8 protein-coding genes (1 of these 8 cut by a window edge) are annotated in these 42007 nt (G+C 69.7%); 7 read left to right on the forward strand and 1 reads right to left on the reverse strand.

The annotated features are described in order from the left end of the window. Positions 1-860, reverse strand: the 5' portion of a protein-coding gene (locus QP089_RS23610) for an ACP S-malonyltransferase (protein ID WP_285914027.1). 97 nt of this gene lie to the left of the window's left edge; 860 of the gene's 957 nt are visible here — the first part of the coding sequence; the start codon lies at positions 858-860; the stop codon falls past the left edge of the window. A 246-nt stretch (positions 861-1106) separates the two neighbouring features. Here QP089_RS23610 and QP089_RS23615 point away from each other — a divergent pair, with 246 nt between their 5' ends. From QP089_RS23615 to QP089_RS23645, 7 genes are all read left to right on the forward strand, one after another. After that, positions 1107-2672, forward strand: a complete 1566-nt coding sequence (locus tag QP089_RS23615; protein ID WP_285914029.1) for a D-alanine--poly(phosphoribitol) ligase — start codon at positions 1107-1109, stop codon at positions 2670-2672. Between the two features lie 30 nt (positions 2673-2702). Continuing rightward, a complete protein-coding gene (locus QP089_RS23620) occupies positions 2703-3989 on the forward strand; it encodes a pyridoxal phosphate-dependent aminotransferase (protein ID WP_285914031.1) in 1287 nt (428 codons plus the stop codon). A gap of 212 nt (positions 3990-4201) precedes the next feature. Then, entirely contained in the window at positions 4202-26107 is a 21906-nt protein-coding gene (locus QP089_RS23625; protein ID WP_285914033.1) for a type I polyketide synthase, read from the forward strand. Positions 26108-26146: 39 nt separating this feature from the next. After that, on the forward strand, positions 26147-27052 hold the full coding sequence (locus tag QP089_RS23630; RefSeq protein WP_285914034.1) for a proline iminopeptidase-family hydrolase: 906 nt from the start codon (positions 26147-26149) through the stop codon (positions 27050-27052). Positions 27053-27122: 70 nt separating this feature from the next. Then, on the forward strand, positions 27123-27869 hold the full coding sequence (locus tag QP089_RS23635; protein WP_285914035.1) for a thioesterase II family protein: 747 nt from the start codon (positions 27123-27125) through the stop codon (positions 27867-27869). Between the two features lie 33 nt (positions 27870-27902). Beyond that, positions 27903-33212: a type I polyketide synthase gene (locus QP089_RS23640; RefSeq protein ID WP_285914037.1), complete on the forward strand. Its 5310-nt coding sequence runs from the start codon at positions 27903-27905 to the stop codon at positions 33210-33212. 255 nt (positions 33213-33467) lie between these two features. Continuing rightward, positions 33468-42007: non-ribosomal peptide synthetase (locus tag QP089_RS23645; RefSeq protein WP_285914062.1), on the forward strand; the 8540-nt coding region annotated here is incomplete at its 3' end.

The raw sequence follows: 42007 nt of genomic DNA on the forward strand, positions 1-42007 counted from the left end.
CGTCCGAAGAGATGGTCGCGCCCGGAGATGTACAGCTTCCCGATGCCTCTGCGCTTCAGCGTGCCCACCACGTCCGGCCAGCGAACAGGCCGAACGAACCCGTCCAGCAGCATCTCCCGCAGGCCCGCCGCGGAATCCACCACGCTGCCGTCCTGATCCGCGACGACGGGAATCTGCGGGTCGGTGAAAGTCAGGTCGGCGAAGACCTCCCGCTCCACCTTGTCGCGCAGCGGCCCGAACGCACGGGAATGCATGGGCGGACGCATCGCGTAGACCGGCAGCCCGCCCGAGGCGCGCAGCCGCCGCTTCAACCATTCCAGCTTCTCCTCGCGCAGGGAGAGCAGGTAGATGTCATGGTCGATGTAGCAGGAGACGTCGTACCACTCGCCCTGCTCGTCGAGTTCCCGCAGCACCTCCGCCAGAACGTCCTCCGGGGTCCGCAGGAACGACTGCGTCACCAGGCCCGTGTGCTCGCGGGTGAAGTACTCGTCCACGCAGTTGGCCCACCGCGCGGCCATCCGGACGGCGTCGGGAAAGGCCAGCCCACCGGAATAGACGGCGGCGGCGCGACCGCCGAAACTCGGCCCGGCGCAGATCTCCGGCCGCATCCCGAGCACCTTTTCGGCCCATTCGGCGAGAGCGAGGCACGTCACCATGAACGAGACCTGGGAGAATTCGGTGTAGTCGCCGTCGGTCTCGCGGTAACGGTCGATGAGCGAATAGCCGAGAACCTCGTCCGCAGTCCTGACCAGCCGCCGCGCCGACGGGTTGACCAGCATGAACTTCGCCAGGTCCGCGAACGCCGTCGGACCCATGCCGGGAAACACGACCGCGGTTCCGGTGCGAGAATCGGCGCCCACGTTTCCGTCCTTCCGCAGAGGAGTTCGGATCCCGAGGTTACCGGCGCCGGGTTTCCCGGTCGGGCGCCGCCCGCGGGAATCCACCCCTAACCACCCCCTAAGAGCGATGCGTCAGGGTAAGGGTCGCTTGCCGCCGCAGATCAGGCCATGTTAGGAGTTGGTTCGATTGTCGGCCGACTCACGAGGCGAGGCATCAATGCTCCTGGGGACAACCGCGTGACCCTGAAACGAGAAGGCTCGCCCCGCTTGCACGGATCAGTGGAGAACATGCGCCAGTTCATGCTGGCGAGCGCGGAGACGACTCCCGACCGGCCCGCGGTCGTCCAGCCGGTGGACGGCGGATTCCGGATCGTCACCTACCGGCAACTCCAGCGCCGGGTCGACGACTACGCGGCCGCCCTCGACGGACTCGGTCTCGACATAGGCGACCGGTGCATTCTCGAATCTGACACCACGGCGTCGGCCATCGCGATGTTCCTGGCCTGCTGCACGCTCGGGCTGACGTTCGTCCCGGTGAGCCCCGACACGCCGGCCAAGCGGCTCATGTCGATCATCGGCACGACCGAGCCCGCGCTGCATCTGCAGGCCGCCACCGGACGCCGCGAAGGCGTCCCGGAGCACGTCGGCACCGCCCGGTTCGACCGCGACGGGCTGCGGGTGGAGCGGCCCCCGGCGCCGCGGACCCGGCACCGCCACGAGGTCACCGGCACCGACACCGCCTACATCATCTTCACCTCGGGCACGACCGGCCGTCCCAAGGGCGTCGTGATGACCCACCGGGCCGTCGTCTCCTTCTATCGGGGGATGCTGCAGCACGGCATCGTCAACGCCGACGACCGTGTCGCCACCACCTCGCCGCTCCAGTTCGACTTCTCCCTGCTCGACATCGGCCTCGCCCTCGGCAGCGGCGCCGCCGTGGTGCCCGTGCCCCGCGACGCGCTGCCCTGGCCCAGGCGGTTCATGCGCCTCCTGCGCGAAGCGGAGGTGACCCACGTCAACGGCGTCCCCTCCATCTGGCGGTCGACGCTGCGCACCGAGCCCGATCTGCTGGCCGGCCTCGACCGGCTGCGCGGCGTCCTGTTCTGCGGCGAGGACTTCCCGCTCCCCGAACTGCGCCACCTGCAGCGGCTGCGGCCCCAGGCGCGCATCGTCAACTGCTATGGCGCCACCGAATCGATGGCGTGCTCGTTCACCGACGTGCCCAACCCGATCCCGGACGACCTGGAACGCCTCTCCATCGGCTTCGCCCACCCCGGAGCCGAGATGATGATCATGGACGGCGCCGGCCACCCGATCGAGCAGCCCGGCGTCGTCGGCGAGATCCACCTGCGCAGCCCCGCCCTGTTCAGCGGCTACTGGGACGACCCGCAGGCCACCGCCGCGGCCCTGGTCCCCGACCCGCTCGACCCGCGCTCCGGGCAGGTCGTCCTGCGCACCGGCGACCTCGCCTACCGCGGCGAGCACGGCGACCTGTACTTCTGCGGCCGCGCCGACTCGCAGGTCCAGGTCCGCGGGAACCGCGTCGAGCTCGGCGAGATCGAACGCCGGCTGCTGGAGTTCCCCGGCGTCGCCGCCTGCGCCGCGCTGCTGCTTCCCCGCACCGACGAGGAGCCGGTGCTGAGCGCGTTCCTCGTCATGGAGTCGCAGGCGCGCGCCTTCGACAAGATGGAACTGCGCGCCTTCTGCATGGAGGCACTGCCCGGCTACATGATCCCCCAGGAACTGCACGTCCTCGACGAACTCCCCGTCACCCAGCACGGGAAGGTCGACCGGACCGCGCTGGCGGCACGGTTCGGAGCCCACCATGTGTGACGGCGCCGCGTCCCCTATGGAGAGAGCGGCGTGAGCGCCGGCCGGACGTCCCGCAGCACGGTCGCGCCCCGCCGGATATCGCCCAACCTGGCCCTCAACCAGCTGGTCGCCCGCCGTCGCGCCGCCGGCGAATCGATCGTCCACCTCGGGTTCGGCGAGGCGCGCCTGCCCGTCTTCCCCCCGCTGCTGGAGCGGCTCGCCGCAGGAGCCGGACGCAACACCTACGGACCCGTCGCGGGCGGCGCGCAGGTCCGCGGCGCCATCGCGGGCTACTTCACCCGCCGCCGGATCCCGACCGAACCCGAGCAGGTGATCGTCGCACCCGGCAGCAAACCGCTGCTGCTCGCGCTGCACATGGCCGTCCCCGGCGACGTGCTGCTGCCCCGCCCGTGCTGGAACACCTACGCGCCGCAGGCCGAACTGGCAGGGAAGGCGGCCTGGGGCGTCCCGATCCCCGACGAATGCGGCGGCGTCCCCGACCCCATCGCCCTGCGCCACACCATCCGCGCGGCGCGGGCGGCCGGCCACGACCCGCGGATCCTCATGCTCACCCTCCCCGACAACCCCACCGGCACCCTCGCCTCACCGGAACTCGTCCGGGACATCTGCGGGATAGCCGAGAAAGAGGACCTGCTCATCGTCTCCGACGAGATCTACCGGGACATCGTGCACGACCCGCAGAGGCCCGTGCTGAGCCCCGCGGAACTCGCACCCGAACGCACCGTCGTCACCACAGGACTCAGCAAGAGCCACGCCCTCGGCGGCTGGCGCATCGGCGTCGCACGGTTCCCCGCAGACCGTCGCGGACGGCAGATCCACGACACGGTCACCGCGATCGCCAGCGAGATCTGGTCCACCCTCGCCGGACCCATGCAGGAAGTCGCCGCCTACGCCTACACCGAACCCCCGGAACTCCGCGAACACCTCACCGCCGTCACCCGCCTGCACGCGGCGGTCGCGCGGGCGGTGCACCGCGGCGTGACCGCCGCCGGCGCCCTCTGCCGCCCCCCGGCCGGCGGCTTCTACGTCTACCCCGACCTCGCGCCGATGCGCGAAAGGCTCGCCCGCAGAGCCATCACCGACTCGCCCTCACTGCAGAGGCAGCTGCTGGACGAGTTCGGCATCGCCGTCCTCGCGGGCCACGATCTGGGCGACGACGTCCACGCGCTCCGCTTCAAGGTCGCGACGGGCCAGCTCTACGGCGAGACCCCCGAACAGCAGTGGGCGGCCCTGCACGCCGACGACCCGCTCCAGCTCCGCCACATCACCGACGTCCTCACCAGGATCGAGGAGAGCTTCGCCAAGCTCTGCGCCTGAGCATCGGGAAATGCGGGGCGGAGATGTAGGAGGAGAGCTTCGCCAAGCTCTGCGCCTGAGCATCGGGAAACGCGGGGCGGAGATGTAGGGGGACAGTAGGGGTGTGCGGCCGGGCCATGCCTTCCTAGCGTCAGGGTGGGCACGTAGCGGCTTTTCGTCCGTCCGCAGAGCGTGCCGCGCACCGGCCGCCGGCTCTCAACGGGATGACATCAGTGGAGAATGAGAAAAAGCTTCTCGACTATCTCAAGCGGGCGACGAACGACCTACGCGAAGCACGGCGACGCCTGCGCGAGTACGAAGAGGCCGCACACGAGCCGCTGGCCATCGTGGGGATGGCATGCCGGTTCCCGGGCGGTGTGTCGTCGCCGGACGAGCTGTGGGGTTTGCTCGAGCGCGGCGGGGACGGGGTTTCCGGCTTCCCTGCCGATCGTGGCTGGGACGAGGGCCTGCTTGATTTCAGCTCGCGGGACGGTTCGGGCGCGGACGGGTTCTCGCGTGAGGGCGGTTTTCTTTACGACGCTGCGGATTTCGATCCCGGGTTCTTCGGTGTTTCACCGCGCGAGGCGGTGGCGATGGACCCTCAGCAGCGGTTGCTCCTTGAAGTGTCGTGGGAGGCGCTGGAAGCCGCTGGTGTTGATCCGGTGGGATTGCGGGGGAGCGACACCGGTGTGTTCGCCGGGGTGATGTACCACGACTATGGGACGCGGGTACGGGTGGTGCCCGAGGATGTAGCCGGATTCTTGGGGAACGGCACTCTCGGCAGTGTGGTGTCGGGGCGTGTTGCCTACACGTTCGGTTTCGAGGGCCCGGCGGTCTCGATCGACACGGCCTGTTCGTCGTCGCTGGTGGCGTTGCACCTGGCCGGCCAAGCACTGAGGGCAGGTGAGTGCTCGCTAGCGCTGGTCGGTGGCGTGACGGTGATGTCCACCCCCGACACCTTCGTTGATTTCTGGCGTCAGGGCGGGTTGGCGTCGGATGGCCGGTGCAAGTCGTTCGCCGATTCGGCTGACGGCACGGGCTGGTCTGAGGGCGTCGGGGTTCTCGTCGTGGAACGCCTGTCGGATGCGCAGCGCAAGGGCCATCAAATTCTGGCGGTGGTGCGGGGCTCGGCGGTGAATCAGGATGGTGCGTCCAATGGGTTGACGGCGCCGAATGGTCCGTCGCAGCAGCGGGTGATCCGTCAGGCGTTGGCCAGTGCGGGCTTGTCGGTGGCGGATGTGGATGCGGTGGAGGCGCACGGCACCGGCACGACACTGGGCGACCCGATCGAGGCCCAAGCGTTGCTGGCCACCTACGGGCAAAGCCGTGATGGTGTGGAGCCTTTGCGAGTGGGGTCGGTGAAGTCCAACCTCGGGCACACGCAGGCAGCGGCGGGTGTGGCCGGCGTGATCAAGATGGTCCAGGCGATGCGGCATCAGTGGATGCCGAAATCGCTGCATCTGGATGTTCCGTCGTCGCATGTGGATTGGTCGGCGGGCGAAGTCGAGTTGCTGGCCGAGGGGCGGGAGTGGCCGTCTGCGGGTCGGCCGCGGCGGGCGGGTGTGTCGTCGTTCGGTATCAGCGGCACCAACGCCCACGTGATTTTGGAGGAAGCGCCCGCATCTGAGCCTGAGCCTGCTCCTGCACCGGAACCGAGCGATCGTGTGGTGCCGTGGGTGGTGTCGGCGCGGTCGGCGCAGGCGTTGGCGGGTCAGGTGGCGCGGCTGCGGGACTTTGTGGCGGCGCGCCCTGAGCTTGCTCCGGTGGACGTCGGGTTCTCTCTTGCGACTTCCCGTGCTCATTTGCCGTATCGAGTGGCTGCGGTCGGTGTCTCCGGTGAGGAGTTGCTGGCCGGGTTGGAGGCGGCCGCAGGCACGGGAACGTCGGCCGAGAAGTTGGCGGTGTTGTTCACCGGCCAGGGCGCACAGCAGCTGGGCATGGGTCAGGGCTTGTATGCGGCGTTCCCGGTGTTCGCCTCGGCTTTCGATGACGTCTGTGCGGTGCTTGACGAGCATCTAGACCGTCCCATCCGCGACGTCATCAGCGGTAACGCGGACTTGCTGGACCAGACGGCCTATACCCAGCCGGCGTTGTTCGCTGTCGAAGTCGCAGCGTTCCGGTTGCTGGAGTCGTGGGGGATAGCACCCGAATTCGTAGCCGGTCATTCGATCGGTGAGTTGGCGGCTGCCCACGTCGCTGGTATGTGGTCGTTGAGGGATGCGGCGGCGTTGGTGGCGGCGCGCGGCCGGTTGATGCAGGCGTTGCCGAGTGGCGGCGCGATGGCTGCGGTCGCCGCGCCCGAGGACGATGTGCGAGCCGTTCTGACCGGGGAGGTGGATATTGCGGCGGTGAATGGGCCGTCGCAGGTGGTGGTGTCGGGTCCGGAGTCGGCGGTGGCGGCCGTGGTGGCGGTGTTCGAGGAGCGCGGGGTGCGGACGCGTCGGCTGCGCGTCTCGCACGCTTTCCACTCGCACCTGATGGAACCCATGTTGGCGGAGTTCGCGGCAGTGGCGGAGTCGCTGTCGTACGCCGAACCGGACATCGCTGTGGTGTCCGGAGTGACTGGGCGCCTCGCCGAGTCGGGTGAGCTGAGCGATCCGGGCTATTGGGTGCGCCAGGTGCGCGAGGCGGTCCGGTTCGGTGACGCCGTCCAATCGCTGCGCACCGAAGGCGTGGGCACGTTCGTTGAGGCGGGGCCGGACGCGGCGTTGACAGCGATGGCCGCAGAATCCGCAGGCGACGAGGCCACCCTGATCGCCCTGCTACGCCGCGACCGCGACGAGGAGCACACCGCCGTAACGGCGCTGAGCCGCGTCCACATCCGCGGACACCAGGTCGACTGGAAGAACTTCTTCGCCGACCGGGGCGCCCGTACGGTCGAGCTGCCGACCTACGCCTTCCAGCATCAGCGGTATTGGTTGGACGCGGGAACGGACGCAGGGGACGCGGCCGGCCTGGGACTGATATCGGTCGACCACCCCTTTTTGGGTGCCGCGGTGCCGCTGCCGGACTCCGACGGCGTCCTCCTGACAGGACGGTTGTCGCTCCGCTCTCATCCCTGGCTGGCCGGTCACATGGTCGCGGGCAAGGTCCTGCTGCCGGGGACGGCGTTCGTGGAAATGGCCATCCGCGCCGGGGACGAGATCGGCGCCGGAGGTCTGGAAGAGCTCGTGCTCCAGGCGCCGCTTGTTCTGCCTGAGCGAGAAGCGGTTCTGTTGCAGGTGGTGATCGCGCAGGCCGACGAGCGCGGGCGCCGCGGTGTGGTCATCCGTTCGCGCGGTGGTGGAAGTGCAACGGAGGATCCGTGGGTCACACACGCTGAAGGGTTCCTGGCACCCGCGCCGTCTGGAACGACGGCGGCCTCGTCTAGCGACTTGATGACACAGTGGCCGCCGGTGGGCGCTCAACCGGTCGATCTGGACGACGTGTACGCCGAGCTGGAGGCGGCCGGTCTCGAGTACGGGCCGGTGTTCCAGGGCCTGCGGGCGGCGTGGCGGCGCGGCACTGAGGTGTTCGCCGAGGTGCAGCTCCCTGAGGAGGCTTCGGCCGAGGGGTTCGGCTTGCATCCGGCGCTGCTGGACGCGGCGCTGCATGCCCTTGGAGCTGGACGTGATGGGGCGGACGGGCCGGTGTTGCCGTTCGCATGGTCGGGCGTGGAGCTGCATGCGACCGGCGCGAGAGACCTGCGGGTGCGTCTCGAAGAGGTGAGCGAAGACGCGATCGCGTTGCAGTTGGCCGATGTGACGGGCCAGCCGGTCGCTTCGGTGGATTCTCTGGTCCTGCGAACGCTGCAGCCCGAACAGCTGGATGGGCTGTCGAGCGACCCTGTCCTGCGCGATTCACTGTTCGAGCTGGAATGGGTGCCGACCACAGTTCCCGAGCCGGCGGAGCGGGGAACTTGGGCAGTAGTGGGCCACGATGCTCTCGGCTTCGGTGGACCGGTCTACCCGGATCTGAATGCTCTGGCCGAAGCGGCCGACGAGGGCGCGGCGGTCCCGGACAATGTGGTCATCGCTTGCGCTCCTGATGGCGCTGCGGGCGGTGATGCCGACCTGGCCGGGGCGGCCAGGCGTGCCGCACACCTGATGCTCGGTGTAGTTCAGCAATGGCTGGAAGACGACAGGTTCACCAATGGTCGACTGGTCGTTCTGACGTCCAAGGCGATAGCTGCGAGCCACCCGCTCGACGACCAGGTCGATGCGTCGCAAGCGACCGTGTGGGGTTTGGTCCGGTCGGCGATAGCGGAGAACCCTGGTCGTTTCGTTCTGGCTGACGCCGACGCCGTGGGCGCACGCGCGGATTCGGTGGTTGCGGCAGTGGCTGCGGGAGAGTCGGAGTTCGCGCTGCGCGATGGGCAGGTGCTGGTTCCGCGGTTGATGCGTATGAGGGGTCTCGACTCCGTTCCGCTGTCTTTGGGTGGTGGGGGGACGGTGTTGGTGACGGGTGCATCGGGTGCGTTGGGTTCGTTGGTGGCGCGGCATTTGGTTGCCGAGTGTGGCGTGCGGGATGTGCTTTTGGTGAGCCGGCGCGGTGAGCGGGCTGTCGGCATGGGGGAGTTGGTGGCTGAGCTTGAGGGGTCGGGTGCGACGGCGCGGGTGGTGGCGTGTGATGTGGCTGATCGTGATGCGTTGGCTGGGGTGGTGGGGTCTGTTGAGCGGTTGGTGGGTGTTGTGCATGCGGCGGGTGTGGTGGATGACGGGCTGATCGGGGGTTTGTCGGCGGAGCGGTTGGATGCCGTGATGCGTCCGAAGGTGGACGCGGCGTGGAACCTGCACGAATTGACCCGCGATGCGGACCTGTCGATGTTCGTGCTGTTCTCTTCCGTGTCCGGTGTGATGGGCAGCGCGGGCCAGGGGAATTACGCGGCGGCGAATGCTTTCTTGGATGCGTTGGCGGTGTATCGGCGTGGTTTGGGTTTGCCTGGGGTGTCATTGGCGTGGGGGTTGTGGGAGCGCGTCAGTGCGTTGACGGCGGGTTTGGATGTTGCTGATCGGGAGCGGTTGGCTCGCGGTGGCGTCTTGGGGTTGTCGGATGAGGCGGGGTTGGTGTTGTTCGATGCGGCGGTGGTGGCGGGTAGGGCTTTGGTGGTTCCTGCGCGGCTGGACGTTGCACGACTGCGCGAGAACGGAGACATACCCGGGCTGCTGCGCGGTTTGGTCGGACGGCCGAACCGGCGTGTTGCGGGCAACCTCGCACCCGCCGAGGGCCTCGCGGCCCGGCTGGCCGCCCTCCCGGCGACTGAGGCGGCCGAGGAACTGGTGGAACTGGTCCGTAAGCACCTCGCGACGGTGCTCGGCCACACCACTGGCGAGAGCGTGGAGGCCGGACGTTCCTTCCGGGAGGCCGGCGTCGACTCGCTGATCGCATTGGAATTGCGCAACCGGCTGGCCGAGGAGACCGGACTCCGGCTGCCGGCGACCCTCGTCTTCGACTACGCCACGCCCGCTGACCTTGCCGATTTCCTGCACTCCGAACTCCTCGGCGCACAGTCCTCGGCCGTTGAGGTGCCCCGAACGCTGAGTGTTGCGGACGATCCGGTGGTGATCGTGGGGATGGCGTGCAGGTTCCCCGGCGGCGTGTCGTCGCCGGACGAGCTGTGGGACCTGGTCGAGCGTGGCGGCGACGGCATTTCCGCCTTCCCTTCCGACCGTGGCTGGCACGAGAGCGAGGATCTTTTCGGCCCGGGCTTTCGCGCGGCGTTCTCAGGCGAAGGCGGCTTTCTCTACGACGCGCCTGACTTCGACCCCGAGTTCTTCGGTATCTCGCCGCGCGAGGCATTGGCAATGGACCCGCAGCAGCGGTTGCTGCTGGAGGCGTCATGGGAGGCGCTTGAAGCCGCTGGTGTTGACCCGGTGGGGCTTCGGGGCAGCGACACCGGTGTGTTCGCCGGGGTGATGTATCACGATTATGGGTCGCGGGTGCGAGTGGTCCCTGAGGACGTTGCGGGGTTCTTGGGGAACGGCACTTTGGGCAGTGTGGTGTCGGGGCGTGTGGCGTACACGTTCGGGTTTGAGGGTCCGGCGGTGTCGATCGATACGGCGTGTTCGTCGTCGCTGGTGGCGTTGCACTTGGCGAGTCAGGCGTTGCGGGCGGGTGAGTGTTCGCTTGCGTTGGTTGGTGGGGTGACGGTGATGTCCACTCCCGACACCTTCGTCGACTTTTACCGGCAGGGCGGGTTGGCGTCGGATGGGCGGTGTAAGTCGTTCGCTGATGCGGCGGATGGGACGGGTTGGTCTGAGGGTGTGGGGATGGTGGTGGTGGAGCGTTTGTCGGACGCTCGCCGCAACGGCCATCAGGTGTTGGCGGTCGTGCGAGGTTCGGCGGTGAATCAGGATGGTGCGTCGAATGGGTTGACGGCGCCGAATGGTCCGTCGCAGCAGCGGGTGATTCGTCAGGCGTTGGCGAGCGCGGGACTGTCGCCGGCGGATGTGGATGCGGTGGAGGCGCACGGCACCGGCACCACGCTGGGTGACCCGATCGAGGCGCAAGCGCTGCTGGCCACCTACGGGCAGCAGCGAGGCGAGGTTGGCCCGCTGCGGGTCGGGTCGGTGAAGTCCAATCTCGGGCATACGCAGGCTGCTGCGGGTGTGGCCGGTGTGATCAAGATGGTCCAGGCGATGCGGCACGGAATGCTGCCGAAATCGCTGCATCTTGATGTGCCGTCCTCGCATGTGGACTGGTCGGCGGGCGAGGTCGAGTTGCTGACCGAGGCGCGGGAGTGGCCGTCTGGAGGCAGGCCACGCCGGGGCGGGGTGTCGTCGTTCGGTATCAGCGGCACCAACGCCCACGTCATTCTTGAAGAGCCCCCTGAGCCGGAGCCTGAGCCGCTTCAGGAGGGCCCGGAGTCTGCGGCCAGTGTGGTGCCGTGGGTGGTGTCGGCGCGGTCGGCGGAGGCGTTGGCGGGTCAGGTGGCGCGGCTGCGGGACTTTGTGGCGGCGCGTCCGGAGCTTGCTCCGGTGGATGTCGGGTTCTCTCTTGCGACCTTGCGGGCGCATCTGCCGTATCGAGCGGCAGCGGTCGGTGTCTCCCGTGAGGAGTTGCTGGCCGGGTTGGAGGCGGCATCCGGGGAGGCGGCGTCCGGCGGGAAGTTGGCGGTGTTGTTCACCGGTCAGGGCGCGCAGCGGCTCGGAATGGGCCATGGCTTGTATGGGGCGTTCCCGGTTTTCGCCTCGGCTTTCGACGACGTTTGTGCCGTCCTGGACGAGCACCTGGATCGTCCTGTCCGCGACGTCATCTCTGGTGACGCGGAACTACTGGATCAGACGGCCTACACCCAGCCGGCGTTGTTCGCCATCGAAGTGGCAGCATTCCGGTTGCTGGAGTCGTGGGGGATCGCCCCTGACTTTGTAGCCGGTCATTCCATTGGTGAGTTGGCGGCTGCTCACGTCGCCGGTGTGTGGTCGTTGGGGGATGCGGCGGCGTTGGTGGCGGCACGTGGCCGGCTGATGCAGGCGCTCCCGGCTGGGGGCGCGATGGCGGCGATCGCCGCGTCGGAGCAAGACGTGCGTGCCGTCCTGGATGACTCGATAGATATCGCGGCGGTGAACGGACCGTCGCAGGTGGTGGTGTCAGGTCCGGACTCGGCAGTGACGGCCGTGGTGGCGGTGTTTGAGGAGCGGGGTGCGCGGACGCGGCGGCTGCGGGTCTCGCACGCTTTCCATTCCCACCTGATGGAGCCGATGCTGGCGGAATTCGCCGCTGTGGCCGAGTCGCTGTCGTATGCCGACCCGAGGTTCAAGGTCGTTTCCGCAGTGACCGGGCGCCTTGCCGAGCGCAGCGAACTGAGCGATCCGGGCTATTGGGTGCGGCAGGTGCGCGAGGCGGTCCGGTTCGGTGACGCCGTCCAATCGCTGCGCACTGAAGGTGTGGGGACGTTCGTCGAGGCGGGGCCGGACGCGGCGCTGACGGCGATGGCCGCAGAATCCGCTGGCGACGACGCAGAACTGATCGCGTTGCTGCGCCGCGACCGCGACGAGGAACACACCGCCGTAACAGCCCTGGGCCGCATCCACACCCGCGGACACCGCGTCGACTGGACGAACTTCTTCGCCGGCCGCGGCGCCCGCAGGGTCGAACTACCGACCTATGCCTTCCAGCGCCAGCGGTATTGGCTGGACGCCGGGTCTGATGCGGGGGACGCGGCCGGCCTGGGACTGATACCGGTTGACCATCCCCTGCTGGGTGCCGCGGTCCCGTTGCCGGACTCCGATGGCGTCCTTCTCACAGGACGGTTGTCGCTGCGTTCCCATCCCTGGTTGGCCGATCACGCGGTCAACGGTGCCGTCCTGCTGCCGGGAACGGCGTTCGTGGAGCTGGCCATCCGCGCCGGCGACCAGGTCGACGCGGGGCACCTGGAGGAGTTGGTGCTCCAAACGCCGCTCGTCCTGCCGGAGCGGGATGCGGTCCAGTTGCAGGTGGTGATCGCGAAGTCCGACGAGGGGGGCCGCCGTGGCGTGGTCATCCGTTCGCGCAGTGGTGCGAGTGCGACCGATGATCAGTGGGTTACGCATGCCGAAGGCGTCCTGGGGGACGCATCGACGGCGGCTCGATCGTCGGATCTGGCCCAGTGGCCCCCGGCCGGTGCCCGACCGGTCGACCTCGACGGCGTGTACGCCGAGCTGGGCGCGGCCGGTCTGGAGTACGGGCCGGTGTTCCAGGGGCTGCGGGCGGCGTGGCGGCGCGGCAATGAGGTGTTCGCCGAAGTGCAGCTCCCCGACGATGCCTCGGCCGAGGGCTTCGGGCTCCATCCCGCCGTGCTGGACGCCGCGCTTCATGCGCTTGCAGCGGGACGTGCCGATGCGGACGGGCCGGTGCTGCCGTTTGCGTGGTCGGGTGTGGATTTGCATGCGACCGGTGCGACGGGGCTGCGGGTGCGTCTGGAAGAGGTCGGCGAAGACGCCATCACGCTGCAGCTGGCTGATATGACAGGTCAGCCGGTCGCCTCAGTGGAGTCACTGGTACTGCGGACACTGCCGCAGGAACGGCCGGATGGCCAGCCGGGCGATCCCGCGCTGCGCGATTCCTTGTTCGCTCTGGAATGGGTTCCAGTGGCCGCCCCCGAAGGGACGGCCGGTTCCTCTGCCGTTATAGGTGACGACCTCGGCCTGGGCGGGCCGGTGTATGCGGACGTGGATGTTCTCGCCGCAGCCGGCCCCGTTCCCGATCTGGTCCTTCTCCCATGCATGCCTGGCGTAGGGACGCCGGACGAGGTGCCTGGTGACGTCCGGGAGGTACTGAGTCGTGTTCTGAGGATCGTCCAGATGTGGCTGGATGATGCTCGGTTCGAGAACTCCAGGCTCGTCGTGGTCACCCAAAAGGCGGTCGCGACCGGCGCCCACCAGGTCGATGTGGTGGGGGCGCCGGTCCGGGGTCTGGTGCGGTCGGCGATGACAGAGAACCCCGGCCGATTCGTGCTGGCGGACGTCGATGAAGTCGCCGACTGCGGGGAACTGGTGCTCGCCGGGGCCGCGCTGGACGAACCCGAATTCGCGGTCCGGGACGGAGAAGTACGCGTTCCGCGGCTTGCCCGCGCTTCGGGACGGGGAATGTCGATTCCCGCCGAAGCCGAAGCGTGGCGGTTGGACAGCGCAACGAAGGGGAAACTGGACGCCCTGCGCGTGGTCGAGCGCGATGACGTTCTGCGACCCTTGGAGATCGGCGAGGTGCGCATCGGGCTGCGCGCCGCCGGAATGAACTTCCGGGACGCGCTGAACGTCCTGGGCATGTATCCAGGTGACGCGGGCCTGCTGGGACTCGAGGGTGCCGGGGTAGTGCTGGAAACGGGGCCCGAGGTTTCGGACCTGGCCGTCGGTGACCGGGTAATGGGGCTGTTCTCCGGCGCGTTCGGGCCAGTGGTGATCGCGGATCGACGGCTTGTCGCCCCGATTCCGGAGAACTGGTCGTTCGCCGAAGCCGCGACGGTTCCGGTGGCCTATCTGACGGCGTTCTACGGGCTGGTGGACCTGGCGGGGCTGCGCGCGGGCGAGTCCGTGCTGATCCATGCCGCTGCGGGCGGTGTCGGGATCGCCGCACTGCGGCTGTCGCAGCATCTCGGTGCGCGGGTATATGGAACCGCCAGCCCTGGCAAATGGAAGACGCTGCGCGCGTTCGGCTTGGACGACGCGCATATCGCTACGTCGCGTTCACTGGACTTCGAAACGGCGTTCCGTGAGACGTCGGAGGGCGCGGGCCTGGACGTGGTGTTGAACTCCTTGGCAGGGGAGTTCGTGGACGCGTCTCTGCGCCTGTTGCCGCGCGGCGGACGGTTCGTGGAGATGGGCAAGACCGATATCCGCGACGCCGCGCAGATCGCCGCCGACCACCCGGGCGTGCGGTACCAGGCGTTCGATGTGATGGACGCCGGCCCGGATCGGATTCAGGAGATGTTCCGCCTGCTGGGCGAGTTGTTCCAGGAGGAGGCGGTCTCTCCTTTGCCGTTCGTGACGTGGGACGTGCGCCGCGCGACGGAGGCTTTCCGCTATCTGAGCCAGGCCCGCCACGTCGGCAAGGTCGTGCTGACGATCCCTCAACCCCTGGACTCTGCGGGCACAGTGCTGGTGACGGGCGCGTCCGGTGCGCTGGGCTCTCTAGTCGCCAAGCATCTGGTCACCGCATGCGGCGTCCGGGATCTGTTGTTGGTGAGTCGGCGCGGCGATCAGGCCCCTGGCATGGGCGAATTGGTGGCCGAACTGGAGCAGTTGGGCGCGGCGGTGCGAGCGGTCGCATGTGATGTGGCGGATCGGGACGCCCTTGCCGACGTCATCGAGTCCGTCGAATTGGGCGGACGGCTGGCCGGGGTGGTCCATGCGGCCGGTGTAGTCGACGACGGTCTGATCGGGGGATTGTCGCCGGAGCGGCTGGACGGCGTGATGCGTCCGAAGGTGGACGCGGCGTGGAACCTGCACGAGCTGACGCAGGACCTCGATCTGTCGATGTTCGTCATGTTCTCCTCAGCGGCAGGCATCATGGGGAACGCCGGCCAAGCCAATTACGCGGCCGCCAATGCATTCTTGGATGCCTTGGCCGCCCACCGGCGCAGCTTGGGGCTGCCTGCAGTGTCGTTGGCTTGGGGATTGTGGGAGCGCACCAGCGCAATGACCGCCGGTATGGACGCCGCCGACCGGGATCGGATGGCTCGCGGCGGCATCCTGGGACTCTCGGACGAGACCGGCCTGGCACTGTTCGACGCCGCTGAAACGGTCGGCGAGGCGCTGGTCGTGCCGGTGCAGCTGGACATCGCACGGCTGCGCAGTGGCGGAGATGTCCCTGCGCTGTTCCGCGGCCTGGTCACCGGGCCGACCCGGCGTGTGGCCGGGAACCTCAAACTCGCCGAAGGGCTCGCGGCCCGGCTGGCCGCCCTCCCGGCCGCGGACGCGGCAGCCGAGGTGGTCGAGCTGGTCCGCAGGAACATGGCGGTCGTGCTCGGCCATCCCGACCCGTCGGGAGTGAATCTCCAGCGCTCCTTCCGCGAGGCCGGCGTCGACTCGCTGATCGCGCTGGAATTGCGGAACCGGCTGGCGGAAGAGACGGGTCTGCGGCTGCCCGCGACGCTCGTCTTCGACTACCCGTCCCCGGCAGAGCTGGCCGAATTCCTGCGGACGGAACTTCTGGGCGAGACGTCGGTGACCGGTGAGGTGGTCACAGCAGCGCATGTCCCGATGGACGACCCGGTGGTGGTCGTGGGAATGGCGTGCAGGTTCCCTGGTGGTGTGCGGTCGCCGGAGGATCTGTGGCGGTTGCTGGAGCGGGGCGGCGATGCGATCGATGAGTTCCCGGCTGACCGTGGTTGGGATCATGATCTGTTCGATCCTGATCCTGCCGTGGTGGGGAAGAGTTATGTCCGTGAGGGCGGGTTCCTTTATGACGCTGCTGAGTTTGATGCGGCGTTCTTTGGTATCTCGCCGCGTGAGGCGTTGGCGATGGATCCGCAGCAGCGGTTGCTGTTGGAGGCGTCGTGGGAGGCGCTGGAAAGCGCCGGAATCAACCCGGACGCACTGCGGGGCAGCGACACCGGCGTGTTCGCCGGAGTGATCTACCACGACTACGCCCAGCGCGCGGCGGTCCCCGGGGACATCGAGGGATATCTGGGAACCGGCGGTTCCGGTGGCGTGGCCTCTGGCCGGATCTCCTACACCTTCGGGTTCGAGGGCCCGGCAGTGTCGGTCGATACGGCGTGCTCGTCATCCCTGGTCGCGCTGCATTTGGCCGGTCAGGCGCTGCGGTCGGGTGAGTGTTCGCTGGCGCTGGCAGGCGGAGTGACCGTGATGGCCACCCCCGACACCTTTATTGATTTTTCGCGGCAGCGCGGATTGGCGCCCGATGGGCGGTGTAAGGCGTTCGCCGAGGCCGCTGACGGGACGGCGTGGTCGGAGGGTGTCGGGGTCCTGGTGGTGGAGCGTCTGTCGGACGCTCGCCGTAACGGCCATCAGGTGTTGGCGGTGGTGCGGGGTTCGGCGGTGAATCAGGATGGTGCGTCCAATGGGTTGACGGCGCCGAATGGCCCCTCGCAGCAGCGGGTGATCCGTCAGGCGTTGGCGGGCGCCGGATTGTCGGTGGCCGATGTGGACGCGGTGGAGGCGCATGGCACCGGCACGACGCTGGGCGACCCGATCGAGGCCCAAGCACTGCTGGCCACCTACGGGCAGGAACGGGGCGACTCAGGCCCATTGCGAGTCGGGTCGGTGAAGTCGAATCTGGGTCATACGCAGGCGGCGGCGGGTGTGGCCGGTGTGATCAAGATGATCGAGGCGATGCGGCACCGCCGACTGCCCAGGTCGCTGCATGTGGACGCGCCGTCCTCGCACGTGGATTGGTCGGCCGGTGAGGTCGAGCTGCTGACCCAGGAGCAGGAGTGGCCGTCTGCGGGGAGGCCGCGGCGGGCGGGGGTGTCGTCGTTCGGGTTCAGTGGCACCAACGCGCACGTCATCCTGGAAGAGGCTCCTGAACCGGAACCTGCTCCTGTACCGGAACCGAGTGCTGGTGTGGTGCCGTGGGTGGTGTCGGCGCGGTCGGCGCAGGCGTTGTTGGAGCAGGTGGCGCGGCTGCGCGATTACGTTGCCGACCGTCTCGAGCTGACCCCGCTGGATGTCGGGTTCTCGCTGGCGACCGCACGCGCACACCTGCCCCATCGAGCGGCAGTAACCGGAGCTGCACGTGAGGAGTTGCTGGCCGCACTGGACGCGGCCGCTGGGGAGGCCGTATCCGCCGATAAGCTGGCGGTGCTGTTCACCGGCCAGGGCGCGCAGCGGCTTGGCATGGGCCAAGGCCTGTATGCCGCCTTCCCGGTCTTTGCTTCTGCATTCGATGACGTCTGTGCCGTCCTGGACGAGCACCTGGAACGCCCCATCCGCGACGTCATCTCCGGTGACCCGGACTTGCTGGACCAGACGGCCTACACCCAGCCGGCGTTGTTCGCCGTCGAGGTTGCGGCGTTCCGGCTCTTGGAGTCGTGGGGGATTGCACCCGACTATGTGGCGGGCCATTCCATCGGCGAATTCGCTGCCGCTCACGTAGCCGGTGTGTGGTCGTTGGGAGATGCGGCGGCGCTAGTTGCGGCACGCGGCCGGCTGATGCAGGCGTTGCCCGCCGGTGGCGCGATGGGTGCGATTGCCGCGTCCGAGGACGACGTTCGCGTGGAGCTGAAGGACGGCGTCGACATTGCGGCGGTGAACGGGCCGTCCCAGACAGTGGTCTCCGGCGACGAGGCCGCAGTCACGGCCGTGATGGCGGTGTTCGAGGAGCGCGGGGTGCGGACGCGGCGCCTGCGGGTCTCGCACGCCTTCCACTCCCACCTGATGGAACCCATGCTGGCGCAGTTCGCCGAGGTCGCGGAGTCGCTGTCGTACGCCGATCCGAGAATCAAGGTCGTATCCGCGGTGACCGGTCGTCTCGCCGGGCCCGGTGAGTTGAGTGACCCGGGTCATTGGGTGCGCCAGGTGCGCGAGGCGGTCCGGTTCGGTGACGCCGTCCAATCGCTGCGTACCGAAGGCGTGGGCACGTTCGTTGAGGCGGGGCCGGACGCGGCGTTGACCGCGATGGCCGCAGAATCCGCGGACGAGGACGCGGCCCTGATCGCGTTGCTGCGCCGCGACCGCGACGAGGAGCACACCGCCGTAACGGCGTTGAGCCGCATTCACACTCGCGGACACCAGGTCGATTGGACGAACTTCTTCGCCGGCCGGGGCGCCCGCAGGGTGGACTTGCCGACGTACGCGTTCCAGCGTCAGCGGTTCTGGCTGGAAGCCTCCTCGTCCTCTGGTGACGCTTCCGAATTGGGGCAGGAGCCTGCGAATCATCCGCTGCTCGGTGCGGCGGTCTCGCTGCCGGACTCCGACGGCGTCCTTCTGACCGGACGTCTGTCGCCGCGTTCCCATCCCTGGTTGGCCGATCACGTGGTCAACGGTGTCGTAGTGCTGCCGGGCACGGCGTTCGTGGAGATGGCCGTCCGCGCCGGCGACCAGGTCGATGCGGGACGCCTCGAAGAGCTGGTGCTTCAAGCACCGCTCGTACTGCCGGAGCGGGACGCGGTCCAAGTGCAGGTGGTGGTCCACCAGCCGGATGAGCGCGGCCGTCGGCAGGTGGCCATTCATTCTCGCGCCGGAACGGGCCGGTCCGAGGAGCCATGGATAAAGCACGCTGAGGGTGTATTGGCGGCGAGCGCATCCGCTTCCACGGCGACTCCGCTTTTCGACGCGAGCGTGTGGCCTCCGGCAGCGGCTGAACCGGTGGCCGTCGCCGAACTGTACGAGGAACTGTCAGGAACCGGCCTTACCTACGGGCCTCTCTTCCAAGGGCTGCGCGCGGCGTGGCGGCGCGGCAATGAGGTGTTCGCCGAGGTGCAGCTCCCTGAGGAGGCTTCGGCCGAGGGGTTCGGCTTGCATCCAGCGTTGCTGGACGCGGCGCTGCATGCTCTTGCGGCGGGACGCCCCGATGCGGACGGGCCGGTGTTGCCGTTTGCGTGGTCGGGTGTGGAGTTGCATGCGACCGGTGCGACGGGGCTGCGGGTGCGTCTGGAAGAGGTCGGCGAAGACGCGATCGCGCTGCAGTTGGCCGATGTGACGGGCCAGCCGGTCGCCTCCGTGGAATCGCTTGTACTCCGGGCGCAGCCGGTCGAGCAGCTGAGCGAACCCGGGCTGCACGGCTCGCTGTTCGAAGTGGAATGGGTTCCGGCGAGCGGGCCTGAAGAGGTCTCCGGTTCCTATGCCGTTATGGGCGGCGACATCGGCCTTGGTGGGCCGGTGTATGCGGATCTGGACGCTGTCGCTGCAGCCGGCCCGATTCCCGAACTGGTTCTTCTCCCTTGCCGACCGGAGGTGAAGACGCCGGGTGGAGTTCCTGGCGATGTCCGGGAGACGGCGGGGCGTGTTCTGAGGGTGGTCCAGGCATGGCTGGGTGAGCCTCGTTTCGAGGAATCAAGGCTCGTCGTGGTCACCCAGGGGGCGGCGGCGGTCGATGCCCGTCGGATCGATCTGACGGGTGCGCCGGTGTGGGGTCTGGTGCGGTCGGCTGTGGCGGAGAACCCGGGCCGGTTCGTGCTGGCGGACGTCGATGAAGTCGCCGACTGCGGGGAATCGGTGGTCGCCGGAGCCGCACTGGGCGAATCTGAATTCGCGGTGCGGGACGGTGAACTGCGAGTTCCGCGGTTGCGGCGTATGGAGCAGGGCGTGTCCGTTCCGCTGTCTTTGGATGGTGGGGGGACGGTGTTGGTGACGGGTGCATCGGGTGCGTTGGGTTCGTTGGTGGCGCGGCATTTGGTTGCCGAGTGTGGTGTGCGGGACGTGCTTTTGGTGAGCCGGCGCGGTGAGCAGGCTGTCGGCATGGGGGAGTTGGTGGTTGAGCTTGAGAGCTTGGGTGCGACGGCGCGGGTGGTGGCGTGTGATGTGGCTGATCGTGATGCGTTGGCTGGGGTGGTGGGGTCTGTTGAGCGGTTGGTGGGTGTTGTGCATGCGGCGGGTGTGGTGGATGACGGGCTGATCGGGGGTTTGTCGGGGGAGCGGTTGGATGTGGTGATGCGTCCGAAGGTGGATGCGGCGTGGAATCTGCATGAGCTGACCCGGGACCGTGACCTTTCGTTGTTTGTGGTGTTCTCCTCAGTTGCCGGGGTGATGGGGAGTGCGGGTCAGGGGAATTACGCGGCGGCGAATGCCTTCTTGGATGCGTTGGCGGTGTATCGGCGCGGTCTGGGGCTGCCGGCGGTGTCGTTGGCGTGGGGGTTGTGGGAACGCGCGAGTGCGTTGACGGCGGGTCTGGATGTTGCTGATCGGGAGCGGATGGCTCGCGGCGGCGTCTTGGGGTTGTCGGATGAGGCGGGGTTGGCGTTGTTCGATGCGGCGGTGGCGGCGGGTAGGGCCGTGGTGGTTCCTGCGCGGCTGGACGTCGCACGACTGCGCGAGAACGGAGACATACCCGGCCTGCTGCGGACTCTGACCGGGGGACCTGGCCGGCGCGTCGCTGGTAACACGACGTCGGCCATCACAGATCGGCGCGATCGACTGGCGACCCGGCTGGCGAATCTCCCGGACGCGGAAGCGGCCGCAGAAGTGGTGGAACTCGTTCGCCGGACGCTGGCGATCGCGCTGGGACACACCGGCAGTGAAGCCGTGGACGTCCAGCGTTCCTTCCGCGAGGCCGGCGTCGATTCCCTGATCGCACTGGATCTGCGGAACAGGCTGGCGCAGGAGACCGGACTCCGGCTGCCTGCGACCCTCGTCTTCGACTACCCCTCCCCGGCGGAACTGGCCGATTTCCTGCGGACGGAACTCCTGGGCGAGGCGCCGGTCACCGGCGAGACGATCCGGAAGACGCCCGCTCTCGATGACGACCCCATGGTGATCGTGGGGATGGCGTGCCGGTTCCCCGGCGGCGTGTCGTCCCCGGACGAACTGTGGGGCTTGCTCGAACGCGGCGGGGACGGGGTTTCCGGCTTCCCCGCCGATCGTGGCTGGGACGAGGGCCTACTTGATTTCAGCTCGCGGGACGGTGCGGACGCAGACGGATTCTCGCGTGAGGGCGGTTTCCTGTACGACGCAGCGGATTTTGATCCGGGATTCTTTGGCGTTTCGCCACGTGAAGCGGTGGCGATGGACCCGCAGCAGCGGTTGCTGCTCGAAGTGTCCTGGGAAGCGCTGGAAGCCGCCGGAATCGATCCAGTAGTGCTTCGAGGCAGCGACACCGGTGTGTTCGCCGGAGTGATGTACCACGATTACGCGTCGCGAGTCCGAGTGGTGCCCGACGATGTGGCCGGATTCTTGGGGAACGGCACCCTCGGCAGTGTTGTGTCAGGGCGGGTGGCGTACACGTTCGGGTTCGAGGGTCCGGCAGTCTCGATCGACACGGCATGTTCATCGTCGCTGGTTGCGCTGCACCTGGCCAGCCAAGCACTGCGGGCAGGCGAGTGTTCGCTGGCCCTGGTCGGTGGGGTGACGGTGATGTCCACCCCCGACACCTTCGTCGACTTCTACCGTCAAGGCGGGTTGGCGTCGGATGGGCGGTGTAAGTCCTTCGCCGATGCGGCAGATGGGACGGGCTGGTCCGAAGGCGTGGGGATGGTGGTGGTGGAGCGTCTGTCGGACGCCCGCCGCAACGGCCATCAGGTGTTGGCGGTGGTGCGGGGTTCGGCGGTGAATCAGGATGGGGCGTCCAATGGGTTGACGGCGCCGAATGGTCCGTCGCAGCAGCGGGTGATTCGTCAGGCGTTGGCCAGCGCGGGACTGTCGCCGGCGGATGTGGACGCGGTGGAGGCGCACGGCACCGGCACCACGCTGGGTGACCCGATCGAGGCGCAAGCGCTGCTGGCCACCTACGGGCAGCAGCGAGGCGATTCCGGCTCACTGTGGGTCGGGTCGGTGAAATCGAACCTCGGGCACACCCAGGCTGCTGCGGGTGTCGCCGGTGTCATCAAGATGGTCCAGGCGATGCGGCACGGAAAGCTGCCCAAGTCGCTGCATCTTGATGTGCCGTCCTCGCATGTGGACTGGTCGGCTGGTGAGGTCGAGTTGCTGACCGAGGCGCGGGAGTGGCCGTCTGCGGGCAGACCACGCCGGGGCGGGGTGTCGTCGTTCGGTATCAGCGGCACCAACGCCCACGTCATTCTCGAAGAACCACCCGCATCTGAACCTGCCGCTGTTTCGGAGCCCAGCGATGGCGTGGTGCCGTGGGTGGTGTCGGCGCGGTCGGCGGAGGCGTTGGCGGGTCAGGTGGCGCAGCTGCGGGACTTCGTGGCGGCGCGCCCTGAGCTTGCCCCGGTGGATGTCGGATTCTCCCTCGCGACTCTGCGGGCGCATCTGCCGCATCGAGCAGCGGTGGCCGGCGCCAGTCGTGAGGAGCTGCTATCCGGCTTGGAGGCGGCTGCGGGGCAGGCCGTGTCCGGTGGGAAGTTGGCGGTGTTGTTCACCGGTCAGGGCGCGCAGCGGCTCGGAATGGGCCAGGGCTTGTATGCGGCGTTTCCGCTGTTCGCTTCAACCTTCGATGACGTCTGCGCGGTGCTCGACGAGCATCTAGACCGCCCCATCCGGGACGTCATGACCGGTGACGCGGACTTGCTGGACCAGACGGCCTACACCCAACCGGCGTTGTTCGCTGTGGAGGTTGCGGCGTTCCGGCTTCTGGAGTCGTGGGGGATTGCACCCGACTATGTGGCGGGCCATTCGATCGGTGAACTCGCTGCCGCTCACGTTGCCGGTGTGTGGTCGTTGGGGGATGCGGCGGCGTTGGTGGCGGCACGCGGCCGGCTGATGCAGGCGTTGCCGAGTGGTGGCGCGATGGCTGCGATTGCCGCGTCCGAGGACGACGTTCGCGCGGAGTTGAAGGACGGCGTCGACATTGCGGCGGTGAATGGCCCGTCCCAGACGGTGGTCTCCGGCGACGAGGCCGCAGTCACGGCCATGGTGGCGGTGTTCGAGGAGCGCGGGGTGCGGACGCGGCGCCTGCGGGTCTCGCATGCCTTCCACTCGCACCTGATGGAGCCGATGCTGGCGCAGTTCGCCGAGGTCGCGGAGTCGCTGTCGTACGCCGAACCGAGCATCAACGTCGTATCCGCAGTGACCGGCCGCATTGCCGAACCCGGTGAGTTGACCGACCCCGCCTATTGGGTGCGGCAAGTACGGGAAGCGGTCCGGTTCGGCGACGTCGTGCATACTCTGCGCGGCAAGGGCGTGGGCACGTTCGTTGAGGCTGGGCCGGACGCGGCACTGACGGCGATGGCAGCCGAGGCCGCGGGCGACGACGCAGAACTGATCGCCTTGATGCGCCGCGACCGCGACGAGGAACACACCGCCGTAACGGCCCTGGGCCGCATCCACACCCGCGGACACCAGGTCGACTGGAAGAACTTCTTCGCCGACCGAAGCCCCCGCAGGGTCGACCTGCCGACCTACGCATTCCAGCATCAGCGGTTCTGGCTGGACGTCCCGCCATCGTCCGGTGACGCCTCGGAGCTCGGCCAGGAACCGGCCGACCATCCCTTGCTGAGCGCCGCGGTGTCGCTGCCGGACTCCGACGGCGTCCTGCTGACCGGACGGCTGTCGCTGCGCTCGCATCCCTGGCTGGCGGACCATTCGATCGCGGGCAAGATCATGCTGCCGGGGACGGCGTTCGTGGAGATGGCCATCCGCGCCGGGGACGAGATCGGCGCCGGGCACCTGGAAGAGCTGGTGCTCCAGGAGCCGCTCGTCGTGCCCAGGGAACGCGGGGTCAAGGTCCAGCTGATGGTGGGCGGCGCGGACGAGTCCGGTCGCCGGGAGGTGAGCGTCCACTCCCGTCCGGACAACGGCACCGGCGATCACGCCTGGACGCTGCACGCGCGAGGGACCCTCGCCCCGGCCGCCCCCACACTTCCGTCGTTCGATCTGGCCCAGTGGCCGCCGACCGGCGCCGAAGCGGTCGATGTCGACGGCTTCTACGCGGATGCGAGCGCCACCGGCCTGGAGTACGGGCCGCTCTTCCAAGGGTTGCAGGCGGCTTGGCGGCGCGGTGACGAAGTGTTCGCCGAGGTCGCACTCCCCGGGACCGCGTCCGACGAGTCGTTCGGTGTGCATCCCGCACTGCTCGACGCGGCGCTCCATGCTCTCGCTCTGGGCGCCTTCCGCCCGAGTAGTGCAGACGCTGACGAAGCGGACGGTCCGGTGCTGCCGTTCGCCTGGTCCGGAGTCGCGCTCCACGCGACCGGCGCGTCGGCATTGCGGGTCCGGCTCGCTCCCGCCGGCGACGGGGCGATCAGTCTCCAGGCCGCGGACGGGACGGGCGCCCCGGTGGTGTCCGCGGATTCGCTCGTGGCCCGTCGCGTCACGCCGGAGCAGCTCAGGTCGCTCGACGAGGAGCCCGTCGACTCCCTCTACCGGATCGACTGGCGCGCGATCACCGTCCCAGAGCAGGCACAGGCAACAACGGTCATCCTGCCGCCGGAGGGGCTCGCCGCACTGGAGGACGTACCGGACGCGGTGGCCACGGTGTTGCCGCCGCCCGACGAGGCGTCCCCGGACACCGTGCGGGCGGCCGTGCGCGCCACGCTGGCGACACTGCAGGAGTGGCTGTCGGACTCGCGGTTCGATGCGTCCCGGCTGGTGTTCGTGACCCGCGGTGCGGCCGGCGCGACCCCGGACGAGCCGGTCACCGACCCGGCGGGCGCTGCGGTCTGGGGCTTGGTCCGCACGGCGCAGTCGGAGAACCCCGGCCGGTTCGTCCTGCTCGACCTGGACGAGTCCCCGACCCCGGAGGCGGTCTCGAGGCTCCTCGGTCTGGACGAGCCCCAACTGGCGGTGCGCGCCGGAAAGGTCTACGCGCCGCGCCTGGTTCGCGTGGCGCGCGCGAACGTCCGCCAGGAGGCTCCCGAGTGGGGCGGCGGGACCGTCCTGATCACCGGTGGCACCGGCGGCCTGGGCGCGCTGGTGGCCCGGCACCTGGTCGAAGTCCACGGCGTCGGACACCTGGTCCTGGCGAGCCGGCGGGGGCTCGACGCTCCGGGCGCGGCGGAGTTGCGGGACGAGCTGGCCGGTCTGGGCGCATCGGTGCAGGTCGCGGCCTGTGACGTCGCCGACCGCGCAGCCCTGCGGAGCCTGCTCGCCGGGATCGCGGTGGAGCATCCGCTCACCGCCGTCGTGCACGCTGCGGGCGTCCTGGACGACGGCGTCATCGGGTCGCTGGACGGGGAACGCGTCGACGCGGTGCTTCGGCCGAAGGCCGACGCCGCCTGGAACCTCCACGAAGCGACCCGAGACCTGAAGCTCGCGCAGTTCGTGCTGTTCTCCTCGGCGGCCGGTGTGTTCGGTGCTCCCGGGCAGGGCAACTACGCCGCCGCGAACGCGTTCCTGGACGCCCTGGCCACCCGGCGCCGGGCCGCCGGCCTCCCCGGAACCTCGCTGGCGTGGGGTCTGTGGGCCCAGGACGGCGGGATGGCCGGCGGGCTCGGCGAGGCGGACGTGAGCCGGCTCGCGCGCACCGGAGTGCGGCCGCTGGCCCGGGACAAGGGCCTGTCGCTCCTGGACCTCGCCCTGACCGGCCCCGGCGACCCGGTGCAGGTGCCCGTTGAACTGACGTTGGCGAGGCCCCGCAGTGGCGCGGAAGCGGTGCCGGCGCTGCTGCGCGAGCTGATCCGGACACCGGTGCGGCGCACGGCGGAGGCGGGAGGCAGGTCACCGGTGGTGGAGCGGCTCGCGGCGCTCCCGCCGGAGAAGCGGAGGGAGCGGCTGCTGGAGCTCGTCCGGACGCATGTCGCGGACGTCCTCGGCCACGGCGCCGCCGACGCGATCGCACCGGAGCAGGCGTTCAACACGCTCGGTTTCGACTCCCTTTCCGCGGTCGAGTTCCGCAACCGGCTGGCCGCGGCGACCGGCCTGCGCTTCCCGGCAACGCTGCTGTTCGACTACCCCAACGCCCTCGCGCTGACGCAGCACGTGGAAGCGGAACTGAGCGAGGAAACGGAAGCCGATGGCGATCCGACGACCGACCGTATTCGCGGGATCCTGACGTCCATTCCCATCGAGCGGATCCGGGACGCCGGGCTACTCGACACCCTGCTGGGGCTCGCCGAAACGCAGAACGGTTCGCAGGAGAAGGCGGAAACCGAAGAACAGGCGTCGATCGACGAGATGGACGCGCAGAGTCTCATCCGGATGGCGATCGACGGTCTCGGCGACGGCCGGTGACCGGCGGCCGTCCGGAGAAGGAGGTGCACGCTGTCCGGTATGGCGCAACGGAAGGGAACGGTTCCGTTCGGCTCGTGGAGGACGTGGTACCGGGTCACCGGGACGCTCGGCGCGGGCCGTCCGCCGGTGGTGGTGCTCCACGGCGGACCCGGCAGTACCCACGACTACCTGCTGCGGCTGACCGCGCTGGCCGAGACCGGCTGGCCGGTCGTCCACTACGACCAGATCGGCAACGGCGGCTCGACCCACCTCCCGCAGAAGGGCGCGGACTTCTGGTCGGTCCAGCTTTTCCTGGACGAGCTGAACAACCTGCTCGCCCAACTCGGGATCGCGGACGGCTACGTCCTGTTCGGCCATTCCTGGGGCGGGATGCTCGCCGCCGCGCACGCCGCCCGCCGGCCGGACGGACTGCGCGGTCTGGTCATCGCGAACTCGCCCGCTTCGATGCCGATCTGGCGCAAGGAACTGGCCGAGCTGCGCACCAGCCTGCCCACCGACCTGCAAGCGGTCCTGACAAGACATGAGAAGGCGGGGACGACCGAGAGCGCCGAATACACCGCCGCCACCATGGAGTTCTATCGGCGGCATGTGTGCCGCGCGGATCCGCTTCCGCGCGAGGTCGCCGCGACCTTCATGGAGATCTACAACGATCCGACCGTCTACGGCTCCATGAACGGCCCGAACGAATTCCACATCACCGGCACGCTGAAGGACTGGTCCGTCACGGACCGGCTGCCGCTCATCGACGTGCCGGCCCTGCTCGTCACCGGACGGCACGACGAGGTGACCGCGCCCGCGTACCGGCCGTTCCTCGACCTGATCCCGGACGTCCGGCACGAGGACTTCGCCGAGTCGAGCCACATGCCGCACGTCGAGGAACCGGAGAAGTTCGACGAGGTGATGCAGAAGTTCCTCACCGGCCTGTCGGCCACTGCCGTCCCGTAACAGCGCATAGGGGGTGGACAGGGGGTGCCGGGCCTTGTGCCCGGATGCGCCCCGTCAGAAAACTGGCGAGGTGGCCGGTGATCTCTGGGTTCGACGATTCCACCCTTCACCGCATGCGCGGATCCGCCTGGTCTGCTTCCCCCATGCGGGCGGTTCCGCCAGCTATTTCTTCCCGGTGTCCAGCGCCCTGCGTCCCGCGATCGAGGTGCTCGCCCTCCAGTACCCCGGACGGCAGGACCGCCGCAGCGAGCCGAGCATCGACGACATCGGCGAACTCGCCGACCGCCTCCACAAGGCCGTCGCGCCCTGGTGCCGCCCCGGGACCGCCTTCTTCGGCCACAGCATGGGCGCGATCCTGGCCTTCGAGGTCGCCCGCCGGCTGGAGCGCAAGGAGGGCGTCTCGCCCGCCGCCCTCATCGTCTCGGGCAGGCGCGGCCCCACGACGGAGCGGGACGAGACCGTCCACCTGCGGCCGGACGCCGGGCTGCTCGCGGAGCTGCGGGAGCTCAGCGGAACCGACGCGGCGATGCTCGACGAGGAGGGCTTCGCCGAATTGATCCTTCCGGCGCTGCGCAGCGACTACACGGCGATCGAGACCTACCGCCACGAGCCCGGCCCGCCGCTGACGTGCCCGATCCTCGCCCTCACCGGCGACCAGGACCCGAAGACGACCGTCGCGGAGGTGAAGGACTGGTCCCGGCACACCAGCGGCCCGTTCGACCTGAAGGTCCACCCGGGCGGGCACTTCTACCTGAACGAGCGGTCCGGCGAGGTCATCGGGGACATCGCCGGCTACCTGCGGTCGCTTCCGCTGTGACACCCCCGGACTTGCGAAGAGCACGAGGCGCGAATGGCTGAGGACAATACCGAACTCGTCGAGGCCCTGCGTTCGGCGCTGAAGGAGGCGCAGCGGCTGCGCGAGCAGAACCGCGCGCTGGCCGAGGCCGCGCGCGAGCCGATCGCGATCGTGGGAATGGCGTGCCGTTTCCCCGGCGGCGTCGATTCGCCGGAGGGCCTGTGGCGGCTGGTGGCGGACGGGCGCGACGCGGTCGGGGAGTTCCCCGCGAACCGCGGATGGGACCTCGACCGCCTCTACGACCCGGACCCGGAGAGCGCGGGCACCTCCTACGCCCGGCACGGCGGGTTCCTCTACGACGCGGCCGAGTTCGACGCGGGCTTCTTCGGGATCAGCCCGCACGAGGCGCTCGCGATGGACCCGCAGCAGCGGCTCGTGCTGGAGACGTCCTGGGAGGCGATCGAGCGGGCGGGGATCGACCCGGTGTCGCTGCGCGGCAGCCGCACCGGCGTGTTCGCGGGGATCATGTACCACGACTACGCGTCCCGGCTGGCGTCCGTCCCCGCCGAGCTCGAGGGCCTGGTCGGCAGCGGCAGCTCCGGCAGCGTGGCGTCGGGCCGCGTCGCCTACACCCTCGGGCTGGAGGGGCCGGCGGTGTCGGTGGACACGGCGTGCTCGTCGTCGCTGGTGGCGTTGCACTGGGCGAAGCAGGCGCTGCGGTCCGGCGAGTGCGACCTGGCGCTGGCCGGCGGCGTGACGGTGATGGCGGCGCCGGACACCTTCGTCGAGTTCTCCCGGCAGCGCGGCCTGGCGCCCGACGGCCGGTGCAAGTCGTTCGCGGCGGCCGCCGACGGCACCGGATGGGCCGAGGGCGCGGGGATGGTGCTGGTCGAGCGGCTGTCGGACGCCCGCCGCAACGGCCACCCGGTCCTCGCGGTGATCAAGGGCAGCGCGATCAACCAGGACGGGGCGTCCAACGGCCTGACGGCCCCGAACGGGCCGTCGCAGCAGCGGGTCATCCGCGAGGCGCTGGAGAACGCGGGCCTGGCGTTCGCGGACGTCGACGCGGTGGAGGCGCACGGCACCGGCACGCGGCTGGGCGACCCGATCGAGGCGCAGGCGCTCATGGCGACCTACGGGCGGCACCGCCCGGACGGCCGTCCCCTGTGGCTGGGCTCGGTGAAATCGAACTTCGGGCACGCGCAGGCGGCGGCCGGTGTCGCGGGCGTCATCAAGATGGTGATGGCGATGCGGCGCGGGGTGCTGCCGCCGACGCTGCATGTGGACGAGCCGTCGCCGATCATCGACTGGTCGGCGGGCGAGGTGGAGCTGCTGACCGAGGCGCGCGAATGGCCGGAGCACGGCCGTCCGCGCCGGGCGGCCGTGTCGTCCTTCGGGATCAGCGGCACGAACGCGCATCTCATCCTTGAGCAGGTACCCGACGAGCCGGCACCGGCCGAGCGAGAGCCGGAGCCGGAGGTGGTTCCGTGGATGCTGTCGGGCCGCTCGCCGGAGGCGCTCGCGGGGCAGGCGCGCGGGTTGCTGGAGTGGCTGGAGACGGCCGGTCCCGAGCGTGCGAGTGCGGCCGACGTGGCGTCCTCGCTGTCGCGGCGGTCGCTGTTCGAGCATCGCGCGGTGGTCGTCGGCGCCGGATGGCAGGACCTGGCCGCCGGGCTGGCCGACCTCGCCGGGGGACGCGAGAACCCGGCCGTGGTGACCGGGGCCGTGCGTCCCGGCGGCGCCGGCGGCGTGGTGTTCGTGTTCCCGGGGCAGGGCTCGCAATGGCTGGGCATGGGGCGCGAACTGCTGACGTCCTCCCCGGTTTTCGCGGCGGAGATGGACCGGTGCGCGAAGGCGTTCGCCGAGTTCGCCGACTGGTCGCTGCCGGACGTGGTGCGCGGCGAGCCGGGAGGCCCCGACATCGCCCGCGTGGACGTGATCCAGCCGGTGCTTTTCGCGATCATGGTGTCGCTGGCGGAGCTGTGGCGGTCGGCCGGGGTCGTCCCGGACGCCGTCATCGGGCACTCGCAGGGCGAGATCGCCGCCGCGTACGTCGCCGGGGCGCTGACGCTGCGGGACGCGACGCGGATCGTGGTGCTGCGGTCGCTGGCGCTGCGCGAGGTGGCCGGGACGGGTGCGATGGCGTCGGTCATGGCTCCGGCGGAGGCGGTGCGGGCGCGGCTGCAGGACGCCCCGGCCCTCGCGGTTGCGGCGGTGAACAACCCGTCCACGACCGTCGTGTCCGGCCCGCAGGAGGACGTGGAGAAGTTCCTCGCGGCCTGCGAAACCGATGGGATCAAGGTCCGGCGGATCGCCGTGGACTACGCCTCGCACTCGCCGCAGATGGAAATGCTCCAGGACCGGCTGCTGACCGAGCTGGCGGGTGTCGCGCCGCGCACGTCCACCATCCCGCTCTACTCGACGGTCGCCGGGACGGTGCTGGACACCTCCGAGCTGACGGCGCCCTACTGGTACGACAACCTGCGCGAGACGGTGCGCTTCGAGCAGGCCGTTCGCGCCGCGATGGACGAGGGCCACGGCTTCTTCATCGAGGTCAGCGCGCATCCGGTGCTGACCGTGGGGCTGGAGGAGACGTCCGAGACGGCCGGCCCCGCGACCGTCGTCGGGACGCTGCGGCGCGGCGAGGGCGGCCTGGACAGGTTCGTGCGTTCCGCCGCCGAGCTCCACGCCTCCGGCGGGCGGGTCGACTGGTCCGCGTTCACCGCCGGGGGGCGTCGGGTCGACCTGCCGACCTACCGGTTCCAGCGCCGAACGTACTGGCTGGCGCCGACGGCGCAGTCGGGCGACGTCGGCGCGGCGGGGCTCAGCGCGGCCGGACATCCGATGCTGGGTGCGATGACGGAGCTGCCGGCGCTGGACGGGATGCTGTTGACCGGCCGTTCGTCGCCCCGGCTCCACCCGTGGCTGGCCGACCATGCCGTCCTCGGCCATGTGATCATGCCCGCGGCAGGGTTCGTGGAACTGGCGATGCACGCCGCCGACCAGGTGGACCATCCCGTCGTGCGGGAGCTGACGGTGCAGCGGCCGCTGGTGTTCCCGCCGGACGGCGGTGTGCGGCTCAACGTGACCGTCGCCGAACCCGACCCGTCCGGCGACCGCCTCGTGTCGTTCCACTCCCGCCCGACGGACGGCGGCGACGGACCATGGACGCTGCACGCGCAGGCGGTGGTGACGGCACAACCGGCCAAGCGCGCGCCGCTGTTCGGGATGAAGCGCTGGCCGCCGGTGGGCGCGCGGGCGGTCGACGTCGAGGCGGCGTATGCGGCGCTGGCCGACCAGGGTTACGCGTACGGGCCGGCGTTCCGCGGCGTGCGGGCGCTGTGGCGGCGCGGCCAGGAGGTGTTCGCCGAGGTCGGCGCCCCGGACGGGGTGGAGGTCGAGGGCTTCGGGATCCACCCGGCCCTGCTGGACGCGATCGTGCACGCCCGCCTCCTCGCGGACTCGTCCACCGGCCTCGGCGCGGCGGACGAGCAGGTGCGGGTGCCCTTCCTGTGGGAGGGGATGTCGCTGCACGCGGTGGGCGCCACCGCGGTGCGGGTGCGCATCGGACCGGCCGGAGAGGACGCGGTGTCGGTGCAGGTCGCCGACGAAGCCGGTGCCCTGGTGCTGAGCGTGGAGTCGCTGGTGACGCGGCCGGTCTCCAAGCGGGCGCTGGCCGCGGCCGCGAGCACGGGCCCGGACGGCCTGTTCGAGGTGCGCTGGTCACCGGTACCGATCCCGGAGACGGCTCCAAGCGCCGCGCCGTGCACCACGTGGGACGAGGCGGACGCGGCCGATGGCGCGGCGCCGTCCGTGGTGGTGTGGGAATGGATCTCCGGGCCGGACGCCGACGTGGTGGAGTCGGCGCATCGAGCGACGCACGAGGCGTTGGCGGTGCTCCAGTCGTTCTCGGCGTCGCCGCGGTTCGCCGAGTCCACGTTGGCGGTGGTGACGCGGGGCGCGGTGCCGTTCCCCGATGACGACCTGACGGACGTGGCGGCCTCGGCGGTGTGGGGGCTGGTGCGGTCGGCGCAGACGGAGAACCCCGGCCGGATCGTGCTCATCGACGCCGACACCGACCTTGCGGACGCGGCGCGGCTGCTGGAGCTGGGCGAGCCTCAGCTGGTGGTGCGCGGCGGCGTCGCCCACGCCGCCCGGCTCGTCCGCGCGGAGAATCCGCAGCCGGAGACCGCCGACGAGGCGGATACCGGCGACGGCCCGCGTCCCGGCTTCACCGGATTGGACGGCGGCGCGGTCATCGTCACCGGCGGCACCGGCGGAGTCGGCGGCGTGCTGGCACGGCGGCTGGTCGAGGCGCACGGCGCGGGATGCGTGGTGCTGGCCGGACGCCGCGGCGCGGACGCCGACGGGGCCGCCGACCTCTCCGCCGACCTGGAAGCGGCGGGCGCCGCCGTCCGCGTGGTGGCCTGCGACGTGTCCGACCCGGCGGCGGTGGCAGACCTGGTGGCCTCGGTGCCGGCGGAATTCAAGCTGCGCGGCGTCGTCCACGCCGCCGGGGTGCTCGACGACGGAGTGATCCAGTCGCTGACGCCGGAACGGCTCGACCGGGTGCTGGGGGCCAAGGCGGACGGCGCGTGGTACCTGCACGAGGCGACGAGGGACATGAAGGTGTCGCTGTTCGCGGTGGTGTCGTCGCTGTCGGGCGTGATCGGTGCCCCGGGGCAGGGCAACTACGCGGCGGCGAACGCGTTCCTGGACGCCCTGGCCGTGCACCGGCGGGCGCTCGGGCTCGCGGGGCAGTCGGTGTCCTGGGGACTGTGGGGCGAGGCCCGCGGCATGTGGGGGCGGCTGGGCGACGAAGGCGAGGCGCAGATGCGCTCCGCCGGGGTGCTGCCCCTGAGCAACCCGCAGGCCGCCGGGCTGTTCGACGCCGCGGTGTCCGCCCCGGCCGGGCACCTGGTCGGCGTGCGGTGGGACCTGCCGGCGCTGCGCCGGCTGGCCGGAACAGGCGATCTGGACCCGCTGCTGCGGGACCTGGTCCCCGCCGCGCGGCGCACCGCGTCGGCCGGGGAATCGGTGTCGCAGCTGGTGTCCCGGCTGCGCGGCACGGACGACGCCGGGCAGCGCCGGATGCTGGTCGAGCTGGTCGCCACGCACGTGGCGGCGGTGCTCGGCCACACCGGTCCGGACGCCGTGGACGCGGCCGTGCCGCTGCAGGACCTCGGCCTGGACTCGCTGGGCGGCATCAAGGTCCGCAACCGCCTGCAGGCCGCCACCGGCCTGGCACTGCCCGCGATGCTCGTCTACGGCAATCCGACCTCCGCGGCCCTCGCCGAGCACATTCACCAGCGATTGATTCCGGCGCCCGGACAGGAAAGGCGACCGCCCGAAAGCGGAGCGTGACCCGCTCCCGCCGGCGATTCACGCGGGCATCGCGATCGGTCGGGTGCGAATCTTCCGCACCCGACCCGCCGCCAATAAACTCACCGGGACGGCCGGTCTCCGACACCATAACCTCAGCCCATTTCCGCGTGGTCGGGACCGTTGCCGACCACCGTTGAGCGGGATGACCGCCGACAGTAAATTGGCCGCCACGGCGCAGGCCCGGACCGCGCGGCTTCCGAGAGGGTGACGATGCTTCCTTCGCGTTCGTTCGGTATGTCGTCGGCGCAGAGGGAGTTGTGGTTGGCGCAGCGTCTGGCGCCCGACATCCCCAATAACCCGTGCCTGGTCGTCGACGTCCAGGGCGACGCCGACGTCGAACTCTTCGAGACCGCGCTGCGGACGCTGCTGGACGAGGCCGAGATCCTGCGGGTCAATTTCCGGGAATGCGAGGACGGGCTGCGCCAGGTCGTCACCGACGCCGCCGAATGGGCCCCTTTCCGCCACGACGTCAGCGCCGAACCCGACCCGGAGGCCGCGGCGCGCGACCTGGTGGAGTCGATCGCCGACACCTGCTTCGACCTGGACCGCGACGTCCTCGTCCGGGCCGGGACGATCCGGCTGTCCCCGTCGCGGATCCAGCTTTTCCTGGGCTTCCACCACCTGGTCACCGACGGTTTCGGCATGGCCATGCTCGTCGGCCGCGTCGCCGAGCTGTACGCGGCGGCGCGGACGGGCCGTCCGGCACCGGAACCGGCGTTCGGCGACGCCGGCGTCATCGCCGGGGAGGACGCCCGCTACCGCGCCTCCGAGCAGTTCGCCGCTGACCAGGACTTCTGGCGCGGCTACCTGGGCGACGTCCCCGACCCGGTGCGGCTGATCGGCGAGCGGAGCTCCGACACCCCCGACCTGGTGCGCCGCAGCGCCGTCATCTCCCGCACCGAACTGACCGAATGGGAGCAGGTGGCCGAGTCGGTCGGGATGTCGGTCAACGGCCTGCTGTCCGGCGCGGTCGCGGTCTTCTACAACCGGATGTGCGGGCTGCGGGAATTCGTCTTCTGCATCACCAGCGCGAACCGATCCGGCGCGACCGGATCGTCTCCCGGCCTGATGTCGGGCATGGTGCCGGTGCGAATCGCCGTGCCCGTGACCGCCGGTTTCCTCGAGGTCGCCGAGCACGTGGCGGAGCAGTCCCGTACTGTCATGCGGCACGGCCGCTGCCAGAGTTCCGACATCCGCAACGCGATCGGTATCTCCAACGCCGGCAACGGTGTTTTCGGACCCATTCTCAACATCATTCCGTGGGGCGATCCGCTCGATTTCGGCGACTGCCGCGGATTCGTCACCGACATCCGTTTCGGTGCCGTGCAGGACCTGACGATCACCATGCTCGGCGACGCGCGCCCCGGCCACGGCATGTCGATCTACGCCGACGGGAACGCGACCATGTACGGCGGCGCCGACATGGAGCTGTTCCTGCAGCAGCTGCTCAACATCGTCCGCGCGGTCGTCGACGACCCGTACGTCCCGGTGAGCCTGCTGGAGATGATGGACCCGGCACAGGCCCGCCAGGTGCTCGTGGAATGGAACGACACCGCGCGCGAACGGGACCCGGCGACGATCGTGCAGGCGTTCGCACGCCACGTCCGCGCGACCCCGGACGCGCCCGCCGTGGTGAGCGGCGACCGGACGCTGACGTATGCGGAGCTGGCCGCGTGGTCGGACCGGCTCGCCGGGCGGCTCGCCCGCCGCGGCGCGGGACCCGAACTCGTCGTCGGCCTGGCGTTCCCCCGCTCCGTCGAGTTCCTCGTGGCGGTGCTCGCGGTGCTGAAGACCGGCGCCGCGTACCTGCCGATCGACGTGAACTATCCGCGCGACCGCATCGAGTTCATGTTCGCCGACACCCGGCCGGTGCTGGTGCTGGCCGCCGAGGAGTCGGTCGAGGTCGTCCCCAAGTCCGGCGGCGACGTGCTCACCTTCGCCGACATCGACGGCGACGCCGACGCCGAGACCGGGGCCGGGCCGCGGCCCGCGGGGCCGTGCGGGCCGCTGAGCCTGGCGTTCGTCATGTACACCTCCGGGTCCACCGGCGGCCCGAAGGGCCTGATGATCACCCACGAGGACGTGGTGGCACTGGCGCGGGACCGGCGCTTCGCCGGCCTCGACCGGGTGCTGCTGCACTCGTCCCTGTCCTTCGACGCCTCCACCTGGGAGATCTGGGTCCCGCTGCTGAACGGCGGCCGGGTGGCCGTGGCCCCGCCGGGCAACGTCGACGCGGTGGCGCTGCGCGACCAGATCGCCGCGCACGGCCTGTCGGGCGCCTGCGTCCCGACCGGCCTGTTCGCCGCCGTCGTCGAGCAGGACCCGTCGTGCCTGGCGGGCCTGTCCCAGGTCTGGACGGGCGGCGAGGTGCTGCCGGTCACCACCGTGCGGGAGATGCGCGAGCACTGCCCGGACACGCTCGTCGTCAACGGCTACGGCCCGTCGGAGATCACCACCTACTGCCTCGCGCACGCCGTCCCCCCGGACGAGGACGTCTCCGCCGGCGTGCCGATCGGCACCCCGCTGGACAACATGCGGATGTACGTCCTCGGCGCCGGCCTGGTCCCGGTGCCGCCCGGCGTGGTCGGCGAGCTGTACATCGGCGGCGACGGCATGGCCCGCGGCTACCTCGACCGGCCGGCCCTGACGGCGTCCCGGTTCGTCGCCGACCCCTTCGGCGGCGGCGGACGGCTGTACCGGTCCGGCGACCTGGTCCGCTGGAACCGCTCCGGCGAGCTGCTGTTCGTCGGACGCGTCGACAACCAGGTGAAGATCCGCGGGTTCCGTATCGAGCCGGGCGAGGTCGACACCGTCCTCGCCGCGCACCCGCGGGTGACCCGCTCCACGGTGATCGTCCGGGACGGCGACGACGGCCAGCCGGCAGGCGAGAAGCAGCTCGTCGCCTACGTCGTCGTCGAAGGCACGGCCGATCCCGAAGCGGTCGCATCGGAATTGCGCGAATTCGTTGCCGGGCGGTTGCCGGAGTTTATGGTGCCGGTGGCGTTTGTGGTGTTGGAGCGGTTGCCGTTGACGGCGAATGGGAAGGTGGATCGGGCTGTTTTGCCGGCTCCGGTGTTGGTGTCGGGTGGGGTGTATCGGGCGCCTGGTTCGGTGGAGGAGGAGGTGTTGGCGGGGATTTTCGCGGAGGTGTTGGAGGTGGAGCGGGTGGGTGTGGATGATGATTTTTTTGCGTTGGGTGGTCATTCGTTGCGGGCGACGCGGTTGATCGGTCGGGTGCGGCGGGCGTTTGGGGTGGAGGTGCCGATTCGGGCGGTGTTCGATCATCCGACGGTGGCGGGGTTGGTGGGGTGTGTGCGGTCGGGTGGCGGGGTGCGTCCGCGGGTGGAGGCGGTGGCGCGTCCGGAGCGGTTGCCGTTGTCGTATGCCCAGAGCCGGCTGTGGTTCCTCTACCGGTTCGAGGGCCCGTCGGTGACGTACAACCTGCCCGTCGTGCTCGACCTGCACGGGACGGTCGACCCGCAGGCGCTGGACGCGGCGTTCCGCGACGTCGTGCTGCGGCACGAAAGCCTGCACACCGTCATCGGCGACGAGGACGACGACGGCGAGGCCTACCAGCGGATCCTTCCGCATGACGAGGTCACCGCCGAGGTCGCGACCCGCACGGCCGGTCCCGGCGGCCTGGCGGACGCCGTCCGGGAGGAACTGGCGTACCGCTTCGACCTCCGCGCGGAGCTCCCGATCCGGGCCTGCCTCGTCCAGGGCGGACCCGACGAGAACGTGCTCGTCCTGCTGATGCACCACATCGCCGGGGACGGCGCCTCGATGGCGCCGCTCATCCGCGACCTGGTGTCCGCCTACACCGCGCGCGCGACGGGCGAGCAGCCCGCGTGGGAGCCGCTGCCCGTCCAGTACGCCGACTACACCCTGTGGCAGCGGCGGCTCCTCGGCGACGTCGAGGACCCCGGCAGCCTCGTCTCCCGGCAGCTCGCGCACTGGCGCCGCGAGCTGGACGGCCTGCCGCAGCCGACGGCACTGCCCACCGACCGGCCGCGCCCCGCACGCGTCGGCTACCGCGGCGACACCATCGCGTTCACCATCGGCGCCGACCTCGCCGAAGCCGTCGAGCGGCTCGCACGCGAGCACGGTGCGACGGCGCCGATCGTGCTCCAGTCCGCGCTCGCCGTCCTGCTGTCTCGGCTCGGCGCAGGCGACGACGTGGCGATCGGATCGCCCATCGCCGGACGCACCGACCCCGCCCTGGACGACCTGGTCGGCTTCTTCGTCAACGACTGGGTGCTGCGCGTCGACCTGTCCGGACGCAAATCGTTCGAGGAGATCGTCCAGGATGCCAGGGAAAAGGCGCTCGCGGCCTACGCCAACCAGGACGTCCCGTTCGAACGGCTCGTGGAGCTGCTGAACCCGCAGCGGTCCACCGCCTACCACCCGCTTTTCCAGGTCATGTTCGTCTGGCACAAGGACATCTGGCCGGACCTGACGGCCCCGCAATTGACCTTCGAGCCGTACATGAACATGACCGAGGGGCTATCGGTCGCGAAATTCGACCTCACCATGACGCTGACCGAGGCCGGCGCGGACGGCGGGATCCAGGGATATCTGGAATACGCCCTCGATCTGTTCGACCGCGACACCGCCGTCCAGCTCGCGGACCGGTTCGTCCGGGTACTGGAGCAGGCCTTGGCCGCGCCGCGGGACGCGGTCGCCGCGATCGACGTACTGGACGCGGACGAACGCCGCCGCGTGCTCACCGACTGGAACGACACCGCGCGCGACACCGCGCCGCGCCCCACCGTGCCGGAGGCGTTCGCGGCACAGGCGGCCCGCACACCCGACGCACCGGCGGTGGTGTGGGAGGACACCACCCTGACGTACGCCGAGCTCGACGCCCGGTCCGACCGGCTCGCGGCCGCCCTGACGCGCTGGGGCGCCCGGCCGGAGACCCTGGTCGCGCTCGCCGTCCCGCGCTCGGCGGACATGATCGTTGCGGTCCTGGGCGTGCTGAAGTCCGGCGCCGGATACCTGCCGCTCGACCTCGGCTACCCGCCGGAGCGGATCGAGTTCGTCCTCGCCGACGCCGCACCGGCCCTCGTCCTCGCGACGGCCGAGACGTCCGCGGCGGTGCCCCGTACCGGCGTTCCGGTGCGGACCCTCGAAGAGGTGGCCGCAGTACCGGACGTTCCCGCCGGGCCGCCCTCGCCGTCCGGTCTCGCGTACGTCATGTACACCTCCGGGTCGACGGGCGTGCCCAAGGGCGTGGCCGTCACCCACGCCGACGTCGTCGCGCTGGGCACCGACCGGCAGTTCGCCGGGCTGGAACGCGTGCTCGTCCACTCCTCCCAGGCGTTCGACGCCATCACCTTCGAGATCTGGGCGCCGCTCCTGACCGGCGGCTGCGCGGTCGTCGCCCCGCCCGGCGACATCGACGCGGTGGCGCTGCGCGACCTGGTGAGCCGATACGGCGTGACGGCCGCGTGGCTGCCCGCCGGCCTGTTCGCGGCCCTGGTCGACCAGGATCCCCGGTGCCTGTCGGGCCTGTCCCGGCTGTGGGCGGGCGGGGACGCGCTTCCCGCCGCGACACTGCGGGCGCTCTGGGAGCACTGCCCCGGCACCCGGCTGACCAACGGATACGGCCCCACCGAGACCACGACGTTCGCGCTCACCCACGCCTTCTCCGGACAGGAGGACCTGTCCGCGGGCGTGCCGATCGGCGTACCGCTGGACGGCATGCGCGCCTACGTCCTGGACACCGGGCTGGCTCCCGTACCGCCCGGCGTCATCGGCGAGCTTTACCTCGCGGGCGACGGCCTCGCCCGCGGCTATCTCGACCGGCCGGGCTTCACCGCGTCCCGGTTCGTCGCCAACCCGTTCGACGGCGGTGGTGAACGGCTGTACCGCACCGGCGACCTGGTCCGCTGGACGAAGACCGGCGAGATCGTCTACGTCGGCCGCAACGACTCCCAGGTGAAGGTGCGCGGATTCCGCGTCGAACCCGGCGAGATCGAGGCGGTCCTCACCGCGCACCCCGCCGTCGCCCAGTCCGTCGTCATCGCCCGCGACACCGACACCGCGAGCGGGTCCAAGCAGCTCGTCGCGTATGTGGTCGTCGAGGGCGCGGTGGACGCGGATGCGGTGTCGTTGGAATTGCGTGAGTTTGTGGCTGGGCGGTTGCCGGAGTTTATGGTGCCGGTGGCGTTTGTGGTGTTGGAGCGGTTGCCGTTGACGGCGAATGGGAAGGTGGATCGGGCTGTTTTGCCGGCTCCGGTGTTGGTGTCGGGTGGGGTGTATCGGGCGCCTGGTTCGGTGGAGGAGGAGGTGTTGGCGGGGATTTTCGCGGAGGTGTTGGAGGTGGAGCGGGTGGGTGTGGATGATGATTTTTTTGCGTTGGGTGGTCATTCGTTGCGGGCGACGCGGTTGATCGGTCGGGTGCGGCGGGCGTTTGGGGTGGAGATGCCGATTCGGGCGGTGTTCGATCATCCGACGGTGGCGGGGTTGGTGGGGTGTGTGCGGTCGGGTGGTGGGGTGCGTCCGCGGGTGGAGGCGGTGGCGCGTCCGGAGCGGTTGCCGTTGTCGTATGCGCAGAGCCGGCTGTGGTTCCTGTACCGGTTCGAAGGCCCCTCGACCACCTACAACCTGCCTGTCGTCTTGCGCTTCACCGGCGACTTGAATGTCGAGGCTCTCTCTACCGCTTTGCGCGATGTGGTGGTGCGGCACGAAAGCCTGCGGACGGTGATTGGCGAGGATGAGCGGGGGGTGGCGTTTCAGCGGATTGTTCCGGCGGATGAGGTGGCGGTTGAGGTTCCGTTGCGTCGGGTGGAGCCGGAGCAGGTCGCGGGTGTGGTGGCGGAGGCAGTGGCGTATGAGTTCGCGCTGGAGACGGAGATTCCGATTCGCGGCTCGCTTTTCCAGTGTGGTGAGGACGAGTACATCTTGGTCGTCCTGATGCACCACATCGCCGCCGACGGTGCCTCGATGACGCCCTTGGCTCAGGATCTGTCGGTGGCTTATGCCGCACGGGTAGAGGGACAGGAACCGGGATGGGAGCCGCTGCGGGTTCAGTACGCCGACTACACGCAGTGGCAGCAGGAGCTTCTCGGAGAGCCGTCCGACCCCGGCAGCCTCGTCACCCGGCAACTCGCGCACTGGCGTAAGGAACTGGCAGGTGCGCCGCAGCCGTTGCCGCTGCCCACCGATCGTCCACGTCCCGTACGGCCCAGCTACCGCGGCGACACCGTGGAATTCCCGATCGACCCGGAACTGGTGGCCGGGGTCGAGCAGGTGGCACGCCGGCATGGTGCGACGGTGCCGATGGTGCTGCAGGCGGCTTTTGCGGTGCTGTTGTCGCGGTTGGGTGCGGGTGCCGACGTCACGATGGGCTCGCCGATCGCCGGCCGCACCGACCCCTCCCTCGACGACCTGATCGGATACTTCGCGAACAACTGGGTTCTGCGTGTCGATGTGTCGGGTGGGCGGTCGTTCGCGGAGGTTGTGGATGAGGTGCGGGATAAGGCGTTGGCGGCGTATGACAACCAGGATGTGCCGTTCGAGCGCCTGGTGGAGCTGCTGAACCCGGAGCGATCGACTGCCTATCATCCGCTTTTCCAGGTCGCCTTCGTCTGGAACAAGGACGTCCTCCCCACCATCACGTCATCGGACGTCCAAGTCTCGGTCGAGCAGCCTCCGAACGAGACAGCGAAATTCGACCTCACCCTTCGGCTCACCGAAGGCGACGACGGGGAATCGCTTCACGGCAGCCTGGAATACGCGATGGATCTGTTCGACCGGCAGACCATCGAACAGCTCGCGGAGCGTTTTGTGCGTGTGTTGGGGAGTGTGGTTGGTGATGTGGGCGGTTTGGTGCGTGGGGTCGAGGTGTTGTCTGGTATGGAGCGGTCGCTGGTAGTGGGGGAGTGGAACGACACCGATCTTGGTGTGCCGGGGTGGGTGTTGCCGGGTGTGTTCGAGGCGGTGGTGGCGGGGTCGCCGGATGCGGTGGCGGTGGTGGCTGGTGGTGTGTCGTTGAGTTATGGGGAGTTGGAGGGTCGGGCGAATGCGTTGGCGTTCGAGTTGATCGGGCGTGGTGTGGGTCCGGATGTGTTGGTGGGTGTGGTTTTGGGTCGGTCGGTGGATTTGGTGGTGGGTTTGTTGGCGGTGTCGAAGGCTGGTGGGGCGTATGTGCCGGTGGATCCGCAGTATCCGGGACCGCGGATGGAGTACGTGCTGTGCGACGCGGCCCCGCTGGTGATCGTCACCGATCGTAAGACTGATGAGGTTCTTCCGGACGTCGGTGTTCCGCGGGTCTATGTGGAAGACGAACGACCGACGGTGGAGCGCGCGCCGACGGACGCCGATCGTGGTGGGCGGTTGGTGCCGGAGCATTTGGCGTATGTGATCTATACGTCTGGTTCTACGGGCGCGCCTAAGGGTGTGGGTGTGCCATTCGGCAGCGTGGTCTCACTGTTTGTGGGGACGGATCATTGGGCTGGGTTTGGTCCGGGTGATGTGTGGGCGTGGTGTCATTCGCAGGCGTTCGATTTCTCGGTGTGGGAGATGTGGGGCGCGCTGCTGTACGGCGGTCGTGTGGTGCTGATGCCGTGGGATGTGGTGCGCTCACCGGCGGATCTGTGGCAAGTGCTGGTCGATGAGGGCGTGACCGTGCTGAGCCAGACGCCGGCGGCTTTCTACGGGCTGATCGAGGCGGCCGACTCGCAGATGGTGGCGGAGTCGGCGTTGCGGATGGTGGTGCTGGGTGGTGAGGCGGTGGATCCGGCGCGGCTGCGGGGTTGGTGGGGGTTGGC

It is taken from the genome of Actinomadura opuntiae, assembly GCF_030283205.1.
Lineage (GTDB): Bacteria > Actinomycetota > Actinomycetes > Streptosporangiales > Streptosporangiaceae > Spirillospora.

What these genes read in the sequence shown, in the direction of transcription:
- QP089_RS23630 (WP_285914034.1), top strand. Translation starts at nt 26,147, where the DNA reads ATGGCGCAACGGAAGGGAACGGTTCCGTTCGGCTCGTGGAGGACGTGG.
- QP089_RS23640 (WP_285914037.1), top strand. Translation starts at nt 27,903, where the DNA reads ATGGCTGAGGACAATACCGAACTCGTCGAGGCCCTGCGTTCGGCGCTG.